The 45,865-nt window shown below is 60.9% G+C and carries 48 protein-coding genes; 26 read left to right on the top strand and 22 right to left on the bottom strand.

The window, feature by feature from the left end; genetic code table 11:
- Positions 1–85: 85 nt before the first annotated feature.
- On the bottom strand, positions 86–2,662 hold the full coding sequence (locus tag AAHA41_RS21785; protein ID WP_323070726.1) for a bifunctional acetate--CoA ligase family protein/GNAT family N-acetyltransferase: 2,577 nt from the start codon (positions 2,660–2,662) through the stop codon (positions 86–88).
- A 73-nt stretch (positions 2,663–2,735) separates the two neighbouring features.
- Positions 2,736–2,927 (bottom strand): hypothetical protein, encoded by a 192-nt coding sequence (locus AAHA41_RS21780; protein ID WP_019446537.1) that lies wholly within the window; start codon positions 2,925–2,927, stop codon positions 2,736–2,738.
- 191 nt (positions 2,928–3,118) lie between these two features.
- Here AAHA41_RS21780 and AAHA41_RS21775 point away from each other — a divergent pair, with 191 nt between their 5' ends.
- Positions 3,119–3,985, top strand: coding sequence for a hypothetical protein (locus tag AAHA41_RS21775; RefSeq protein ID WP_203974004.1), 867 nt, complete (start codon positions 3,119–3,121; stop codon positions 3,983–3,985).
- Here AAHA41_RS21775 and ilvY read toward each other — a convergent pair.
- Complete coding sequence (ilvY, locus tag AAHA41_RS21770; RefSeq protein ID WP_323070725.1) at positions 3,974–4,867, bottom strand: HTH-type transcriptional activator IlvY; 894 nt, start codon at positions 4,865–4,867, stop codon at positions 3,974–3,976. The two genes, AAHA41_RS21775 and ilvY, sit on opposite strands and share 12 nt — an antisense overlap.
- 221 nt (positions 4,868–5,088) lie before the next feature.
- Between ilvY and ilvC the strand changes: the two genes are divergently transcribed.
- Entirely contained in the window at positions 5,089–6,570 is a 1,482-nt protein-coding gene (gene ilvC / locus AAHA41_RS21765; protein ID WP_204384754.1) for a ketol-acid reductoisomerase, read from the top strand.
- Positions 6,571–6,726: 156 nt separating this feature from the next.
- On the opposite strand, the gene pgi is transcribed toward ilvC, so the two are convergent.
- The 5 genes from pgi to coaBC form a co-directional block, all read right to left on the bottom strand.
- Positions 6,727–8,376, bottom strand: coding sequence for a glucose-6-phosphate isomerase (gene pgi / locus AAHA41_RS21760; RefSeq protein ID WP_323070724.1), 1,650 nt, complete (start codon positions 8,374–8,376; stop codon positions 6,727–6,729).
- Between the two features lie 338 nt (positions 8,377–8,714).
- Positions 8,715–9,551 carry a mechanosensitive ion channel domain-containing protein gene (locus AAHA41_RS21755; RefSeq protein ID WP_323070723.1) on the bottom strand — a complete coding sequence of 279 codons (837 nt, stop codon included), beginning with the start codon at positions 9,549–9,551 and terminating at the stop codon, positions 8,715–8,717.
- A gap of 165 nt (positions 9,552–9,716) precedes the next feature.
- Positions 9,717–10,313: a nucleoid occlusion factor SlmA gene (slmA, locus tag AAHA41_RS21750; RefSeq protein WP_005339495.1), complete on the bottom strand. Its 597-nt coding sequence runs from the start codon at positions 10,311–10,313 to the stop codon at positions 9,717–9,719.
- Positions 10,314–10,381: 68 nt separating this feature from the next.
- Positions 10,382–10,840, bottom strand: coding sequence for a dUTP diphosphatase (gene dut / locus AAHA41_RS21745; RefSeq protein WP_005339498.1), 459 nt, complete (start codon positions 10,838–10,840; stop codon positions 10,382–10,384).
- An 81-nt stretch (positions 10,841–10,921) separates the two neighbouring features.
- Complete coding sequence (coaBC, locus tag AAHA41_RS21740; RefSeq protein WP_323070722.1) at positions 10,922–12,124, bottom strand: bifunctional phosphopantothenoylcysteine decarboxylase/phosphopantothenate--cysteine ligase CoaBC; 1,203 nt, start codon at positions 12,122–12,124, stop codon at positions 10,922–10,924.
- Between the two features lie 148 nt (positions 12,125–12,272).
- On the opposite strand from coaBC, the gene radC reads away from it, so the two are divergent.
- The 6 genes from radC (at position 12,273) to AAHA41_RS21710 (ending at position 15,944) form a co-directional block, all read left to right on the top strand.
- A complete protein-coding gene (radC, locus tag AAHA41_RS21735; protein WP_033113596.1) occupies positions 12,273–12,947 on the top strand; it encodes a DNA repair protein RadC in 675 nt (224 codons plus the stop codon).
- A 136-nt stretch (positions 12,948–13,083) separates the two neighbouring features.
- Entirely contained in the window at positions 13,084–13,320 is a 237-nt protein-coding gene (gene rpmB, locus AAHA41_RS21730) for a 50S ribosomal protein L28 (RefSeq protein WP_005307492.1), read from the top strand.
- Between the two features lie 11 nt (positions 13,321–13,331).
- Positions 13,332–13,499, top strand: a complete 168-nt coding sequence (gene rpmG, locus AAHA41_RS21725; RefSeq protein ID WP_005307500.1) for a 50S ribosomal protein L33 — start codon at positions 13,332–13,334, stop codon at positions 13,497–13,499.
- A 93-nt stretch (positions 13,500–13,592) separates the two neighbouring features.
- Positions 13,593–14,048 carry a hypothetical protein gene (locus AAHA41_RS21720; RefSeq protein ID WP_323070721.1) on the top strand — a complete coding sequence of 152 codons (456 nt, stop codon included), beginning with the start codon at positions 13,593–13,595 and terminating at the stop codon, positions 14,046–14,048.
- Positions 14,049–14,082: 34 nt separating this feature from the next.
- The gene (gene mutM, locus AAHA41_RS21715) at positions 14,083–14,895 is read left to right on the top strand and encodes a bifunctional DNA-formamidopyrimidine glycosylase/DNA-(apurinic or apyrimidinic site) lyase (RefSeq protein WP_041210777.1); all 813 of its coding nucleotides are present in this window, start codon (positions 14,083–14,085) and stop codon (positions 14,893–14,895) included.
- A gap of 176 nt (positions 14,896–15,071) precedes the next feature.
- Entirely contained in the window at positions 15,072–15,944 is an 873-nt protein-coding gene (locus AAHA41_RS21710) for a VirK/YbjX family protein (protein ID WP_323070727.1), read from the top strand.
- A 73-nt stretch (positions 15,945–16,017) separates the two neighbouring features.
- On the opposite strand, the gene coaD is transcribed toward AAHA41_RS21710, so the two are convergent.
- Positions 16,018–16,503, bottom strand: coding sequence for a pantetheine-phosphate adenylyltransferase (gene coaD / locus AAHA41_RS21705; protein WP_005342079.1), 486 nt, complete (start codon positions 16,501–16,503; stop codon positions 16,018–16,020).
- A 134-nt stretch (positions 16,504–16,637) separates the two neighbouring features.
- Here coaD and AAHA41_RS21700 point away from each other — a divergent pair, with 134 nt between their 5' ends.
- Entirely contained in the window at positions 16,638–17,675 is a 1,038-nt protein-coding gene (locus AAHA41_RS21700) for a glycosyltransferase family 9 protein (RefSeq protein WP_041210780.1), read from the top strand.
- A gap of 337 nt (positions 17,676–18,012) precedes the next feature.
- Here AAHA41_RS21700 and AAHA41_RS21695 read toward each other — a convergent pair whose 3' ends face one another.
- On the bottom strand, positions 18,013–18,789 hold the full coding sequence (locus tag AAHA41_RS21695) for a glycosyltransferase family 2 protein (RefSeq protein WP_031227896.1): 777 nt from the start codon (positions 18,787–18,789) through the stop codon (positions 18,013–18,015).
- Between the two features lie 208 nt (positions 18,790–18,997).
- Here AAHA41_RS21695 and waaF point away from each other — a divergent pair, with 208 nt between their 5' ends.
- Both waaF and waaA read left to right on the top strand, forming a co-directional pair.
- Positions 18,998–20,032 (top strand): lipopolysaccharide heptosyltransferase II, encoded by a 1,035-nt coding sequence (gene waaF / locus AAHA41_RS21690; protein ID WP_203973997.1) that lies wholly within the window; start codon positions 18,998–19,000, stop codon positions 20,030–20,032.
- A 1-nt stretch (position 20,033) separates the two neighbouring features.
- Entirely contained in the window at positions 20,034–21,299 is a 1,266-nt protein-coding gene (waaA, locus tag AAHA41_RS21685; RefSeq protein WP_323070720.1) for a lipid IV(A) 3-deoxy-D-manno-octulosonic acid transferase, read from the top strand.
- Positions 21,300–21,376: 77 nt separating this feature from the next.
- On the opposite strand, the gene AAHA41_RS21680 is transcribed toward waaA, so the two are convergent.
- The 3 genes from AAHA41_RS21680 to AAHA41_RS21670 are packed head-to-tail and all read right to left on the bottom strand — an operon-like array spanning position 21,377 to position 23,454.
- Positions 21,377–22,636, bottom strand: coding sequence for a PTS ascorbate transporter subunit IIC (locus tag AAHA41_RS21680; RefSeq protein WP_042030406.1), 1,260 nt, complete (start codon positions 22,634–22,636; stop codon positions 21,377–21,379).
- 51 nt (positions 22,637–22,687) lie between these two features.
- The gene (locus AAHA41_RS21675; protein WP_005356014.1) at positions 22,688–22,975 is read right to left on the bottom strand and encodes a PTS sugar transporter subunit IIB; all 288 of its coding nucleotides are present in this window, start codon (positions 22,973–22,975) and stop codon (positions 22,688–22,690) included.
- A 35-nt stretch (positions 22,976–23,010) separates the two neighbouring features.
- Positions 23,011–23,454 carry a PTS sugar transporter subunit IIA gene (locus AAHA41_RS21670; RefSeq protein ID WP_005356016.1) on the bottom strand — a complete coding sequence of 148 codons (444 nt, stop codon included), beginning with the start codon at positions 23,452–23,454 and terminating at the stop codon, positions 23,011–23,013.
- Positions 23,455–23,705: 251 nt separating this feature from the next.
- Here AAHA41_RS21670 and AAHA41_RS21665 point away from each other — a divergent pair, with 251 nt between their 5' ends.
- From AAHA41_RS21665 to AAHA41_RS21650, 4 genes are all read left to right on the top strand, one after another.
- Complete coding sequence (locus AAHA41_RS21665) at positions 23,706–24,725, top strand: LacI family DNA-binding transcriptional regulator (RefSeq protein ID WP_323070719.1); 1,020 nt, start codon at positions 23,706–23,708, stop codon at positions 24,723–24,725.
- A 34-nt stretch (positions 24,726–24,759) separates the two neighbouring features.
- Positions 24,760–25,740, top strand: coding sequence for an MDR family oxidoreductase (locus tag AAHA41_RS21660; protein ID WP_139394249.1), 981 nt, complete (start codon positions 24,760–24,762; stop codon positions 25,738–25,740).
- A 73-nt stretch (positions 25,741–25,813) separates the two neighbouring features.
- Positions 25,814–25,939 (top strand): hypothetical protein, encoded by a 126-nt coding sequence (locus tag AAHA41_RS21655; RefSeq protein WP_255940094.1) that lies wholly within the window; start codon positions 25,814–25,816, stop codon positions 25,937–25,939.
- Positions 25,940–26,078: 139 nt separating this feature from the next.
- The gene (locus AAHA41_RS21650; protein ID WP_042030392.1) at positions 26,079–26,411 is read left to right on the top strand and encodes a DUF2799 domain-containing protein; all 333 of its coding nucleotides are present in this window, start codon (positions 26,079–26,081) and stop codon (positions 26,409–26,411) included.
- Between the two features lie 18 nt (positions 26,412–26,429).
- Here the strand turns inward: AAHA41_RS21650 and AAHA41_RS21645 are convergent, their stop codons facing one another.
- Positions 26,430–26,594, bottom strand: coding sequence for a hypothetical protein (locus AAHA41_RS21645; RefSeq protein WP_104016832.1), 165 nt, complete (start codon positions 26,592–26,594; stop codon positions 26,430–26,432).
- Positions 26,595–26,705: 111 nt separating this feature from the next.
- Positions 26,706–27,143, bottom strand: a complete 438-nt coding sequence (locus AAHA41_RS21640; RefSeq protein ID WP_033113609.1) for a flagellar basal body-associated FliL family protein — start codon at positions 27,141–27,143, stop codon at positions 26,706–26,708.
- A 145-nt stretch (positions 27,144–27,288) separates the two neighbouring features.
- Between AAHA41_RS21640 and AAHA41_RS21635 the strand changes: the two genes are divergently transcribed.
- Positions 27,289–27,825 carry a chorismate lyase gene (locus tag AAHA41_RS21635; protein ID WP_043851864.1) on the top strand — a complete coding sequence of 179 codons (537 nt, stop codon included), beginning with the start codon at positions 27,289–27,291 and terminating at the stop codon, positions 27,823–27,825.
- Positions 27,822–28,691 (top strand): 4-hydroxybenzoate octaprenyltransferase, encoded by an 870-nt coding sequence (gene ubiA / locus AAHA41_RS21630; protein WP_323070718.1) that lies wholly within the window; start codon positions 27,822–27,824, stop codon positions 28,689–28,691. Before AAHA41_RS21635 ends, ubiA begins: the two co-directional genes overlap by 4 nt.
- A 69-nt stretch (positions 28,692–28,760) precedes the next feature.
- On the opposite strand, the gene plsB is transcribed toward ubiA, so the two are convergent.
- Positions 28,761–31,184: a glycerol-3-phosphate 1-O-acyltransferase PlsB gene (gene plsB / locus AAHA41_RS21625; protein ID WP_201931708.1), complete on the bottom strand. Its 2,424-nt coding sequence runs from the start codon at positions 31,182–31,184 to the stop codon at positions 28,761–28,763.
- Positions 31,185–31,388: 204 nt separating this feature from the next.
- Between plsB and lexA the strand changes: the two genes are divergently transcribed.
- The 4 genes from lexA to dinF all read left to right on the top strand — a co-directional run bounded on the left by lexA (position 31,389) and on the right by dinF (position 34,889).
- Positions 31,389–32,015 carry a transcriptional repressor LexA gene (gene lexA / locus AAHA41_RS21620; RefSeq protein ID WP_033113613.1) on the top strand — a complete coding sequence of 209 codons (627 nt, stop codon included), beginning with the start codon at positions 31,389–31,391 and terminating at the stop codon, positions 32,013–32,015.
- 377 nt (positions 32,016–32,392) lie between these two features.
- The gene (locus AAHA41_RS21615; protein ID WP_323070717.1) at positions 32,393–32,692 is read left to right on the top strand and encodes a hypothetical protein; all 300 of its coding nucleotides are present in this window, start codon (positions 32,393–32,395) and stop codon (positions 32,690–32,692) included.
- Between the two features lie 206 nt (positions 32,693–32,898).
- On the top strand, positions 32,899–33,525 hold the full coding sequence (locus tag AAHA41_RS21610; RefSeq protein ID WP_043851866.1) for an SCO family protein: 627 nt from the start codon (positions 32,899–32,901) through the stop codon (positions 33,523–33,525).
- Positions 33,526–33,527: 2 nt separating this feature from the next.
- Complete coding sequence (dinF, locus tag AAHA41_RS21605; RefSeq protein ID WP_323070716.1) at positions 33,528–34,889, top strand: MATE family efflux transporter DinF; 1,362 nt, start codon at positions 33,528–33,530, stop codon at positions 34,887–34,889.
- 13 nt (positions 34,890–34,902) lie between these two features.
- On the opposite strand, the gene trmL is transcribed toward dinF, so the two are convergent.
- The 3 genes from trmL to AAHA41_RS21590 all read right to left on the bottom strand — a co-directional run bounded on the left by trmL (position 34,903) and on the right by AAHA41_RS21590 (position 37,489).
- Positions 34,903–35,367, bottom strand: a complete 465-nt coding sequence (trmL, locus tag AAHA41_RS21600) for a tRNA (uridine(34)/cytosine(34)/5-carboxymethylaminomethyluridine(34)-2'-O)-methyltransferase TrmL (RefSeq protein ID WP_042030399.1) — start codon at positions 35,365–35,367, stop codon at positions 34,903–34,905.
- Positions 35,368–35,441: 74 nt separating this feature from the next.
- Complete coding sequence (locus AAHA41_RS21595; protein WP_198493550.1) at positions 35,442–36,812, bottom strand: ATP-binding protein; 1,371 nt, start codon at positions 36,810–36,812, stop codon at positions 35,442–35,444.
- Positions 36,794–37,489, bottom strand: coding sequence for a response regulator (locus AAHA41_RS21590; RefSeq protein ID WP_041210792.1), 696 nt, complete (start codon positions 37,487–37,489; stop codon positions 36,794–36,796). The genes AAHA41_RS21595 and AAHA41_RS21590 overlap by 19 nt, the downstream gene beginning before the upstream one ends.
- 85 nt (positions 37,490–37,574) lie before the next feature.
- Between AAHA41_RS21590 and AAHA41_RS21585 the strand changes: the two genes are divergently transcribed.
- The 4 genes from AAHA41_RS21585 (at position 37,575) to AAHA41_RS21570 (ending at position 40,952) form a co-directional block, all read left to right on the top strand.
- Positions 37,575–38,486 carry a cation diffusion facilitator family transporter gene (locus tag AAHA41_RS21585; protein ID WP_323070715.1) on the top strand — a complete coding sequence of 304 codons (912 nt, stop codon included), beginning with the start codon at positions 37,575–37,577 and terminating at the stop codon, positions 38,484–38,486.
- Between the two features lie 8 nt (positions 38,487–38,494).
- The gene (gene cysE / locus AAHA41_RS21580; protein WP_033113620.1) at positions 38,495–39,274 is read left to right on the top strand and encodes a serine O-acetyltransferase; all 780 of its coding nucleotides are present in this window, start codon (positions 38,495–38,497) and stop codon (positions 39,272–39,274) included.
- A 20-nt stretch (positions 39,275–39,294) separates the two neighbouring features.
- The gene (locus tag AAHA41_RS21575) at positions 39,295–40,575 is read left to right on the top strand and encodes a hypothetical protein (RefSeq protein ID WP_323070714.1); all 1,281 of its coding nucleotides are present in this window, start codon (positions 39,295–39,297) and stop codon (positions 40,573–40,575) included.
- Between the two features lie 167 nt (positions 40,576–40,742).
- Positions 40,743–40,952 (top strand): cell division protein ZapB, encoded by a 210-nt coding sequence (locus AAHA41_RS21570; RefSeq protein WP_033113622.1) that lies wholly within the window; start codon positions 40,743–40,745, stop codon positions 40,950–40,952.
- 72 nt (positions 40,953–41,024) lie between these two features.
- Here AAHA41_RS21570 and elbB read toward each other — a convergent pair whose 3' ends face one another.
- The gene (gene elbB, locus AAHA41_RS21565) at positions 41,025–41,675 is read right to left on the bottom strand and encodes an isoprenoid biosynthesis glyoxalase ElbB (protein WP_323070713.1); all 651 of its coding nucleotides are present in this window, start codon (positions 41,673–41,675) and stop codon (positions 41,025–41,027) included.
- Between the two features lie 400 nt (positions 41,676–42,075).
- Between elbB and polA the strand changes: the two genes are divergently transcribed.
- A complete protein-coding gene (gene polA / locus AAHA41_RS21560; RefSeq protein ID WP_323070712.1) occupies positions 42,076–44,829 on the top strand; it encodes a DNA polymerase I in 2,754 nt (917 codons plus the stop codon).
- A gap of 85 nt (positions 44,830–44,914) precedes the next feature.
- On the opposite strand, the gene AAHA41_RS21555 is transcribed toward polA, so the two are convergent.
- Together AAHA41_RS21555 and AAHA41_RS21550 are read right to left on the bottom strand one after the other, a co-directional pair.
- Positions 44,915–45,457, bottom strand: a complete 543-nt coding sequence (locus AAHA41_RS21555) for a gamma carbonic anhydrase family protein (RefSeq protein WP_216994903.1) — start codon at positions 45,455–45,457, stop codon at positions 44,915–44,917.
- A 153-nt stretch (positions 45,458–45,610) separates the two neighbouring features.
- A partial coding sequence (locus AAHA41_RS21550; RefSeq protein WP_323070711.1) for a hypothetical protein occupies positions 45,611–45,865 on the bottom strand: 255 nt, incomplete at its 5' end.

The raw sequence follows: 45,865 nt of genomic DNA, 5'->3' as shown, positions 1-45,865 counted from the left end.
TCCCTCCTTTTGGTGTGTAATTGCGGTCATTTTTCGGATGATTCGCAACCATTTGTACTGGATTGCTCGCAGCCACCCATCCCCATCACTGGGCTACAGCCCCACAGGGAAGAGCCATATTGACCACCCCCTCCTCCATCTGGACATCAATGGTAAAGCCGAGTCGTTTGGCGAGGGTCACCATGCCGCGATTGCTTGGCATGGTCATGCCGGAGAGTTGGCCGATCCCCTGCTCGCAGGCGTAGCGGATGATCTTCTCCATCATCAGTTTGCCGAGCCCCAGTCCTTTCAGGTCGGAACGAACCAGAATGGCAAACTCGGCATCGCTGAGATCCGGCGTCGAAATGGCGCGCACCACCCCGAGAATCTGATCTTTGCGTTCCCCATCCTGCCCTACGGCGACAAAGGCCATTTCACGGTCGTAATCGATCTGGGTCATGCGGGCCAGCTCTTCATGGCCCAGCTCACCCACGTCGGCGAAGAAGCGTTTGTACCTATCCTCATCGGAGACCCGCAGCACGAATTGTTTGTGGGCCGGCTCATCTTCCGGGCGAATGGGACGCAGCAGAACATGGCTCTGATCCTTGAGCCAGGCTCCCTCTTCCAGCTCGGTCGGGTAGGGGCGGATCGCTAGGCGACTGGCGGGGGAAAGTGTTGGGTCGGCCAGCGTGACGCTGGCATCCAGCACTACCATCTCGGTGCCACAGGCTTGCAGCGGATGAAGATCCAGCTCCTGTATTTGCGGGAAGGCGAGCAGCAGTTCGGATAGCTGGCAGAGCGCCTGACCGAGGGCATCGATATCCAGCCGATCCGGAGTGGCATGTTCACGGATCTTGCGACTCTTGAGCGCACCGATGATCTGGTAACGGGCCAGCGCCTGATTGAGCGGTGGCAGCGCTGCAACCATCTCCTGTGGCTCCGCGCCCGATTCACCGAGCAGGATGACAGGGCCAAAGATGGCGTCTTGCTGGATTCGAACCCGCAGCTCAAGGCCACCGCTGCGCCGCGCCATGCGCTGTACCAGCAACCCTTCAATGCGGGCGCCGGGATCGTGCTGTTTCACCCTGTCCAGAATGGCATCGGCAGCTTGCGCCACCTCGGCCGAGGTACGCAGATTGAGCACCACACCATGCACGGCAGATTTGTGCAGGATATCGGGCGAACGGAGTTTGACTGCCACCGGGTAGCCGATTTGCTCGGCAGTCAGGGTTGCCTCGATGGCATCGGTGACGATCCAGGTGGGCAGGGTCGCGAGCCCGGCTGCTTGCAAGATGGGGTGGGCGAGATGGGTATCCAGCCTCAGCTGTTTGCGCTCCTGCGCCTGGCGGATCAGCTGCTGGCAGAGCTCGATATTGAGCTGGTTGCCGTGCAGGGAGGCGGGGGTCTCCATCAGCTGCTTCTGGTTGCGGCGGTACTCCACCATATGCATGAAGGCGGCCATGGCGCTTTCCGGGGTACGGTAGGTCGGGATGCCCGCTTCGGTAAAGAGTTTGCGCCCCTCCTGCGCCGAGTACTCGCCTGCCCAGTTGGTGAGGATATTGAAACGGCGAGCTCTGGGGTGCTGTTTCAGGTGGGCGATAAGGTGGCTGGCCAGCGGTGCGCTGGGGGCTGTAAGGGAGGGGGCATGAATGATCAGGATGGCATCGATCCCCTCTTCCCCGAGCAGGTTGTCCAGCGCTTCCTGATAGGTGGCGATGGTGGCATCGCTGCCGATATCGAGCGGTGGGCGTGCCAGTTTGCCGCCCCGCTCCAGCAGCACATCCACTGCCATATTGGCCAGCCCGCGGCCATTGGAGATGATGGCGAGCCGCTCGCCCTTGAGGGTCATGGAGTGGCTGAGGGTTTCCACTGCGGCAAACAGCTCGTGGGTATCCCGTACCCGCAACATGCCGGCGCGGCGGATGGCGGCATCATAGACGTTGTCGAGGCCGTGGGCCGGATCGTGGCGTCCGCTTTTGAGCACCAGGATCGGCTTGTTGCGCGAGGCGGCTCGCGCTGCCGAGAGAAAATGGCGGGCATCGTGCAGCTTGTCCATATAGAGCAGGATGGCGCGGGTCACGCTGTCGCGGGAGAGTTGATCCAGCAGCTGGCCAAAGTCGATGTCGCAGTGATCGCCAAGGGAGATGAAGGCAGAGAATCCCAGCTCATGCTGCTTGGCCCAGTCGAGAATGGTGGTGCTGACCGCGGCAGACTGGGAGAGAAAGGCGACCTGCCCGGGCTTGGCGGCAATCGGTGAAAAGCTGGCATTGAGCCCCTGACCGGGCAGCAGCATCCCCATGCTGTTGGGGCCGAGCAGGCGGATGCCATATTGCTTGCAGAGCCGTTTTAGCTCCTGCCGCTCATCTTGTGAAAAATCGGCGGCGAGGATGATAGCTGCGCCCGCTCCCTTCTGGCCAAGCGCCTCCAGCAGGGGGATGACCCGTTCCCGGCGAGTGCAGATGATGGCGAGATCCGGAGCCAGTGGCAGGCTGGCAATGTCGGGATAGGCCAGCACGCCGGCCACTGCTTTGCTGCGCGGGGTGACCGGCAGGATGGGCCCTTTGAAGTGGCCCGCCAGCAGGTGGCGGACGATGACATGGCCCGCTTTGTGCGGATCGGTCGAGGCGCCGATGATGGCGATTGATTGGGGTTTGAACAGCCGATCCAGACCGCTTGCGTTCATGGGCACTCCCGTCGAAAGGGGGAAGATACCAGTCTAATACCTCTTTGTTGCAGGTTCTGTGACCGGCTCCCGATCACCGTTTGTTGAGGGCGTTGGCGCGCAGGTAAAAGCGCAGCTCCCCCTGTACCCGGCGGATGGCACCGAGGTGACGCTCCTGCAGATAGATCTCCTGCTCCCTGTCCAGCAAGGTGCTGGGCAGACCCATGCTTTGCAAATACTCCTCAAACAGGGTTGAACCCTTGATCTCGACCAGATGCTGTTTCATGGCGCTCCTCCCTGATGTAGTTCGATGATGGCGAATATTCAGTCTGCGATCCCTTGCCCGGTTTGCCTATTGTCACTTCTGACATGAGACGGGACAGGAGAAGGTTCACACATCTGGCAGCGAACGCCGCATCAGGCCCTTGGCTGGCGTTATAGTATGACCAGAAGCATGGCGCTTGGATGGTGCAGGGAATGAAGCGAGTCGGATTGTGGTGCATGGTGTTGTGGCTGTGGGCGGCGGATGCGTCGGCTGCCGTGCAGTCGATCCGCGCCTGGAATCTGCTGCTGGAGCATCCCAACCCGGCAGTGGTGCAGTTGTTGCGGCTCTCCCTCGATCTGACGGTGCCTGAATATGGCCCCTACCAGCTGGTCTCCAGCCCGCCGATGGAACAGGGGCGGACTGTGAAAGAGCTGCACAGCGGCGAGCTGGTTCAGGTCGGAGTGTTTGCCCCCGACGAGGAGCGGGAAAGGGATCTGCTGGCGGTACACATTCCATTGGCCAAAGGGCTGCTCGGCTGGCGGGTTTGCCTGATCCGGCAGGGGGATGAGGGGCGCTTTGCCGCCATTCATTCGCTGGCCGACTGGCGCCACTCCGGGCTCATCATCGGCCAGCACAGATCCTGGCCTGACACCCAGTTGCTGAGGGCCAACGGCCTCAATGTGATGGCGGGCAACCTCTACGAAGCGTTGTTCAACATGTTGCGCAAGCAGCGTTTCGACTGCTTTTTGCGCTCCGTCATTGAGGTCGAGGATGAGCTGAAACAGCACCCGGATCTGGCCATCGAGCCCCATCTGGTGTTTCGCTATCCGCTGGCGCTGCTCTTCTTTGTTTCGCCCAAATATCCGGAGCTGGCGCAGCGCATCGAGCTTGGCCTGCAGCGGGCGCGGCAAACCGGGGATTTTGACCGGATCTTCGAGGAGGGGTTTGGCAGCACCATCCGCCGTTTGCAGCTCGACCAGCGGCAGCGCCTCGAGCTGAACAACCCTGATCTGCCGTTGTCGAGTCGCAAGATGATGGCCGACCCGACGCTCATCTACCAGCCCGTCTCAGCGCAGTGAGTTCTGGTTCTGTGCCGTATCCCAGAAGGCGCGGATCAGCGGCTCTTCCAGTCGCTTCTTGAGCACCCCGATCCCCACATCAAATGGCTTGAAGGCGGGCTTGAGGTCGATGATCCGCACCTTGTCGCCGAGCGGGCTGTGGTCGATCACCGCCGCCGGCACCAGCCCCACACCACAACCGAGCGCCACCATGGCGACGATCCCCTCGTTACCCGCCACTTCGGCGTAGATGTTGGGGGCGATCCCCTTGTTGCGAAACCACTGATCGCTGCGTTTGCGGGCCAAGCCCTGCTCGGAGAGGATGACCGGCAGCTGCTCCCAATCAGGTTCTCCCTGACGGAACCACAGGTTCAGTTGCGGGGCGTTGCGCGGCGCGATAAAGACCAGCGGCACCTGCTGCAGGCTGGCGAACTCCAGCTTGGCGGGCAGGGCGTCGGGGCGGGCAGCGATGGCGAGATCGGCCTCGTCGGCCAGGATCTTGTCCACCGCCAGCGCCGGGTCGCCGGTCTCCAGCTTGATCTCCAGTTGGGGGTAGCGGCGGCGAAAGCGCTCCAGTACCTCGGGCAGCAGAAAGTAGCTGGCGGTGACCGAGCAGAAGACCCGCAGCCGCCCCTGCAGCGGTTCATCGCTGCGTTTGAGCTCCTGCTTGAGCTGACGCCACTCCTGCAACAGGCCGCCACCAAACTCCCGCAGCTTCTCGCCCGCTGGGGTGAGCCGCACCGAGCGGTTGTCCCGCTCGAACAGGATGCAGCCGGTCTCCTGCTCCAGCCGCTGGATCGCGCGACTCAGGGTGGAGGGGCTGACCGCCATGGCATCGGCGCTCTTGCCGAAGTGGAGGGAGTCGGCGAGGTGGAGAAACAGCTCGAGATTGCGAAGGTCCATCTTTCAGCTCCTGGCGCGGCATGTGTGCCCAATATCCAGCGGTTGGCGGCTTGTTTCTGCCATCTCGCGGTACATTCAGCAGGCAATTATGAAGGATTAACGTTTCAATTATTGCAACGTACTGTTTCGAATATATCAGTTCAGGCAATAAGTGTCCCGCGCTATAGTGGTTCAGACAACGCCGCTACCCGGCATGGAATCAATCGAACGGAGCAATCACCATGGCTAACTATTTCAACACCTTGAACCTGCGTCAGCAGTTGGCCCAGCTGGGCAAGTGTCGTTTCATGCAGCGCGAAGAGTTCGCGGACGGCTGCAACGTGCTGAAGGGCAAGAAGGTGGTGATTGTGGGCTGTGGTGCCCAGGGGCTGAACCAGGGTCTGAACATGCGCGACTCCGGGCTGGATATCTCCTACGCCCTGCGCAAGGCCGCCATCACCGAGAAGCGCGCCTCCTGGCAGAAGGCTACCGACAACGGCTTCGCGGTCGGCACCTATGAAGAGCTGATCCCGACCGCCGATCTGGTGCTCAACCTGACCCCGGACAAACAGCATTCCGACGTAGTGAAAACCGTGATGCCGCTGATGAAGCAGGGCGCCGCATTGGGTTACTCCCACGGCTTCAACGTGGTGGAAGAGGGTCAGCAGATCCGCTCCGACATCACCGTCGTGATGGTGGCGCCCAAGTGCCCGGGTACCGAAGTGCGTGAAGAGTACAAGCGCGGTTTCGGCGTACCGACTCTGATCGCCGTTCACCCGGAAAATGACCCGAAAGGCGAAGGCATGGCCATCGCCAAGGCGTGGGCCTCTGCTACCGGCGGCGACCGTGCCGGCGTGCTGGAGTCCTCCTTCGTGGCGGAAGTGAAATCTGACCTGATGGGCGAGCAGACCATCCTCTGCGGCATGCTGCAGGCCGGTTCCCTGCTCTGCTACGACAAGCTGGTTGCCGAAGGCACCGACCCGGCCTACGCCGGCAAGCTGATCCAGTTCGGCTGGGAGACCATCACCGAAGCCCTGAAACAGGGTGGCATCAGCCTGATGATGGATCGCCTTTCCAACCCGGCCAAGCTGCGCGCCTTCGAGCTCTCCGAGCAGCTCAAGACCTTGATGCGCCCGCTGTTCGAGAAGCATATGGACGACATCATCGCCGGTGAGTTCTCCCGCGGCATGATGGCCGACTGGGCAGAAGATGACGTCAAATTGTTCACCTGGCGTGAAGAGACCGGCAAATCTGCCTTCGAAAATGCGCCGGCGTTCGCTGGCAAGATTGCCGAGCAGGAGTACTTCGACAATGGCGTGGTGATGGTGGCCATGGTCAAGGCGGGTGTCGAGCTGGCGTTCGAGACCATGGTGGCTTCCGGTATCTACGAGGAGTCTGCCTACTACGAATCCCTGCACGAGTTGCCGCTGATCGCCAACACAGTTGCTCGCAAGCGTCTGTACGAGATGAACGTGGTCATCTCCGATACCGCCGAGTACGGCAACTACCTGTTCGCCAACGCCGCCGTGCCGTTGCTGCGCGAGCGCTTCATGCCGACCCTGAAAGCGGGCGATCTGGGTGCCAGCAAGGCGGAAGGGCAGAGCGTGGATAACCTGGCGCTGCTGGCGGCCAACGAAGCGACTCGCAACCACCCGATCGAGAAGATCGGTCAGGTACTGCGTGGCTACATGAAAGACATGAAACGCATCGCTGTTGGCGGTTAAGTCAGCATCGGGCTGGGTGATGAAGGGGCGGGGATGACGATCCCCGTCGCCGGTCGGACTGGACACCCGACCGGCCAGCCAGAACAATCAGCCTGACAGTCATAAAAAAGCCCCGCTCATCGAGCGGGGCTTTTGCATTCAGAAAGGCTGGATAAATCAGGCTTTCCACGCTTTCCAGGTGTTGATCAGACCGTTGGTGGAGCAGTCGTGGCTGGTGACAGCCTCGTTGTTCCCCAGCTCCGGCAGGATCTTGTTGGCCAGCTGTTTGCCCAGCTCCACGCCCCACTGGTCGAAGGAGAAGATGTTCCAGATTGCGCCCTGTACGAAGATCTTGTGCTCGTACATGGCGATCAGGGCACCCAGCGTTTTCGGGGTCAGGCTCTTGAACAGGATGGAGTTGGTCGGGCGGTTGCCTTCGAACACCTTGAACGGCACCAGATCCTTGACCTGCTCCAGGGTTTTGCCTGCAGCTAGGAACTCGGCTTCGACCTCTTCCTTGCTCTTGCCGAAGGCCAGCGCCTCGGTCTGGGCGAAGAAGTTGGCCAGCAGTTTCGGATGGTGGTCACCGATCGGGTTGTGGCTGATGGCTGGCGCCAGGAAGTCACAGGGGATCAGCTTGGTGCCCTGATGGATCAGCTGGTAGAAGGCGTGCTGGCCGTTGGTGCCCGGCTCACCCCAGATGATGGGGCCGGTCTGGTAGTCAACCGGCTTGCCGTTGCGATCCACGTATTTGCCGTTGGATTCCATGTTGCCCTGCTGGAAGTAGGCAGGGAAGCGGTGCATGTACTGGTCGTACGGCAGGATGGCTTCGGACTCGGCACCGTAGAAGTTGTTGTACCACAGGCCAATCAGCGCCAGCAGCACCGGCACGTTCTGCTCATAGGAGGCAGTGGCGAAGTGCATGTCCATCTCGAAGGCGCCTTGCAGCAGGGCTTCGAAGTTCTCGAAACCGACAGACAGGGCGATGGGCATGCCGATGGCAGACCAGGAGGAGTAGCGGCCGCCAACCCAGTCCCAGAACTCGAACATGTTGTTGGTGTCGATACCGAACTCGGCCACGGCCTTGCCGTTGGTGGAGAGGGCAGCGAAGTGTTTGGCAACGTGGGCCTTGTCACCGGCGATGTTGATGAACCAGTCGCGGGCGGTCAGGGCGTTGGTCATGGTCTCCTGGGTGGTGAAGGTCTTGGAGGCCACCAGGAACAGGGTGGTTTCCGGATCGATCTTCTTCAGGGTCTCGGCGATATGGGTGCCATCGACGTTGGATACGAAGTGCATCCGCAGGTGGTTTTTGTAGGGACGCAGTGCCTCGGTGATCATCACCGGGCCCAGATCGGAGCCACCGATACCGATGTTGACCACGTGCTGGATCGCTTTGCCGGTGTAGCCTTTCCACTCGCCGGAGATGATCTTCTCGCAGAAGCCCTTCATCTTGGCCAGTACGGCGTTCACTTCCGGCATCACGTCCTTGCCGTCGCACTCGATGGGGCGGTCGGAGCGGTTGCGCAGGGCCACGTGCAGTACGGAGCGCCCTTCGGTCATGTTGATCTTGTCGCCATTGAACATGGCATCGATCGCGCTGCGAAGATCGGTCTCTTTGGCCAGATCAACCAGCAACTTGAGGGTTTCTTCGGTGATCAGGTTCTTCGAGTAATCAACCAGGATGTCGCCGCCGAAGGTCAGGGAAAACTTGTCAAAGCGCTTCGGGTCCTGCGCGAACAGATCCTTGAGTCGGGTCTCTTTGTTTGCTGCAAAGTGGGCTTCCAGTGCCTGCCAGGCCTGGGTTTGGGTTGGATTGATGTTTTTCATAGGATTCCTGAAATGCCAAGTTGTGTTTGAACCTTGCAGGCAAGGTCCCGCCAAACCTTATTATCCGAGCATTATAGCGAGCCGGCCGGGCGGCCCGTGTAACAGAGTTTTACCGATTGTCTTTTACCGCAATGGGGCAACCGTCGGGAGTATACAACCAGAACATCGGGATTATGAGTCACGAAAGCAAGGGGGATCTTGCGCTCGCTCATGATTGGGGCTGGCCCGCAGCTCTGAAATTGTTTTCATTCCGCCGGCCTGATTATGCAGCGGATGGCGCGCCAGAAATGACAATGCCAGCCCGAAGGCTGGCATTGTGGGTTGCTGCTTTACCGCGATCACGCCTGCGGTTTTTGCATGTGCATCACCATCTGCGGGAAGGGGATTTCGATCCCTTCGGCATCAAAGGTGAGTTTCACCTTCTCGTGGAAGTCGAACCAGACCCCCCAGTAGTCGCCGGTCTTGACCCACGGGCGCACCACGATATTGACCGAGGAGTCGGCCAGCGCGGCAACGGCGATGGTAGCGGCCGGCTCTTTCAGGATGCGCGGCTCTTCGTTCACCAGACGCTCGAGGATCTGCTTGGCCTTGCGCAGGTCGGAGCCGTAGCCGATACCAAAGGTCATATCGACGCGGCGGGTATCCATGCGGGAGTAGTTGACGATGGTGCCGTTGAGGATGGCGGAGTTCGGTACTACCACCATCTTGTTGTCACCGGAGGTGAGGGTGGTGGTGAACAGCTGAACGGATTGCACCACGCCAGACGTGCCTGCCACTTCGATAAACTCGCCCGCCTTGATGGGGCGGAAGATGATCAGCAGGAAGCCGGCGGCAAAGTTGGAGAGCGAGCCTTGCAGCGCCAGACCGATGGCCAGACCGGCGGCACCGATGATGGCGACGAAAGAGGCGGTTTGCACCCCGACCCGGCCCAGCGCGGCGATCACCACGAACACCAGAATGGCGTATTTGAGGATGCTGCCGACGAAGTGGGTGACTGTGGTGTCGAGCTTGCGCGCCTGCATCACTTTTACCACGCCACCGCTGAGCAGATTGGCTGCGATATAGCCGACCAGCAGGGTGAGCAGGGCGGCCGCGATGTTGACGGCATACTCGATCAGCAGGCCCTGGTTATTGACCAGCCAGGTCTGCGCTTCGGTAATGATTTCGGGTTCCATAGGATGTCCTTTCGGGTGCTAAAGGTTTATGGCGCATGAATCTAACATCGCAGCGCGACAGTCCGGGTCGCATCTGGTGCTTATTTTACTGCCATAAAAAGCTGCCACAAAAAAGAAGGGAGGCCAAGGCCTCCCTTCTTCATGCTCGGTGAAAAGCGCTGCCGCTCAGCTCTGCAGGAGCTGGCTGCGGATAAACTGCCACTGATCCTCGAAGCCGGCGGTCGGCTTGAGCTTGAACTCGGAACGCACGAACTGGCTGATGCGGCCCTCGGTATAGGCCAGCAGCAGATTGGCCAGCATGGTCTCGTCGAGCTGGAAGCCCTGACCTTCACGCAGCCGCTTCTCGCGCAGTACCTGCTTGATCTGGGTCTCCAGCTTGTCAAACAGGATGCTGATGCGATCCCGCAACCGGTCATGCTCGCCCAGCAGGGCATCGCCGTTGAGGATGCGGGTGATGCCGGGATTGCGCTCGGCGAACACCAGCAGCAGCTGCAGGATGTGGTGGCAGCGAGCCATGGTGTCTTTCTCTTCCGCCATGATCAGATTGACCCGTGACAGCAGGGAATCCTCGATAAAGTCGATCAGCCCCTCGAACATCCGCGCCTTGCTTGGAAAGTGTCGATAGAGGGCTGCTTCAGAGACGCCGACCTCGGCCGCCAGACGGGCCGTGGTGATGCGCTGGCCGGGACTGGTTTCCAGCATATGGGCGAGCGCCTGCAGGATCTGATCGCGCCGACTCTGTTTCTGATTACTGCTTGCCATGGATTCCCCTAAAAAAACAATGGCTTGATTCTGTTATTAGGCACCGCCCATCAGGCTGGTGTGGTCTGTTATTGGCGACCAGAAGAACCAAAACCGCCTTCACCCCGTTCGCTCTGGTTGAACTCATCGACCAGTTGGAAGCTGGCCTGAACTACCGGCATGATCACCAGCTGGGCGATACGCTCGCCGGGTTGCATGGTGAACTCATCCTTGCCGCGGTTCCAGACCGAAACCATCAGCTGACCCTGATAGTCGGAATCGATGAGACCGACCAGGTTGCCCAGCACGATGCCGTGCTTATGGCCGAGACCGGAGCGGGGCAGAATGGTGGCACACAGACCCGGATCCTGGATGTGGATGGCCAGACCGGTCGGTACCAGAGTGGTATCGCCCGGAGCCAGAGTCAGCGGCGCATCCAGCAAAGCGCGCAGATCCATGCCGGCAGAGCCGGGGGTGGCGTAGGCGGGTAGCGGGTACTCGGTACCGATACGGGCATCCAGAATCTTCAGTTCAATTTGTGTTGTCATGAATCGCTTTTTCAGTTGGATCTTGTGTTGGCGCCCCTCTTGGCAAGGCGGGGCGCCGTGAGTCTTGTTCTTTCGGGACGCTTAGCGCCGATAGTGACACGCAATCAGGGCAACCAGATGACGGGCCAGCGTCAGCTTGTCGGCCAGCGGCAGAGGCGCCTGGCCCCCTTGCCAGAACACGGTCAGGGCGTTGTCATCGGCGTTGAAGCCTTGCCCCTCGCGGGATACATCGTTGGCGGCGATCATGTCCAACCGCTTTCGCTGCAATTTATCGAGGGCGTATTGTTCCACATCCACGGTTTCGGCGGCAAATCCGACAGTGAAGGGTTTGTCTGGAAGGGCGCCGACGGCAGCAATGATGTCGGGATTTTTCACCAGCTTCACCACCATCTGGTCGTTATCGCCGGTCTTCTTGATCTTCTGGCTGGCGACCTGCTCGGGGCGGTAGTCGGCCACCGCGGCGCAACCGATGAAGAGATCGCATTCTCCCACCCGGCTCATCACCGCCTGATGCATCTGCTCGGCGCTCTCGACATTGACGCGGGTGACGCCTGCCGGAGTGGCCAGTGCAACCGGGCCGCTCACCAGCGTCACCTCGGCGCCCGCTTCACGAGCGGCGCGGGCGATGGCATAGCCCATCTTGCCGGAGCTGTGGTTGCTGATGTAGCGCACCGGATCGAGCGCCTCGCGGGTCGGGCCGGCGGTCAGCAGCAGCTTGACGCCCGCCAGCAAGGGCTCGGCGGCCAGCTGCTGGCAGCAGCGCTCCACCAGTTCGAGGGGATCCAGCATCCGGCCCGGGCCCACATCGCCACAGGCCTGGCTGCCGGAGTCCGGCCCCCACAGCAGGATGCCGCGGCTGGCCAGGGTCTTGAGGTTGGCCTGGGTGGCTGCGTTGAGGTACATCTGCTGGTTCATGGCGGGCGCCAGGGCGACCGGTGCCGGGGTGGCCAGACAGAGGGTTGTGAGCAGTTCGTCGGCCATGCCGGCCGCCATACGGGCCATCAGGTTGGCGCTGGCGGGGGCGATCAATACCAGATCGGCCCACTTGGCCAGCTCGATATGACCCATGCCCGCTTCGGCAGCCGGATCCAGCAGGCTGTCCGCCACCGGATGGCCGGAGACCGCCTGCAGGGTCAGCGGCGTGATGAACTCCTTGGCGGAGCGGGTCATCACCACCCGCACTTCGGCACCCTGATCTTTCAGACGGCGTACCAGCTCGGCACTCTTGTAGGCGGCGATCCCGCCGCTGACACCCAACAGGATGCGTTTATCGGCCAATCTCATCTGCTGTTTCTCTATCCGGCTCACTTTGACTGGTCGGCTAAGATACCACAGGCAGGGGATGACGACAGGGGTTGGCATCAAGGGGTTGTGGCGGGGAACACGCAAATATTTGCTATGTTTTTCCTCAACAGGGAGAGAGGAGAGACAAATGAGCATCAAGGAGTGGCCGGAAGATGAACGCCCCAGAGAGAAGCTGCTGCGACAGGGGCCGACGGTGCTCAGCGATGCCGAGCTGCTCGCCATCTTCCTGCGCACCGGCGTCAATGGCCTGAGTGCGGTCGATCTCTCCCGTAACCTGTTGAATCAGTTCGGATCGCTGCGCAATCTGCTGGGCGCGGATCAGCGCGCTTTCTGCGAGGCCCATGGCCTTGGCCCGGCCAAATATGCCCAGTTGCAGGCTGTGCTGGAGATGGCCAAGCGCCATCTGGCGCAGCAGTTGCAACGGGGTGATGCCCTCACCTCGCCCCAGCTGACCCGCGACTATCTGCAAGCCCAGTTGCGGGATCGGCCGCGCGAGGTGTTTGCCCTGCTGCTGCTCGACAATCAGCACAGAGTCATTCAATTTGTTGAGCTTTTTTACGGCACAATCGATTCGGCGAGCGTCTGGCCAAGAGAAATCGTGCAGATCGCGCTCAAACATAATGCAGCCGCGGTGATTCTGGCGCATAATCACCCGTCCGGCGTCGCCGAGCCCAGTAGGGCCGACCGCCAGATCACGGATCGGATCACGGCCGCTTTGGCCCTGATCGATATCAGAGTGCTGGATCACTTGGTGATCGGTGATGGCATCACGGTTTCTTTTGCCGAGCGCGGTTGGCTATAACTGTGCTCTGGCACCGTATTAGTTGATCTTTGATCACGGATGCTGTATAAAATGCCGCCTTCTGTTTGCCCCGCAATCGAAGGCCAGCGGGGCAGATATTTGCTCGAGCAATGAAGTAAGATTTGGAGAGACTGACATGTCTAGAGTATGCCAAGTAACCGGCAAGCGCCCGGCAGTTGGTAACAACCGTTCGCACGCTAACAACGCTACCAAGCGTCGTTTCCTGCCGAACCTGCACACTCACCGTTTCTGGGTTGAGAGTGAAAAACGCTTCGTAAGCCTGCGCGTATCCGCAAAAGGCATGCGTATCATCGACAAGCGTGGCGTTGAAGTGGTTCTGGCTGAACTGCGCGCCAGCGGTGTTAAGGTATAAGGAATTAGATCATGGCTAAAGGTATTCGCGAGAAAATTCGCCTGAACTCCAGCGCCGGTACTGGTCACTTCTATACCACTACCAAAAACAAGCGCACCATGCCCGAAAAAATGGAGATCAAAAAGTTTGATCCCGTTGTTCGTCAGCATGTGATCTACAAGGAAGGCAAAATCAAGTAATTACTTGATGCTGCATTCCCAAAAACCCGGCCTTGTGCCGGGTTTTTTTATGCGCCGAATTCAGTACACTGCCGGTTCAAAGGGAGGCTTGCCATGTTCAAACTGAGCCGCAAAGGCTGGAACAACGTGATCATCGTGGTGGTACTGATCGTGATCACCCTGCTGCACCGGCTGGAACTGGCCCAGCAGGAGAACAGCGCCAAACGCGCGCGTCCGCTGTTGCCGGAGGATGCGGTGGTGCTTACCTGGCAGGGGCCAAGCTGGCAGATTGAGCGGATCGGCCATGGCTGGCGCAGTGGGCCGGATCTGGGGCTCGACAGCAATCAGCTGGCGGCTCATATCGCACGCTGGCAGGGCTGGCTGCTGCCACCCGGCGAAGCGGTACGCGGTGCCCCCGTTACCCTCAGGGTGTGGATTGCCGGGCAAAATGACCCGCAGATGATCGCTCTCTATCAGAACAGTGGCCAGTATGGTGCTCAGCTCCCCTCCGGCCTCTGGCTCTCCCTCACTGCCGAGCAGTATCGCGACCTGATGCGTCCTGCCCCCTGATTGTTCACCAGTCGACTCTGTTTGCGAGGTTCCAATGCCTGAATTGCCAGAAGTAGAAGTCAGCCGGCAGGGGATCTCTCCCTGGCTTACCGGCATCAAGGTCACCCGAGTGGTGGTGCGCGATGGCCGCCTGCGCTGGCCGGTGCCCGGCGAAATTCAGGAGCTGGTGGATCTGGTGATCCATCGGGTGCGTCGCCGCGCCAAGTATCTGCTGCTGGAGACCGATTTCGGCACCGCCATCCTCCATCTGGGTATGTCAGGCAGCCTGCGGGTGCTGGATATCGGCACCCCGGCCGAGAAGCACGACCACGTGGATATCGAGCTGGAGAATGGCAAGCTGCTGCGGCTCAACGATCCGCGCCGTTTCGGCGCTCTGCTCTGGACTCGCGACCCGGCCGAGGCGCATACCTTGCTGGCCAAGCTGGGGCCGGAGCCGCTCACCGATGCCTTCAATGGCGATTATCTGCGTGAGCGCGCCAAGGGGCGCAGCACTGCCATCAAGCAGTTCCTGATGGACAATCAGGTGGTGGTCGGGGTGGGCAACATCTACGCCAACGAGGCGCTCTTTGCGGCGGGTATCCACCCCAAACGGGCGGCGGGCAATATCAGTGGCGAGCGGCTGGAGAAGCTGGTGGCCGAGATCAAGCGGGTACTGGCCGAAGCCATCAGACAGGGCGGTACCACCCTCAAGGATTTCACCAGTGCCGACGGCAAGCCGGGCTATTTCGTGCAGCAGCTGCAGGTTTACGGCCGTGGCGGCCAGCCCTGTTTCCACTGTCAGACCCTGCTGAGCGAAGTGAAAATAGGCCAGAGAACCACGGTATTTTGCTCCCATTGCCAGCGTTAAGAGCACTTTTTCACCGAATTTGCGGAAAGTTGTAACAGCGTATTTCCCGGCTGTTGAAGATTTGCACAGTTGTCTCTAGTATCTCGCTCGTTCAGGCGGTTTGAGAAATAAAAATGACTGTTAAATCAATAGACTGGGAATATTTATCCCGGCTGGAGCGCTATTGCGCAAAATCCATGGCCAGCTACCTCTATCCGGAGGGAAGCGAGCGTCAGACCTTCAATCGCGGCAAGTTCGTGCTGCGCAGCCTGCTTTACCGCGAGCAGCTGACCCGTGTCTTTACCCTGTTTCAGGCCGAGCCGCTCAAAGCGTTGCCGGCCCGCTATCCCGAGCTGCTCGACAAGCCGATGCGTCCCTATCGCTTCGCCAGTGCCAGTGCCCGTCAGCGGGCCGAGATGCTGGAAAACCACTATCAGCTGCAGCTGAGTTGCTATCCGCAGCTGGTCGAGCCGCTCTATCTGGCGGGCGGCATCGAGCTGGGGCGTTATCCCCAGAGCGATTGCCGCATCGTGCTGCGCCATGACGGCACCTTCCGCCGCGAGGCCGAGCTGGCCCTCTCCATCATCGATAGCGAAGGGCTGCGTCTCTACAGCTGCGCCTTCTCGCTGGCTGGCAGCGCCGAGCAGCTGCATCTGGTGATCGGCTCCATGCAGGGGCCGGAACCCGGAGTGGCCAACGCGCAGGATAAGGTGCGCGAGCTGACCAAGGAGGGGCAGGGGCTGCGGCCCAAATCCCTGCTGGTGCAACTGGTGCAGCAGCTGGCGCTGGCGATGGGCAGCGGCGAGGTGCTGGCGGTGCGCAAACGGGCCCACGTGTTTCAGGCCAAGCGTTACAGCAGCAAGCAGAAGGCCAACCTGCAGGCCGATTACGACGAGCTGTGGCAGGAGTTTGGCGCGCAGGATGTGGATGCCAACTTTGTCGCCCTGCAGCTGCAGCCGCGCAAGCCGCTGGAGGAGATCGCCTCCAAGAAGCGGGCCATGTATCGGCGCCGTTACGAGTGGCTCGATCAGCTGGAGCTGGCGATCCGCGAGCAGTTTGCCCGCCGCTAGGCGTGCAGTGCGTTGATGCAACAAGGGCTACCCGCGGGTAGCCCTTGTTCGTTTCTGCCCATCAGGGGAGGGATTAGCGCTGCTGCTGTTTGGCGGCGATGGCCTGCGCCACCACGGGGTCGACAAACTGGCGGATGTCGCCACCGTGCAGCGCCACCTCTTTCACCAGAGTGGAGGAGATAAAGGAGTTCTCCTCCGCCGGGGTGAGGAATACGCTCTCAAGCGTGGGCATCAGGCGGCGGTTCATGTTGGCCAGCTGGAACTCGTACTCGAAGTCGGAGACGGCGCGCAGGCCGCGGATCAGCACGTTGGCCTGATGCTCTTTGGCAAAATCGACCAGCAGCCCGGAGAAGCCGACCACCTTGACGTTGGGAAGCGTGCTGGTCACTTGCTGGACAAGCTGGACACGTTCCGCCAGATCGAACAGCGGGCGCTTGCTCGGGCTGTTGGCGACGCCGACGATCACCTCGTCAAACAGCTTGGCGGCGCGGCCGATCAGGTCGGCGTGGCCATTGGTAACGGGATCAAATGTCCCGGGATAGATCACCCTGGTAGTCATCTTTGTGGTCCTGCAACCTGGAAATTTGGGCGCATTATAAGGTCGTCGCTTGAGAATAGCAGTGCATCAGGCAAGAATACGCCATCGCGCATCAAGCCTCCCTGCATTGGTGACAGGGAGCAAAGGGATTTTTTATGAAACGTATTCTGGTCGTTCGCAATGACAAGATTGGTGACTTCATGCTGGCGTGGCCGAGCTTCGCCATGCTCAAAGGCTCCATGGAGTGTCATGTGACTGCCCTGGTTCCGGCCTACACGGCCCCGCTGGCCCGGCTCTGCCCCTGGATTGACGAGGTGATCATCGATCCGGGCGTGCGAGCCGACAAGGAGCAACAGCGGGCACTGCTGGCCCGGATCAAGGCGGCGGCGTTCGACGCGTCCATCTGCCTCTTCTCCAACTCCCGCAACGCCATGCTGGTGTGGAAGGCACACATCCCTTACCGGCTGGCGCCGGCGACCAAGCTGGCGCAGGTGCTCTACAACCAGCGTCTGGTGCAGCGCCGCTCCCGCTCCCAGAAGCCGGAGTCCGAGTACAATCTGGAGTTGATCCGTCGCTTCCTGACCGATCATCAGGTCGCCGTGGTGGAGCCCAAGACTCCCTTCCTCAGTTTCGATGAGGCGAGCCTGCAGCAGGTGCGCGAGCAGCTAGCGGCCAAGCTCAAGCTCGATGCCAGCCGCCCCTGGCTGATGGTACACGCCGGCAGCGGTGGCTCGGCCAACAACCTCTCCATCGAGCAGTACGCCCGCATCATCATCAAGCTGAACCAGGCCTGCCCCGAGCTGCAGTGCGTGCTGACCGCCGGCCCAGGCGAGGAGAAGATGGCCGAACAGCTGGCGGCCGAGCTGCTGGCCCACGGCGGTAACGGCTGGATCTACCGCTCCAGCGACGGTCTGCCGATGTTCTGTCAGGTGCTGGCCAACGCCGCTTTGTTTATCGCCGGTAGTACCGGCCCGCTCCATATCGCCGGGGCGCTCGACGTGCCGACCATCGGCTTCTTCCCTATGCGCCGCTCAGCCACCCCGCTGCGCTGGAAGCCCCTCAACAGCGAGGGGCGTCACCTCGCCTTCAGCCCACCCGAGGACAGCGATCATCCGGAGGATATGAGCCAGCTTGATCCCAAGGCCATGGTGCCGGAGATGGCCCGCTGGGCGGCGCCCTTCTGGCGCAAGTAACCCATGCAGCAATGCAGACAGGGCCCCGCGGGGCCCTTTTTTGTATGGTGATGATCGCCGCTGACAGACCAGCAGATCGGACATTGCCCCGGCAGCCCTTTTGCGGCCCTGTCAGCACCCCGCTGACACGGTTCCTGCCGGTATAAGCTGGAGTGGGGTCATTTAAGCAAAACCCATAAATTCAGCTTATAGCGATCGAGCTAACCCCCGCTGCCACCCATCATGGCCATTGCGCGCCCTGCAAGGGCTCCGCCCGATCTGCCGCCATGCCATTCGCCCCTTGTTCCGCTGGAACAAGGGGCGAATTGACGAACTTGCGGTGAGGTGGGGGACGGCGCTATTCCGGCTGCTGCGGTTGCTGGCGCACCCAGAGGTCGGCGTATTTGACGAAGGTGGAGTGGGCGGAGAGGATCGCCAGCAGCAACCCCTGTTTGCCGTCGAGGAAGCCCGCCTTGAGCAGGTACATCTTGATGAAGCAGCCGACGGCGTGCATCAGCCCCTGACTGAGGGAGCCCTTCTTGCCGCGAGCGGTGCGCTGATCGGCCCAGGCGCGGGCATAACCGGCCGATTTGACCAGATAGTGCTCCAGATCCCGATAGGTAAAGTGGTGCAGATCGCCGTAGAGGTTGACGATCTTCATGTTGGCGCGCACCTCAACCTTTTCGTGCACCAGCGCCTCGTTGTAGCTGGTGAGTGCCTTGGGGTAGAGGCGCAGCACCCGATCCGGATACCAGCCGCTGTGGCGGATAAAGCGGCCAAAGACCCAGGAGAGGCGCGGCAGCGAGTAGATGGTGTCGCTGGCCGGATTGGCCATCACGTTGGCGATAGCGGTTTTCAGCTCGGGGGTGAGCCGCTCGTCGGCATCCAGCCACAGCACCCAGTCGGACTGCACATGAGACTGGGCCAGTCGGCGCTGTTTGCCAAAGCCGGGCCACTTGGCATTGACGAAGAAACGGGCCCCAAATTCGGCGGCGATGGCCGGGGTCTCGTCCTGACTGCCGGAGTCCAGAATGACGATCTCGTCCACCAGTCCGTCGAGGGAGGCGAGGCACTTGCGCAGGTTGTCGGCTTCATTCTTGACGATCAGAACGGCAGCCAGAGTCGGTTTTTTCACGAAATGGGGCTCTCGGTTGTTGCCCGTCTGGCGGGACATGCTCGAATTGGCGCCCATTCTAGCCTAAAAGCGTGGCCGGGGCATGACCCGGGTGGCGGCTGGCCGAGGCGATTACCAAGGATCTTCTGTTATTTATCCGACCATTCTTGGGGCATAATCTCGCCCAGTGATGATTAACCGCCGGGCCAGACCCGAGAGAAGACGCGTAATGAAAATATTGGTGATCGGCCCCTCCTGGGTCGGCGATATGGTGATGTCCCAGAGTCTCTACAAGGCGATCAAGGCCAACCATCCCGAGAGCGAGCTGCACGTGATGGCCCCCGCCTGGTGCTGCGCCCTGCTGGAGCGGATGCCGGAGGTGGACAAGGCGATCACCATGCCCCTTGGCCACGGTGACTTCAAGCTGGTGGCGCGCCGCCGCCTCGGCAAGCAGCTGGCGGCCGAGAAGTACGATCAGGCCATCGTCCAGCCCAACTCCATGAAGTCGGCGCTGATCCCCTGGTTTGCCCGCATTCCGGTGCGTACCGGCTGGAAGGGGGAGCACCGCTTCGGCCTGCTCAACGATATGCGCAGCAACAAGTCCGCCTTCCCGCTGATGGTGGAGGGCTATCTGGCGCTCGCCTATTCCAAGGAGCAGATGAAGAGCCGGGCCGATATTCCGACCATTCCCCACCCCTCTCTGCACGTCGATCTGGTCAACCAGAGCAAGGCGCTGGAGCGACTGGGGCTGGATCGCGCCCGCCCGGTGCTGGTGCTCTGCCCCGGTGCCGAGTTTGGCCCGGCCAAGCGCTGGCCGGAGGGGCACTACGCCGTGGTGGCCCAGCAGCATCTGGACGAAGGATGGCAGGTGTGGATCTTCGGCTCCAACAAGGATGTACCGGTAGCCAACACCATCCGGGATCGGGTCAACCTGCTGACCCGCCCCAACTGCCACGTGCTGGCGGGCAAGACCAGCCTGCACGAGGCGATCGATCTGATGGCGCTGGCCAGCCGGGTCATCTCCAACGACTCCGGCCTGATGCACATCGCCGCCGCCCTCAACCGGCCGCTGGTGGGCGTCTATGGCTCTACTTCGCCGCTCTACACCCCGCCGCTGGCGGATCGGGTCGAGATCGTTCACACCGACATCGAGTGTCGCCCCTGCTTCAAGCGCACCTGTAAGTTCGGCCATCTCAAGTGCCTGATCGACCTGGCGCCGGAGCAGGTGGTCGATGCCTGCAAGAAGCTGGAGCAGAGTCAGTAAGATGCCCTACCGTCTGCTCTACAACCTGCTGATCCATCTGGGATTGCCGCTGGCGCTGCTGGCCCTCTACAAGCCGAAGAAAGGCAAGCCCGGCTTTGGCAAGCGCTGGGCCGAGCATCTCGGGCGGCTGCCCGCCACCGGACAGGAGGCGCCGCTCTGGATCCATGCGGTGAGCGTGGGGGAGACGCTGGCCATCACGCCGCTCATTCGCGCCCTCAAGGCGGAGCGGCCCGATCTGCCGATCCTGCTCACCACCACCACCCGCACCGGTGCCGATCAGGCTGCCAAGCTGGGGGATCTGGTGATCCATCGCTACGCGCCGCTCGACTACCCCTGGGCCATTGCCGCCTTTCTCGATACCTTCAAGCCGCGCGCGCTCTGGGTGATGGAGACCGAGCTGTGGCCGAATTGGCTGGCCGCCTGCGAGGCGCGCCACCTGCCGGTGACCATCATCAACGCCCGCCTTTCCGAGCGCTCCTGCCAGCGTTATGCCCGTTTCCACGGCGCCTTCGACGCCCTGAGCCGGCCACTGACCCATCTGCTCTGCCAGCATCAGGATGACGCCGACCGCTTCGCCCGCCTCGGCATCGAGCGTTCGCGGCTGGCGGTGACCGGCTCCATCAAGTTCGATATCCAGTTTGGTGACGAGGTGCAGGCCAAAGGTCGCGCCCTGCGCCAGCAGCTGGGCGCCGAGCGGCCGGTCTGGATCGCCGCCAGCACCCATCTGGGTGAGGACGAGCAGGTGCTGGCCGCCTTCGATCTGCTGCTCAAACGCCATCCCGACGCGCTGCTCATTCTGGTGCCGCGCCACCCCGAGCGGTTTGACCGGGTGGCCGAGCTGTGTGCCCCTTACGGCTGCGTGCGGCGCACTGATGGTGCTGCGGTGAGTGCGGAGGATAAGGTCTATCTCGGCGATACCATGGGCGAACTGCCGCTGATGCTGGCGGCGGCCGATGTGGCCTTCGTCGGCGGCAGTCTGGTGAAGATCGGTGGTCACAACCTGCTGGAGCCGGCAGCGCTTGGCAAGCCCTGCCTGACGGGGCCCGCCTACTTCAACTTCAGCGACATCACCCGCCAGCTGGTGGCTCAGGGGGGCGCCGCCGTTGCGGCCGACGCCGCCGAGCTGGGCGAGCGGGTGAGCCAGCTGTTTGCTGATGCAAGTGCCCGCCGCGAGATGGGGGAGCAGGCCCGCGCCGTGGTGCTACGCAATCAGGGGGCGCTGGCGCGCACTCTCTCGCACTGCCTCACTGCGCTGGAGAACGACTGAGTGTCAGCTTTTCATACATCTCAGCCATAAAAAAACGGAGCGCGATGCGCTCCGTTTTTTTATGGCGGTGACCGGAATTAGCGAACGATCAGCCCCAGCAGGATGCCGACCACACCGAAGTCGGAGTCGCTGAAGGTGGTGTTGGCGAAGCCGAGGTCGCCCAGTACCGGCAGCAGGAACACCGGCAGAATGGTGAGCAGCAGCAGGCCGTTGGCGAAGGCGCCCAGAATGGCGCCGCGACGACCACCGGTGGCGTTGCCGAACACCCCGGCAGCGGCGCCGACGAAGAAGTGCGGTACCACGCCCGGGATGATGACGGTCAGGCCCATGGCGTAGAGCAGCGCCATCCCCACCAGACCGGCGGCAAAGCTCGACAGGAAGCCGATCAGCACGGCGTTGGGGGCGTAGGGGAAGACGATGGGGCAGTCGAGAGCCGGCTTGGCGTTCGGTACCAGCTTGTCGGAGATCCCCTTGAAGGCCGGTACGATCTCGGCGATGACCATCCGCACACCCTGCAGGATCACGTAGACACCGGCGGCGAAGGTGATGGACTGCATCAGGGAGAACATGAACCAGTGCTTGCCCTTGGCGACGCTGGAGACAAACTCGGGGCCGGCGAAGGCGGAGGTCACCAGGAAGATGATGCCCATGGTGAAGGAGATGGCCACCGGGGTATCGCGCAGGAACAGCAGGCTTTTCGGCACCTGCACATCTTCGCAGCTGTGGGCCTTGTTGCCGAACTTGGCGCCGATTAGGGCGGAGAGCACGTAGGAGCAGGTGGAGAAGTGGCCCAGCGCCACGTCATCTGAGCCGGTGATCTGCTTCATGAAGGGGTGGGCGATGGCCGGGAAGAAGACCATGGCGACGCCGACCACCAGACTGCCGACCGCGATCAGCGGCACACCGCTCATGCCGCCGGCAGAGAGGATCACTGCCACCATCATCGACATGAACAGGGTGTGGTGACCGGTCAGGAAGATGAATTTCCACGGAGTCAGCCGGGCGATCAGGATGTTCACCAGCATGGCGAAGAACATGATCATCGCCATCTCCTTGCCAAACGAGGTCTGGGCGATGGAGACGATGGCCTCGTTGTTGGGCACAACGCCCTTGATGCCGAAGGCGTGCTGGAAGATGACGGCAAAGTCACCCAGCGAGTTGATCACCAGGGTGGCACCGGCCCCCAGAATGACGAAACCCATGATGGTCTTGACCGTGCCCTTGATGCACTCGGTCACCGGTTTCTTCTGGGCAATCAGGCCGATAAGCGCGATCAGGCCGACGAGCACGGCGGGCTCGGACAGCACGTCAAACATCAGAAAGTTGAAAAATTCCATGGTCAGCTCCTGGCAATGGAAGATGCGGCCCGCAGGCCGCATGGAGGATCCTTAGAGGGCGCCCAGTTCGCGCAGGGCGGTGGCGAGCTTCTCTTTCATCGCGGCCTTGTCGACCATGTTGTCGAGGGCCACTAGGCGGCCATTGACGCCCATGGATTGCAGCTGCTCGGCGATGTCGCGGGTGGCGACAAAGATCTCGGCGGTTTCGCTGCCGGCGGAGGCCAGATCGCGGTGATCCACCTCGGCGGTGACTGCCAGCTCTTTCAGGATGCTCTTGATGCTCATCTCCATCATCAGGCTGGTACCCAGACCGTGACCGCATACAACCAGAATTTTCATTGTCTCTTCCTCTGTCAGGTGCGCCGTGGCGCAGATCAGTAGCGCGCCAGAATGCGCAGGATGTCGTCTTTGGTGTCGGCCGCAATGATGGCCGCCACGTCCTCTTCATTCATAAACAGCTCGGCCAGCTGGGCGATGGTCTCCACATGGGAGTTGCTGTCGCTGGCGGCCAGGGTGATCAGCAGCCGGATCGGGTCGTTGCCCTCGGAGTCGAAGTTGACCCCCTGCTTGATGACGGTCAGCCCCAGACCCAGCCGGTTGACACCGTCTTCGGGACGAGCGTGGGGCATCGCCAGACCGGGGCCCAGCACGTAGTAGGGGCCGAGCTCTTCATGAGAGCGAAACAGCGCCGCCACGTAGGAGGGTTCGATGGTGCCATTGGCCAGCAGGGGCGCCGTCGCCAGCTCGATGGCGTGGCGCCAGTCGCGGGCTGCGGGTTCGATGCGGATGACATCCTCGGTCAGCAGTTGAGTCAGCATGGTGGTGATCCGGCTAGTTAAGATGGCGCCAATCTATCGATCTTGCGGTGGTGAAACTGTGAGGGTGATCGCGAAAGTTAGCGCTATCAGATAGCGCTAACATGAAACTGTGATAGCGCTATCACTTCACCCATTAACGGGAGCCATCCTGCCCCTGTGGTAGGGGAAAGAGAGTAGAATCGGCCCTGAGCAAATAGTCAGTGGCGCTCTTTTGCCTTAAAGTGAGCAGCCGCAAGCCGAGGAAGGGATGGATGTCAGAAGCGAAAAAGCGCCGTAGCACGGGTCGGGTGACCCTCAACGATGTGGCCCAGCTGGCCGGAGTGGGGGCCATGACGGTCTCCCGTGCCCTGCGTACCCCCGAACTGGTCTCCGACAAGATGCGCGAACGTATCGAAGCCGCGGTGGAAGAGCTCGGCTATATCCCCAATCGTGCCGCCGGTGCGCTGGCGTCGGGTACTTCCCATGTGATTCTGGTGATAGTGCCGAGCCTGCTTGATCGCGCCAGTGCCGAATTGATGGCCGGGTTGCAACCCATCTTGATGAAGGCCGGTTATCAGCTGGTGCTGGGCGATGCCCAGCATCTGCGCCAGCAGAGCGAACATCTGGAGCATTTGTTGCAGTACAACCCCGCCGCCGTGATCGTGCTGGGTTGCCTTGAGTCGCCAGATGACAAGGCGCTATTGCGTAACAGTCGCCTGCCGGTGGTGGAGGTAGGGGCTTTGGTACCCCATCCCATGGATCTCTGTGTCGGCGGCTCCAATCAGGAGGCCGGTTATCGTCTGACCCGTCACCTCATCGAGCGGGGTTACCGCAATATCGGTTTTCTCTGTGCCCGCCAGGAGCAGTGGATGCTGCAGCAGCGCATGCGCGGTTGGCAGCAGGCGATGCTGGAGAGCTATCTCTCGCCCGATATGGTGATCAATACCTCGGAGGCGCCCAGTTTCAGCACCGGTGCTGCCATGCTGGGGGAGTTTCTGCTGCGTTGGCCAGAACTCGATGCACTTATCTGCGTCAACGATGAGCTGGCGGCCGGCGTGCTGTTCGAGTGCCTACGACGGCACCTGAGCGTGCCCGGCAAGCTGGCTATCGCCGGTTTTGATGATTCCGATGTGGCGAAGAGTTGTTATCCTGCCCTCACATCGGTTCAGGTTCCCTATCGCAAAATGGGCAGCATGGCTGCCGAGATGATCCTGCATAAGCTGGCTGGCGACGAGGTGCAAGAGACGACCCGGATCCTCGAGTTCGAATTGCAAAAGCGCCAAAGCAGCTAACCGTTCCGTTTCAATCCCCATCAAAGAGGCAACCATGTTCAAGGCTCTGTTACTGGAAAACCAAGACGGCAAGACCATTCCGACCCTGACCCGACTGACCGAGAGCCAGTTGCCGGAGGGAGAGGTGCGGGTAGCGGTAAGCTACAGCTCCATCAACTACAAGGACGGGCTGGCCATCACCGGCAAGGGCAAGATTGTGCGACAGTGGCCGCTGGTGCCCGGCATTGACTTCGCCGGTACCGTGCTCGAATCCGCCGACAGCCGCTATCAGCCCGGCGACAAGGTAGTGCTGACCGGTTGGGGCGTGGGCGAAGGGCACTGGGGCGGCATGGCTGAACAGGCGCGGGTCAAGGGCGACTGGCTGGTGCCGCTGCCAGCCGGGCTCGATGAGCGGCAGGCCATGTGCATCGGCACCGCCGGCCTTACCGCCATGCTCTGCGTGCTGGCGCTGGAAGAGGCGGGCATTACCCCGGCAAGCGGTGAGGTGCTGGTGACTGGCGCTGCAGGCGGCGTGGGCTCCGCCTCGGTCGCCCTGCTGGCGGCCCTTGGCTATCAGGTAGCGGCGCTGACCGGTCGTCCCGAAGAGCAGGGTGCCATGTTGACTGCGCTCGGTGCCAGCCGCATCGTGCCACGCAGCGAGCTGCTGGAGCCTGCCAAACCGCTGGAGAAACAGCTGTGGGCCGGTGCCATCGATACCGTCGGCAGTCAGGTACTGGCCAAACTGCTGGCCCAGATGAACTACGGCGGCGCCGTGGCAGCCTGCGGGCTGGCGGGCGGCTTCGATCTGCCGACCAGCGTGATGCCCTTTATCCTGCGCAATGTGCGGCTGCAGGGGGTCGATTCGGTGATGTGCCCGCTGGCACGTCGTCAATTGGCTTGGCAGCGACTGGCACGGGATCTGCCAGCCAGCTTCTTTGCTCAGGCGGTTACCGAGATCGGGCTGGAGCAGGTGGTCGAGGCTGCCGAGGCCATCACGCTGGGTCAAATCGCGGGGCGCACTCTGGTCAAACTTTGAACTCTGACGACTGGCGAGCCCGACATTTCCGGATAGAATTGGATTGCGGGTGAACTATCCAAGGAGAGTGAAGATGGGTGGACACAAGCCGGATTACGACTCGTCAGACGATGATTGGGAGCCGGAATCCTGGGAAGAGGAGCTGGATCAGTGGGAAGACGAAAGCTGGCAGGATGATGACCCTTTCGATGACCAGTGAACCACAGCATTGAATGAACAGGCGGGCATTGTGCCCGCCTGATTTTTTTTTGCGGCGCTCACAGGGCTGGCGTGTGCCTCTTGTGGTCACCGGGTGGCTGGATAAGAATAAACTGCTCAAACGACACTCAAGGATGACTATGCGACTCACCATCATACTGCTGGCAGCCCTGCTGGGTGGCTGCGCCTCCAACAACGATCCCTGCGAGAAGGTGTGGAGCGATGTCGGGGAGGCCGATGGCAAGCTGGGGTTCACCGCCGAGCGGGTCGAGTTCCATCAGGCCCAGTGCGGCAAGAAGGTGGATAGCGAACTGTGGGAGCAGGGACGCCAGAAAGGGCTGGCCTGGTATTGTCGCCCGGAGCACCTCTATCTGGCCGGTCGCTCCGGTGGTGAGTATCGCGGTGTCTGCCCGAACGACATGCAGGCCCGCCGGCTGTTCGAGCAGGGACGGCAGGGGTGGACGGATCAATAACGTCCTGACGGGGAGGCGTTACTCCTCTTTCAGCCGCAGCGGCTGGCAGAGGTAGCCTTTCTCGTTGGCACTGCGGGCACATTTGCCGCAGACGAATTTGGGTTTGCGGATTATCTTGCGCAGCGCCTTGAGATCAGTGGGGATTTCGTGGCGGCGCCACTCACACAGGGTCTTGCTGCCCATAACGATTACCTCTACGACTCGACGGGCGTATTGTAATCAATTTTCATTTCGAATAAACGACAAACCCGCCAGCCGGGGATAATCCCTGCTGGCGGGTTTGCGAATGAAACGTTACTGGTAGAGGAATTTGGTGAAGATGAGCTCGCGCACCGCTTTCTTGCCAGTCTCTTTCACCAGCAGCTCGTTTGCCTTGGCTTCGCACTCCTTGCGCAGCTCTTCGCGGCTGACCAGAGACTTGATCTGGTCAGCACTCTTGCTGCCCATCAGGCGGATGATGGCGTCGCGGATCAGCGGATCATGCTGCTCCAGCAGCTTGAGGTCGCCCTCGTTGGCTGCCATCAACTCTACCGTCACCCGGACGTAGCCGAGGGTTTTGCCATCGCTCAGGTAGTTGGTGATGATGTCCGGATCGAGCAGGTGGTAGTAGAAGCCGGGTTTGGGAGCGGCGGCCGCCTCTCCCTCTGCGGGTGGCTCCTCTCCTCCGGAGGCATAGACCTGAAGTGCACCGCAGCTCAGCAACAACACCAGCAGAAATTTGAATAGCTTCATATGGATGGCTCATCAGCAAGAGATACCCCATTTTTGATGCTGCCATCGGGGCCGTCAAGCACGGATGTTCTTACATTTCGCGATTGATTTACGGATAATAAACCGGATTTTAACCTGAACACGGAAATCTCTGGATGGTGATGCTGTGAAGTCCGAGTTGACTGTTCCCCTCACGCTCTCGGGTAGCTGGCTGGCTCCGGAAAGTTGTGAATTACCGGCCTCGCTGCGCCCCTGGTTGCTGGAGCCGGGCTCCATGACCCGGCGGCTGCGTCAGCACAACAGCCACTTCTCGGTCGAGTGGCTTGGCAATCATCAGGTCTCTCTCACTGCCGATGAGCAGTGGCTGGTGGATGCGCCCACCCCGGCCGGGATCTGCCGCGAGGTGATCCTGCACGGCGATCGGGGGCCGGCGGTTCTGGGCTGGACCCTGTTTGCCGATGTGGCGCTGGAGGGAAGCGGGCTGGCCGATCTTGGCGAGCAGCCGCTCGGTGAGCGGATATTCGGCCACGAGCCGGCGCGGCGCGATCATCTGCAAGTGGCGCGCTTCGAGATCGCCGCCAATCCCCGCTGTCCGGCTGCCGTGGTCTGGGGGCGTCGCTCCCGCCTGTTTCTGGGGCCGTGGCCACTGCTGGTTCACGAGCTGTTTCTGCCTTCTCTCGTTTGTAACAAGGAGCTGGAGTGAATCTGTTGACCAAGGAGCGAGGGCTGGCCTATATGCAGTTGGCTCGCATCGACAAACCCATCGGTACCCTGCTGCTGCTCTGGCCCACCCTCTGGGCGCTCTGGCTGGCGGCAGGTGGTGTCCCCAACCTCTGGAATCTCATCGTCTTTGCCGTGGGTGTTTTTCTGATGCGCTCGGCTGGTTGCGTCATCAACGACTATGCGGATCGCGACTTCGATGGCCATGTCAAACGTACCTCCGGGCGCCCGCTGCCGACCGGCAGGGTCGATCCGCGCGAGGCGCTGGCGCTCTTCTTCGTGTTGGCGCTCATTTCTTTTGCCTTGGTGCTGACCATGAACCCGCTCACCATCAGCCTGTCGTTTATCGGCCTGTTGCTGGCGGTTTGCTACCCCTTCATGAAGCGGCTCATCTCCAACCCGCAGTTTGTGCTCGGGCTGGCCTTCTCCTGGTCGATCCCCATGGCTTATGCGGCGCAGGCCAACGCTCTACCCCTCGTTGCCTGGCTGCTCTTCCTGGCCAACCTGCTCTGGACCATCGCCTATGACACCCAGTACGCCATGGTGGATCGGGACGATGACCTCAAGCTCGGTCTCAAATCGAGCGCCATCCTGTTTGGCCGCAACGACAAGCGGATCATCGGGGCGCTGCAACTGGGCACCCTGCTTATCATGCTGGTGGTTGGCCAGCTGATGGCGCTGGGGGGCTGGTATTACTGGGGATTGCTGGGGGCTGGCGTGCTCTTCGTCTACCAGCAGCGGCTGATCCGCGAGCGCGAACGCGAAGCCTGCTTCAAGGCGTTTCTCAACAACAACTATGTGGGAGCGCTGATCTTCATCGGCCTGGTGCTCGATTACCTGCTGGCGTGACCTGTTCCCGCGCAAACTCCGATAAAAAAGAAGGCCGCATCATGCGGCCTTCTTTGTTTGCGTTGCAGATCAGAGCTGGTTGCCCGCCTGAATGGTACGGCGGATCTTGTTGCTCAGCAGCGGCACTATGTTGTCGGCCAGAGCCTGGAAGCGGCCGAGATCCGGCTTGCAGTCGGAGGAGAAGTAACCCTCCTTGCGCAGGGTGTGGATCAGGGTGCTGAACAGCTTCTGGTCGAAGAACTCGGGGGCGTTGATGCCGTGCAGGGTGCCGAGGCGTTCTGCCATCATCAGGCCGTCCGCTTCCAGCTGCTCCGCCTCGATATGGGGCTGGGCCAGCACCCGGGTCAGCACGATGGCGTAGCGCTGCAGGGTCTCCTGAATGCTCTCCGCCAGCAGCAGCAGGCGCATCTGGTTGGCCGGGTTGACCCAGTAGCCGCCATCACGCGCTTCGATCAGTTGCTGGCGCTGCAGTTCGGCCAGCAGGGCCTCGACCAGCTCCGGCAGCTCATCCTCTTCGTAGCGCAGGAACAGCTCGGTCTTGAGCAGCGGATAGATGTCGATGCAGCGGGCCAGCAGCTCGCTGTGGGAGATCCCTTCGCAGCGCTCGATCAGGGCTGCTACCAGCGAGGGCATGGCGAACAGGTGGAGGATGTTGTTGCGGTAGTAGGTCAGCAGGATCGCCTGATAGCGGTCGAGACTGATGATCTGGCCCAGCTTGTCCTCGCTCACCTCGAACTTGTTGAGCTCCATCGCCTGATCCAGCAGGGTGGCGGCATCTTCGGCCGGCATGGTGCTGTGCGGGCTGTAGGGCACCTGCTTGAGCAGATCCAGATAGGTGTTGAGCTGGGCCTGCAGTTCGTCGCGGGTCAGGGCGTGACGCTCGGCGGCCAGCAGTGCCAGTGCGCTCAGGGTCAGGCCATTGACCGCGGCAGCCCCGTTGATGCGAGTCATCAGCAGCTCGGCCAGTTCGTTGACGGTGCCCGCCATCCACTCCGGACGCTCCTCTTCCCCGATGTGCTGTTTCCAGTCGGGAATATGCTCGCTCAGGTAGCTGTTGAGGGTCAGCGGTTCGCCGAAGTTGACGAAGCCACGGCCATAGTTGCGCAGCTTGCGCAGGATGCCGAGCACCTGCAGGAAGCTCTCTTTCTCCTTGCGGCTGCCCTTGAGCTCGTTGTGGTAGGTGTTCACCTCCATCACGTGCTCGTAACCGAGATAGACGGGCACCAGAGTGACCGGTCTGTCCAGCCCGCGCATCATCGCCTGCAGAGTCATCGCCAGCATGCCGGTCTTGGGCGGTAGCAGGCGACCGGTACGGGAGCGGCCACCCTCGGTGAAGAACTCCACCGAGTAACCCTTGGCAAACAGCAGGTTGAGGTATTCACGAAATACCGTGCTGTAGAGCGGATTGCCCTTGAAGGTACGACGGATGAAGAAGGCGCCGCCGTGGCGGAAAATCGGGCCCGCCGGCCAGAAGTTGAGGTTGATGCCCGCCGCGATATGGGGCGGCACCATCCCTTGGTGATAGATGACGTAGGAGAGCAGCAGGTAGTCCATGTGGCTGCGGTGGCAGGGGACATAGACGATCTCGTGTCCCTCTTGTGCCAGCTGGCGTACCTTCTCGGCGCCGTTGACGGAGAGCCCGCGGTAGAGCTTGTTCCACAGCCAGCCGAGGAAACTCTCGCCGAGACGGATCAGCCGATAGGAGAAGTCGGAGGCGATCTCGTCCATGTAGCCGTGAGCCCGCTTCTTGGCTTTCTCGAGGCTGATCCCTTCGCGCTGGGCCTCCTCTTCAATCGCCTGCTGGATCACTTCGGAGTCGAGCAGCTGTTTGAACAGCAGGTGGCGGTTCGGCAGTTTCGGACCGGTGGCGGCCAGCTGCTGGCGGCTGAAATGGGTGCGAGCCACCCGCGCCAGTTTGTGGGCGATCCCTTCGTCGGTGCCATGTTTGTCCGCCATATAGCGCAGGGAGAGCGGCGGCGAGAAGCGCACCAGATTCTCGCGACCCTTGAGGATCACGATGAGCGCTTTCTTCAGCCGGTTCGGCGCCAGACTGCTGATGATGTTCCAGCCGGAAGCCTCTTCGCCTTCCCGACCCGGGGCGCGGCCCCAGAACAGGGTGACGGGCACCACCTGGATATCGAGTTCGGGATCCTGCTTATGCAGATCCAGCAGCTGGTGGAACTCCTGCAGGAAGGGGAGCGGTTTGCTGCGTTTGCCAAACAGGGGAGGCGGACGATCCAGACAGACATAGCGCGGCAGCAGCTGGCCGTTAAGCTCCAGCGGGGTGAAGGGGCCGGGCAGACCAAGATCCTCGCAGCACTGCTGCAGGGTCATCAGGTCAGTGATCGAACTGGTCTTCAGGGCGTAGACGATGGGTCTGGCCGGATCCAGATTGAGTTCTGTGATGGGATTTTCCGGCAGGCTCTTGTGATTGACCAAGCCGCTGACCGGCCATTGCAAGATGGCTCTGGAAATCTTCTGTCCTAGGGACATGTGCGTCTGCTCTCCAAAAAAATGCGGCGTGAGCATAGCAAATCGACGGCCCCTTGTCGCCGAGAGGTACGATGAGTCAGCTGCGCAGGATCAAAACAGCGATAAATGAGCGGTTTGTCGCGACAAATGTCAGCTCTGCCTTGCCTTGGTCACTACACTGTATATACTGCCAGTGTGCTGTATAAAAAGACAGGTGCCCATTCTATGAAACCCCTTACTCCCCGCCAGGCCGAAGTGCTGGAGTTGATCAAGGCGAATATGAGCGAAACCGGCATGCCGCCGACTCGCGCCGAGATTGCCCAGAAGCTTGGTTTCAAGTCGGCCAATGCGGCCGAAGAACATCTGAAGGCCCTGGCCAAAAAAGGGGTCATCGAGATCATGCCGGGCACGTCCCGCGGCATCCGCCTGCTGCTTGAAGAGGAGGAAGAGGTGCTGGAAGAGAGCGGCCTGCCCCTGATTGGCAAGGTGGCTGCCGGTGAACCTATCCTGGCGCAGGAGCATATCGAGAGCCACTACCAGGTGGATCCCGCCCTGTTCCATCCGCGGGCAGATTTTCTGCTACGGGTGCAGGGGATGAGCATGAAGAACATCGGCATTCTGGATGGCGACCTGCTGGCTGTGCACAAGACTCAGGAGGTGCGCAATGGTCAGGTGGTGGTGGCTCGTCTCGATGAGGATGTCACCGTCAAGCGCTTCCAGCGCAAGGGCAGCCAGGTGTGGCTACTGCCGGAAAACGAAGAGCTCTCCCCCATCGAGGTGGATCTCTCCAGCCAGCACCTTACTATCGAGGGTTTGGCCGTCGGCGTGATCCGCAACGCCGACTGGATGTAATTTCCCCTTTGCCATGAGACGGCCTCCTGCGGGAGGCCGTTTTGTTTTTTGCGCCTTTCCTGTTGGCCTGGCCGCTAGCCCATTGCTGCGAGACTCAACAGGCGTTCGACGAAGGGAGTGGCTGCCAATCATTCATTTCGGATATATGCTCAAATCAGGGTCTCGCCAATAAAGAGACTTCTTGCCATGCGTTGCCGGCTTGTGGCGGGTAATAGGGGCAAAGTCAGAACAAGCGTGGACAATGCACCTTCACGGGATATGAAGGGAGAGGGGGCGCCCCTGCCATGGGGCGTCACTCGTGGTATGGCAAGTCGCCGTGCTGCCGGCAGAGTCGGGCAGGCGAAACAGCATAACTTGTCGGTCAGGGAGGACTGGTTATGGCATCGAGATCTCCATGGGATACAGAGGTGAGGGAACTGGCACCGGTATCCTCCATCACCCGTTTTTTCAGAGGCAGCCGGTTGACCTGGTTCTATGGGCTCTGGCTGCACCACAAGGGCTCGCACTGGACGCTCTGGCTGGGTTGCCCGAAAGAGAAGGTGGTACAGCTTGTGCTGCTGTTCAAGCGGAGCCATGGTGTTGCCAAGTCGCGGGAAAACTGGTTGGCACCAGTGATCCCCATCAGTGCCAGAGCGCTCGGCAAAATGCTGCAGCAGAGGCGCATTAACCGCCCGTGAAGGGGATGGATGGCGCCAGAGACCCACAAAACCGGCTCGCACACGAGCCGGTTTTTGTTTTTGCGGTTGCTGCTTAATTGAACCAAACGGTCTGTTCCTGACAGAGCCGTGTACAAGGAGTCTCCAGTTCATGTCCTGCTGGGGTACAATCCCCCACCTGTCTGGCTATCGATGCTGTGTGTACTGAACCGAAAGGGTCTCTTGTTATGATGAAGCTTCGCTATCCCCTGTTGTTTCTGCTGCTGACAGGCTGCCTGATCCTTGCCTTCTACCTCACCCAGCCAAAACGGCCGGAGCATGCTGACTACTATCCGGTCGGGCGGGACATCAACAACTTCCAGCTGATCGATGCCGACAACAAGCCATTCACCCCAGCCAACTTGCTGGGCCACTGGACCTTTCTCTTCGTCGGTTACACCTTCTGTCCCGATATCTGCCCCACCACGCTGGCCGATATACGCTCCGTCTACGATCAGCTGAAGAAGCTGGCGCCGACCACTCAGGTGGTTTTTGTATCGGCGGATCCCCAGCGCGATGATCCGGCCCGTCTCAAAACCTATACCGCCTTCTTCAACCCCGAGTTCAAGGCGGCGACGGCGCCACACGACAAGCTGTTCCCGTTCGTGCGCAATCTGGGGCTGGTCTACTCCATCGCCAAGGAGGGGGAGAAGGATTACCTGATCGATCACTCCGCCTCCATCGTCCTCATCAACCCCAAAGGCAAGTTGCAGGGGGTATTCCGGCCCAAGGTGGAGCGCGGCCAGGTACCGCTGGTGCAGATGGATAGCATGCTCTCCGACTTCTCTCGCATCCTGAAGCTGACAGGCCACTGAGAGTGACGCATCCTGTTGCTCCCTGGTGGCGAGATACCTCTCGCCACCGCGCCGTCTTTGCCCTCGCCCTGCCGATGGTCTTCTCCAATATCACCACCCCCCTGCTGGGGCTGGTGGATACCTGGGTGATCGGTCATCTCGGGCAGGCCTGGTTTCTGGGGGGCGTCTCGGTCGGGGCGACCCTCATCAATCTCATCTTCTGGCTGCTCGGCTTTCTGCGAATGTCCACCACCGGACTGACGGCGCAGGCGCACGGCGCCGCCGACGGTCGTGCTCAGCTCGATACCCTGCTGCGCGGGTTGGGGCTGGCCGTTGCCCTCGGGCTGGCCCTGCTTCTGTTGCTGTTTCCCCTGTTGCCATGGCTGATTGCCCTGAGCGGCGGCTCGCCCGAGGTGCAGCTCTATGCTGGCCAATACGTGGCGGTGCGGATCTGGAGCGCTCCGGCGGCGCTCTGCAATCTGGTGATCATGGGGTGGCTGCTGGGGATGCAGGATGCCCGCAGCCCCATGGTGATGCTGATCCTCACCAATCTGGTCAACATGGCGCTCGACGCCCTGTTTGTGCTGGGGCTCGGCTGGCAGGTGCGCGGCGTGGCGGCGGCCTCGGTGCTGGCCGATTACTGCGCGCTGGGGGTCGGCATCTGGCTGGTATCTCGTCAGCTGCGGCAATTGGCGCCAACGGTGTGGCAGGATGGCTGGCAGCGCTGGCGCCAGCTTGCTCCCATGGTGCGGCTGCTCGGCCTCAACCGCGATATCTTCCTGCGCTCTTTATCCCTGCAGCTCTGTTTTGCCTTTATGACTCTGCAAGGTGCCCGACTGGGCGATGTGGCGGTGGCGGCCAATGCGGTGCTGCTCAACTTCCTGATGCTTATCTCCTACGGGCTCGATGGCTTCGCCTATGCCGTCGAGGCCATGGTCGGGCGAGCCATCGGCTTGCGGGATCGGCACCGGCTGCGGGAGGCTATCCTGCTCAATCTGGGCTGGGCGGCCCTCATCGCCAGCGGTTTTACCCTGATATTTGCCCTCTTCGGTAGCCACCTTATCGGCTATATCACCGATATTCCGGCGGTTGTGGCAGAGGCAACCCGCCACCTGCCCTGGCTGGTGGTGATGCCCTTGCTGGCGGTCTGGTGTTTCCTGCTGGATGGCGTATTCATCGGGGCGACCCGGGCGAAAGAGATGCGCAACAGCATGCTGCTGGCGGCATTTGGCGGTTTCTTCCCGATCTGGTGGCTCTGTCAGTCGTGGGGTGTTGCGGCACTGTGGGCCGCGATGGCGACGCTGATGGTGGGGCGTGGCCTGTCACTGGGGGTCACCTGTTGGCGACTGGAGCGAAGCGGGCGCCTGCTGGACGCCCGCCACTGATCATCGGTGGCGCTTACATGGCGCCGGGATAACCAAGCTGGCGCCAGCTCTCGTAGACAAAGACCGAAACCGCGTTGGAGAGGTTCATGCTGCGGCTCTGGGGCAGCATGGGGATGCGTACCCGCTGCTCGAATGGCAGACTCTCGATGATCTCGATGGGCAGGCCGCGGCTCTCCGGGCCGAATAGCAGGGCGTCGCCAAGGGCAAACTGCACGGCCGAGTGCGCGGTGCGTCCCTTGGTGGTGCAGGCAAATACCCGCTTGGGCGCCACTTCTGCCAGAAAGGCTTCATAGCTCGGCCAGCGCTTCACCTCGGCAAACTCGTGATAGTCGAGTCCCGCCCGCTTCACCCGCTTGTCATCCCACTCAAAACCCAGCGGCTCGATCAGATGGAGCCGGTATCCGGTGTTGGCGCAAAGCCGGATGATATTGCCGGTATTGGGCGGAATTTCCGGCTGGTAGAGGACGATATCGAGCATGACGAGCTCCTGCAAAGAGATGTAAAGGCAAGAAGGGGCGCCAGCATACCCAGCGCCCGTGCCGATGAAAAGGGTCAGGCGACCGGTAGTTTGATGGTGACGGTGAGGCCGGTCGGGTGGTTGTTGCTGGCGGCAATGGTGCCGCCGTGACGCTGGATCGCCTCCGCCGCGATGGCCAGCCCCAGCCCGGTTCCGCCGGTCTTGGCATTGCGGGCATCATCGACCCGGAAGAAGGGCTGGAACAGCAGCGGCTGCTGCTCGTCGGGTACGCCGGGCCCGTCATCCCGAATGGTCATCACCCACTCCTTGCCATCCCGATACCACTCCACCTTGATGAACTCGCGGGCATATTTGAGGGCGTTGCGCAGCGGGTTCTCGATGGCCCGCGAGAGCAGCTCCGGCCACATCTGGATCGACTCGGTCGGCAGTTGCGGCAGCCTGAGCTGTTTGCCGCTCTGGTTTGCCTCGAACATGGCATCTTCGAGCATGGGCTCCAGCAGGTCGGCCAGCGGCTGCACGACGGGGGCCTCCACATGTTGCTGTACCCGCGACAGGTCGAGCAGGTCACCGATCAGCTTGTCCAGGCGGCCTATCTCCGATTCGATCCGGGCCAGCTCGGCGCTATCGCCCTGCTTGCGGCGGATCAGCGCTTGCGCCAGCTGCATCCGGGTTAAGGGGCTGCGCAGCTCGTGAGAGATGTCTGAAAGCAGCTGTTTCTGCTTCTGGATCATGCTCTTGAGCGTTTCCACCATGCGGCTGACATGATCGGCCAGCTGGCCGATCTCGTCGCGGCGGCCAAGGTTGGGGATCTGCACCTCAAGGTTGCCAGCTGCCAGCTGGGAGACTGATTTCTGCAACTGCAGGATCGGGCGGGTCAACCGCCAGGCGAGCAGCAGACAGAGCGGCGTGCTGATCAGCATGGCCACCCCGAGAATGCGGATCGGGTGATCCAGCACCTGAATGAACAGGAACAGGTAGGGGTTTTCGGCATTGAGCCCGAAATAGACGTGGTAGCTGTGGCCGTGATGCTGCATCAGAAAGGGGCCGGCGATCGCTTTGCGGTGCTCGTTGCGCAGCATGGGCTTGCCCGGGTCATCGGCATCGACCATGAAGCGCACCACAAACTTGCGGGGATGGGTGGTTGACTGGATCTGCCCCTTTTCGTCGCGGATATAGACGTTGTCCACCGGCAGCATGGCGATCTTGTCCATCGCCTTGGCCAGATCGAAATCCTGATCCGGGTCGGCGGCATTGAGCAGCGCCTGCACATTGTTTTGCATCCGCGCCACCTCGTGGGTGGGCAGCGGGATCTGGTTGCGGGGATCGAGCGTCGGCAGGCTGATCACTGCCGCGAGGATCACCAGCAACATAAACCAGAACCAGAGGAAGATGTGGGTCGAGATCCCGTTGAGGGAGGTGCCCCCCTTTATTCTTGCTCTAGCCACAGATAGCCGCGCCCCCGTACGGTTTTGAAGCGGGGCTGACCATCGGCGCGCTCCGGCAGTTTCTTGCGCAGGTTGCTCAGGTGCATGTCGATGGCGCGATCGAAGGGCTCCAGCTTCTTGCCGAGCACCTGCTCGGAGAGGTGACTCTTGCTGACGATCTGGCCAGGATTGCGCAGCAGGCACTCCAGCAGGCCGAACTCGGTAGCGGTCAGCTCCAGCAGCTGCTCGCCGCAGCGGGCCTGCTGCAGGCCGGGTTGCAGCACTATGTCCATGAAGCTGACTTCGTCGGAGGAGTTGCCGCGCTGGGGCGGGGCGCTCTGGGTGCGGCGCAGGATGGCGCGCACCCGGGCCAGCAGCTCCCGATCATCGAAAGGCTTGGCCAGATAGTCGTCGGCCCCCGCTTCAAGACCGTTGACCCGATCCTGACTGTCGCCACGGGCGGTCAGCATCAGTACCGGTGTTTCATGGGTTTTGCGCAGCTTGGCCAGCATGGCGAAGCCGTTGAGTTTGGGCATCATCACATCGAGCAGTACCAGATTGAAGCTCTGCTCTGCCAGTCGTTGCAGCCCCTCTTCACCATCCTCGGCGACCGTGACCTGAAATCCCTCCAGGGTCAGAATTTCGGTGAGCAACTGGGTCAATTCAAGATCGTCGTCGACCAAGAGTATTCTGTTCATCGGGTGTTATTCCGCAGATTTTCGCGCCAAACTGACGCCGGGGTCAGGGTATAATAAGTTTTTCATCGCCAGAGGAAAGCCGGTTTTGAGCCATCAACAATATTCCCGTTGGGTTACCTTTGCCAGCATGGCGGCCGTCACGACCGCCACTCTGCTCATCATCGGCAAACTGATCGCCTGGCTGATGACAGATTCATCAACCTTGCTGGCATCCCTGACCGACTCCTTTATGGATGTGAGCGCCTCCATCATCAACCTGCTGGCCATCCGATATGCGCTGGCCCCTGCCGATGACGAGCACCGCTTCGGTCACGGCAAGGCGGAGTCGCTGGCCGGACTCATCCAGTCAGCCTTTATCTCCGGTTCCGCTTTGTTGCTGGTGATGCACGGCATCTCGTCGCTGCTCAAGCAGGCACCCATCGAGCGGCTGGAGGCAGGCCTCTGGGTCAGTGGTGGCTCCATCGTGCTGACCCTGCTGCTGGTCAGCTTCCAGAGCTTCGTTATTCGCAAGACCAACAGCGTCGCCATCAAGGCCGACATGCTGCACTACCGCTCCGATCTGTTGCTCAACGCCGGGGTGCTGCTGGCGCTGGTGCTGGCGGGGCAGGGGTGGTACTGGGCCGACGGCCTGTTTGCCATCCTGATCGGTCTGTTCCTGCTGTGGGGGGCGTTGCATATTGGTTACGAATCGGTGCAGGCACTGCTCGATCGTCAGTTGCCAGCCGAAGAACAAGCGAGAATAATGGCCCTCTGCTGCGCCGTCGAAGGGGTTCACGGCGTCCACGATCTGCGCACCCGCCAGTCGGGGCCGACCCGCTTTGTGCAGCTGCACCTGGAGCTGGATGATCAGATCCCTCTGGTCAAGGCCCATCAAATCGCCGATGAAGCCGAGCTGGCCGTGCGCCAGGCTTTCGAGCGAATGGACGTAATTATCCACATGGACCCCATCTCGGTGCTGATAAAAGAACAACAGAGCCCTCACCCTGAACAACAGTAGGCTGCAACATGGATGATCTGGTTGCCAAAACCTGGCAGAAAATTCAGCAAGAAGCACAGTGCATGGCGGCCCAGGAGCCGATGCTGGCCAGCTTCTTCCACTCCACCATTCTCAATCACAAGAATTTGCGCTCGGCCCTCAGCTTCCAGCTGGCCAACAAGCTCGACAGCGCCACCATGCCCGCCATCGCCCTGCGCGAGGTGATCGAGCTGGCCCTGCGCAGCGAGCCGGAGCTGCTGACCGTAGTTGCCGCCGACATCTGTGCCGTACAGGATCGCGATCCGGCGGTTGACCTCTTCTCTACTCCGCTGCTCTACCTCAAGGGGTTCCATGCCCTGCAGGGCTATCGGGTCGCCAACTGGCTGTGGCGTCAGGGGCGCCGCTCGCTGGCGCTCTACCTGCAGAACCAGATCTCGGTGGTATTCGGGGTCGATGTGCATCCGGCCGCCCGCATCGGCAAGGGGATCATGTTCGACCACGCCACCGGCATAGTGGTGGGCGAGACGGCGGTCATTGAAGATGACGTCTCTATCCTGCAGAGCGTGACGCTGGGTGGTACCGGCAAAGAGAGTGGCGATCGCCATCCCAAGATCCGCGAAGGGGTGATGATAGGGGCGGGCGCCAAGGTGCTCGGCAATATCGAGGTGGGTATGGGCGCCAAGATTGGCGCTGGCAGTGTGGTGATCAACCCGGTGCCACCCCATACCACAGTCGCTGGCGTACCCGCCAAGATCGTCGGCCGTCCGGAGTGTGACAAGCCTTCACTGGATATGGATCAGTGCCTCTGATCTCCCGGCCGGAGTAGTCGATGGCCAAACGCTGGTCGGGTTATCTGATCCTGGGGATGTGGCTGCTCAACCTGCTGCATCTCTATCTGGGGTTCTCTCCCTGGCCGGCGGCCATTGCTGCCTGGGCCGCTTCCATGCTCACCTGGCCTTGGCTGGCCGGCGCAGCCAGACGGCAGGCGCTGGCACTTTACGGTGCTGCGTTTGTGCTGTTGCTCTTCTCCTGGTGGCGGGGAGCCAGCCTCAGGGCCGATGCCTGGCTGCTGCCCAATATCAATATGCTCACCATGTTTGCTGCGGTGAGCACCCTCAATCTCGCTACCTCGGGTCTCTTGACCGGTACTACTTCATGGCAAGGGCGCAAGGGGCTGTGGAGCACCATGGCCAGTCTCAATCTGCTGGGGGCCGTCATCAACCTCTCGGTGCTTTTTATCATCGGGGATCGGCTGGAACGTAACGGTACCCTTGAGCGACGTCAGGTGCTGGTGCTGAGCCGCATCTTCTGCGTCGCCGCCTTCTGGTCCCCCTTCTTTGTCGCCATGGCGGTGGCACTCACTTACGCACCGGGTCTCAAGCTGTCGAACATCTTGCCGTTTGGCGTGGTGGCGACCCTGCTGGCAATGACGATAACGGCCTGGCAGGTAGAGCGGATCGGGGTGGCGGATTTTGCCGGCTATCCACTGCGGCTGCAGACCCTGGGGCTGCCGATCACCCTGGCCGGTCTGGTGCTGCTCATCAAGCAGATCTGGCCAGATCTCGGCATCATGGCAGTTATTGCGCTGGTGGCACCCTTGCTGGCGCTGCTGTTTATGCCGCATATCGGCCGCAAGGCCGCGCTCAAAAGGCAGGTGGTGGAGCGCTTTCCTGCCATCGGTGGTCAACTGGTGCTGTTTCTGGGGGCTGGCCTGCTGGCTGCCGGCATCAACAGCGCCGTATCGGTCATCGATCTCGGTGGCGGGCACGGTTTACCGCTGTTCAACCACTTCGGCTGGCTGGAGGCATCTCTCGCACTCTTGCTGATCCTGCTGGTCGCCATCGTCGGGGTACACCCGCTCATCAGTATCTCCGGACTGGCGCCGCTACTCTGGCCTCTGTCACCGGATCCCAGCCTGCTCGGCATGTGTTTTCTGCTGGGGTGGGGGATTGCCACGGGCACCAGCCCGCTCTCCGGATCCAATCTGGCGCTGGCCTCCCGTTACAACCTGAGTGCTGCGGCCATCTTGCGTGGCAACCTGCTCTATGGCCTGCTGATGTACGGGGTTGGCTGCCTGCTGATGGGGGGCTATATCGCTCTTCACCGGTAAGCTGCGCAGGATGCGAGAAAAATAGACGCATATTTAGACAATACCTCTGTGGAAGAGGCATTTTGCAGCGCACTGGCTTGTTTGTGCCGATAGGCTCGGGGTATGCTGGCTCCACGCGCTTGAATCGCCCTCTGTGGGGCATCGCAATTGAACAAACAGGTATGCATATGTCACTAGAAGTCCTTGAGCAACTCGAATCCAAAGTACAATCCGCCGTCGACAACATCTCCCTGCTGAAGATGGAACTGGACGATCTGAAAGAGCAGAACACCAAGCTGCAAGACGAGAACCATCAGCTGCGCAACGAGCACGCTGCATGGCAGGAGCGTCTGCGTGCCCTGCTGGGCAAGATGGATCAGATGGGCGAAAGCATCTGATCGGTCGCTATCCGCGAGAATTGAAAACGGGCCGCTCCATGAGCGGCCCGTTTGTTTTGGTCAGCCGGGCAATCAGAGTGCCAGCAGCTGCTTGACGGTTTTCTCGATGCCGTCTGCCGCTTCTACGATATTGCTGGCCAGCATGTAGGCAGGAGTAGAGATCACCTTGCGCTCCTGATCCACCACGAACTCGTTGACCGGACAGTTGAGGTGGCTGCCACCCATCGCTTCGATGGCGTTGGCGGTGCCTTCGTCATGGCCTATGGTGGCCAGGGTGCCGGCGCCGTAGATGAGTGGGAGCATGGCCGGAGCGATGCAGATGTAGGCGGCCGGTTTGTTGGCATTGGCAAAGCTCTGGCAAGCCTTCAGCACGTCAGGCTGGATTCGGCACTCCGCCCCCTTGATGGCGAAGTCGCACAGGTTCTTGGCTGCGCCAAAGCCGCCGGGTACCAGCAGGGCGTCATAATCGGCCGCGTCCAGCTCGGCTACATCCTTTATCTGGCCACGGCAGATACGCGCTGCTTCGACCAGCACGTTGCGACTCTCCCCCTCGCTCACTTCACCGGTCAGGTGGTTGATGACATGGAGCTGCGTGACGTTCGGAGCGAAGCACTGCACGGCAGCACCTTGACGTGCCAGCGCCAGCAAGCTGATGACGGCCTCGTGGATTTCTGCTCCGTCAAAGACGCCGCAGCCACTCAAAATCACGGCCACTTTTTTCATGGCAAACTCCTTGTTGTTGAAAATGTGAGCCAAGATGGATTGTTGTACTTTTGTATGGTTATCGCTCGCCATCCGCTGGTCAAGTCATCTTGCTGTGCTACGATTGTTTCGTTTCGGATCCTGCCGTACCTACTCCCTTAAATTTTTTTCCACATTGATCGAGATCATCCTCATGGTCTGGCGATCAGTTTTTGTGATCTCAATATATTGTTATATATGTATTTTTTGTTTTTTATCCACAGGGTTGTCACTGTGGTTTTTCCGCGACTCCATTTTTGAGCACAGAGTTATCCACAGATTTTAGGCTTGTGTGGCTCTTTCTGCCGGGTCTTTGCCCCTCTTGGTGTGAGGGGGGGGCTGTGGCATCCTAGCGGCTGTTTATCTCTGGCAGGACGATTTCATGGCCCCTAGCAACCCCCTTATTCTGGTCGACGGCTCCTCTTATCTTTACCGCGCCTTCTTTGCCTCCCAGCAGGCCGATCTGCGCACCTCGACCGGTTTGCCGAGCGGCGCCGTCCGTGTCATGGCCAACATGATGCGCAGCCTGCGCAAGCAGTATCCCGACTGCCATGTGGCCGTGGTGTTCGATGCCAAGGGCAAGACCTTCCGCGACGACATCTATCCCGAATACAAGGCCAACCGGGCCAGCATGCCGGACGATCTGCGCAGCCAGGTTGCCCCCATCCATCAGATGATCAAGGCGATGGGTTTCCCCTTCCTGATGGTGGAGGGGGTAGAAGCGGACGATGTGATCGGCACTCTGGCCCGTCAGGCGACCGAGAAGCAGCTGCCGGTACTGATCAGTACCGGTGACAAGGACATGGCGCAGCTGGTCTCCGACCATGTCACTCTGATCGATACCATGAAGGACGTGAAGACCGATAGGGAAGGGGTGATCGAGAAGTTCGGCGTACCGCCCGAGCTCATCATCGACTACCTGGCCCTAATGGGGGACAAGGTGGACAACATCCCCGGCATGACCGGCGTCGGCGAGAAGACTGCGCTGGCCCTGCTGCAGGGGATCGGCAGCATCGACGAGATCGCCGCCAACCTCGACAAGGTGGCTGCGCTCGGTTTCCGTGGCTCCAAGGCGTTCGCCGACAAGTTCCGTGAGCAGGAAGAGCAGGTGCGCCTCTCCTATGTGCTGGCCACCATCAAGACCGACGTGGCGCTGGAGCAGAGTCTGGAAGAGCTGCAGCTCGGCCCCATCGACAAGGAGGCTCTGCTGGCGGTCTATCGCGAGTACGAGCTGCGCAACCTGATCAAAGAGCTGGAATCCGGCGACGCTGATGAGAGCGAAGCCGAAGGTGATGATGAAGGTGTCGCCCCGGTATCCGCCATCGAGACCGACTATCGCTGCATTCTGGACGAGGCCGAATTCGACGGTTGGCTGGCCCAGCTGCAGGCGGCGCCGCTGTTTGCCTTCGACACTGAGACCACCAGTCTCGACTATATGGAGGCGCGGGTCGTTGGCGTCTCCTTTGCCATCGAGCCGGGCAAGGCAGCCTACGTGCCCTTCGGCCACGACTATCTGGGGGCGCCGGTCCAGCTGACCGAGGCCGTGGTACTCGGCAAGCTCAAGCCGCTGCTGGAAGATCCGGCCCGCCTCAAGGTTGGGCAGAACCTCAAGTACGACCGCAACGTGCTGCTCAATCACGGCATCGAGCTGCAGGGTATCGCCTACGACACTATGCTCGAGTCCTATGTGCTCAACTCCACCGCCAGCCGCCACGACATGGACTCGCTGGCCCGCAGGTATCTGAACGTCGAAACCATCTCGTTCGAGGATATCGCCGGCAAGGGGGTCAAGCAGCTCACCTTCAACCAGATCGAGCTGGAGCAGGCGGTTCCTTACGCAGCGGAAGATGCCGACATCACCCTGCGTCTGCATCAGGCGCTGTGGGGCAAGCTCTCTGCCGAGCCGGGCCTAGCCAAAGTATTCAGCGAGATCGAATTGCCGCTGCTGCCGGTTTTGGCGCGGATGGAGCGACTCGGTACCACTATCGAACCCAAGCTGCTGCATCAGCAGAGTCAGGAGATCGAAGTGCGTCTGGCGGAACTGGAGAAGCAGGCCCACGAGCTGGCCGGGCAGGAGTTCAACCTCTCCTCGCCCAAGCAGCTGGGGGAGATCCTCTTCACCAAGCTGGGGCTGCCGATCATCAAAAAGACCCCCAAGGGTGCGCCATCCACTGCGGAAGAGGTGCTGGCCGAGCTGGCTGAGACCTATGAGCTGCCGCGCCTCCTGATGGAGCACCGTGGTCTGGCCAAGCTCAAGTCCACCTACACTGACAAGCTGCCGCTGATGATCAAGCCGCAGACCGGACGGGTACACACCTCCTATCATCAGGCAGTGGCGGCAACCGGTCGACTCTCCTCCACCGATCCCAACCTGCAGAACATCCCGGTACGCAACGAACAGGGGCGCCGGATCCGTCAGGCCTTTATCCCGTGCGCCGGTTACAAGCTGGTGGCGGCAGACTACTCCCAGATCGAGTTGCGCATCATGGCGCACCTTTCCGGTGACAAGGGGCTACTGACCGCCTTTGCCGAGGGCAAGGACATCCACAAGGCGACCGCCGCCGAGGTGTTTGGTGTGGAGCTTGATGCGGTGACCAGTGACATGCGCCGCAGCGCCAAGGCGATCAACTTTGGCCTCATCTACGGCATGAGCGCCTTCGGTCTGGCCAAGCAGCTGGGTATCGGCCGTGCCGAGGCGCAGAAGTACATGGATCTCTACTTCGAACGCTATCCGGGCGTGCTGGAGTATATGGAGCGCACCCGCCAGCAGGCGGAAGCCCAGGGTTATGTCGAAACCCTGTTTGGCCGTCGTTTATATCTGCCGGATATCAAGTCCCGCAACGCCGGTCTGCGCAAGGCTGCCGAACGGGCCGCCATCAACGCGCCCATGCAGGGTACGGCTGCCGACATCATCAAGCGCGCCATGATCAACGTGGACAGCTGGATCCGTGGGATTGAAGATGAGTCGATCCGTATGCTGATGCAGGTACACGATGAACTGGTGTTCGAGATCTGCGAAGAGAAGCTGGAGGAGTACATCGCCATCATCAAGGAGAAGATGTCTGCTGCAGCCGAACTGGATGTGCCGCTGGTGGTGGAAGCGGGCACTGGCGACAACTGGGATCAGGCCCACTGATCTCCGGTCAGCCGTTCTGCACGGCTATATAGCTATATAAGAAGCGAAGCCCGGCATCATGCCGGGCTTCCTGTTTCTGCCAGCCCTATAAGGTCTCTTGCAGATACTCATCCTTGAGCAGCACATAATTGTCGGCCGAGGTTTTGAGGAAGGCGACCTCGGCCGGCTTGAGCGGGCGAGCCTGTTTGACGGGATTACCTATATATAGAAAGCCCGACTCGAGTCGCTTGCCCGGTGGCACCAGCGAACCTGCGCCGATCATCACATTATCTTCAACCACGACGCCATCAAGCAGAATGGCACCCATGCCGACCAGCACCCGGTTGCCGATGGTGCAGCCGTGCAGCATCGCCTTGTGGCCGACCGTGACATCCTCACCGATCAGTAGCGGATAGCCGGTCGGGTTGCTGGCGCTCTTGCGGGTCAGGTGCAATACGGTGCCGTCCTGAATATTGCTGCGGGCGCCGATGCGGATATGGTTCACATCTCCCCGTGCCGCCACCATGGGCCAGATGCTGGCGTCGTCGGCCAGCTCGATATCGCCCACCAGGGTGGCGCAGGGGTCTACATATACTCGCTTGCCCAGTTGTGGGCGTTTTCCTTTGTAGGGTCTCAGTCGCAAGTCCATCTTGGCCTCCTTGTTTTCGGCCATTCTAACAACCGGAAGGCCGTTTCTGTGGATAAGTTTGTATAAAAGCTGTGTTTGGAGATGAATAACTAAAAAAGTGAAGTTTTTTGCAATTTTATTGCAGTGGAGGGGTTGCCAGAACGAATTCACTCCCTATAATGCGCCTCCATCGACACGGCAAGCGGCAACGCAGAAAGCCTGAGTCGATAACCTCGAAAAGCCTTTGCAAATAAGGCTTGACTCGAGAAGGCGGTTGAGTAGAATGCCACTCCCGCAGCAGAAAAAGCTGCATCGCTCTTTAACAATTTGAATCAAGCAATCTGTGTGGGCACTCACAGCATCGAGCATCAAAAACAATTTTTGATTTTCAATGTCTGATGAAGTGACCAAAGCAACTTTATGTTGCAG

The organism is Aeromonas sp. SER (assembly GCF_038739615.1).
Lineage (GTDB): Bacteria > Pseudomonadota > Gammaproteobacteria > Enterobacterales > Aeromonadaceae > Aeromonas > Aeromonas jandaei.
The sequence above is the reverse complement of the archived record's forward strand: the minus strand, read 5'-3'. Positions and strand labels throughout refer to the sequence as shown.

Excerpts from the sequence above, each read along its gene's own strand:
- rpmG (WP_005307500.1), top strand. The coding sequence starts at position 13,332 with ATGGCTAAAGGTATTCGCGAGAAAATTCGCCTGAACTCCAGCGCCGGT.
- AAHA41_RS21665 (WP_323070719.1), top strand. The coding sequence starts at position 23,706 with ATGTCAGAAGCGAAAAAGCGCCGTAGCACGGGTCGGGTGACCCTCAAC.
- AAHA41_RS21680 (WP_042030406.1), bottom strand. The coding sequence starts at position 22,636 with ATGGAATTTTTCAACTTTCTGATGTTTGACGTGCTGTCCGAGCCCGCC.
- AAHA41_RS21610 (WP_043851866.1), top strand. The coding sequence starts at position 32,899 with ATGATGAAGCTTCGCTATCCCCTGTTGTTTCTGCTGCTGACAGGCTGC.
- dut (WP_005339498.1), bottom strand. The coding sequence starts at position 10,840 with ATGACAACACAAATTGAACTGAAGATTCTGGATGCCCGTATCGGTACC.
- AAHA41_RS21700 (WP_041210780.1), top strand. The coding sequence starts at position 16,638 with ATGAAACGTATTCTGGTCGTTCGCAATGACAAGATTGGTGACTTCATG.
- trmL (WP_042030399.1), bottom strand. The coding sequence starts at position 35,367 with ATGCTCGATATCGTCCTCTACCAGCCGGAAATTCCGCCCAATACCGGC.
- AAHA41_RS21650 (WP_042030392.1), top strand. The coding sequence starts at position 26,079 with ATGCGACTCACCATCATACTGCTGGCAGCCCTGCTGGGTGGCTGCGCC.
- radC (WP_033113596.1), top strand. The coding sequence starts at position 12,273 with ATGAGCATCAAGGAGTGGCCGGAAGATGAACGCCCCAGAGAGAAGCTG.
- coaD (WP_005342079.1), bottom strand. The coding sequence starts at position 16,503 with ATGACTACCAGGGTGATCTATCCCGGGACATTTGATCCCGTTACCAAT.
- cysE (WP_033113620.1), top strand. The coding sequence starts at position 38,495 with ATGGATGATCTGGTTGCCAAAACCTGGCAGAAAATTCAGCAAGAAGCA.
- slmA (WP_005339495.1), bottom strand. The coding sequence starts at position 10,313 with ATGGCAAGCAGTAATCAGAAACAGAGTCGGCGCGATCAGATCCTGCAG.
- AAHA41_RS21655 (WP_255940094.1), top strand. The coding sequence starts at position 25,814 with ATGGGTGGACACAAGCCGGATTACGACTCGTCAGACGATGATTGGGAG.
- mutM (WP_041210777.1), top strand. The coding sequence starts at position 14,083 with ATGCCTGAATTGCCAGAAGTAGAAGTCAGCCGGCAGGGGATCTCTCCC.
- AAHA41_RS21570 (WP_033113622.1), top strand. The coding sequence starts at position 40,743 with ATGTCACTAGAAGTCCTTGAGCAACTCGAATCCAAAGTACAATCCGCC.
- AAHA41_RS21575 (WP_323070714.1), top strand. The coding sequence starts at position 39,295 with ATGGCCAAACGCTGGTCGGGTTATCTGATCCTGGGGATGTGGCTGCTC.
- ilvC (WP_204384754.1), top strand. The coding sequence starts at position 5,089 with ATGGCTAACTATTTCAACACCTTGAACCTGCGTCAGCAGTTGGCCCAG.
- elbB (WP_323070713.1), bottom strand. The coding sequence starts at position 41,675 with ATGAAAAAAGTGGCCGTGATTTTGAGTGGCTGCGGCGTCTTTGACGGA.
- waaA (WP_323070720.1), top strand. The coding sequence starts at position 20,034 with ATGCCCTACCGTCTGCTCTACAACCTGCTGATCCATCTGGGATTGCCG.
- AAHA41_RS21555 (WP_216994903.1), bottom strand. The coding sequence starts at position 45,457 with ATGGACTTGCGACTGAGACCCTACAAAGGAAAACGCCCACAACTGGGC.
- AAHA41_RS21660 (WP_139394249.1), top strand. The coding sequence starts at position 24,760 with ATGTTCAAGGCTCTGTTACTGGAAAACCAAGACGGCAAGACCATTCCG.
- rpmB (WP_005307492.1), top strand. The coding sequence starts at position 13,084 with ATGTCTAGAGTATGCCAAGTAACCGGCAAGCGCCCGGCAGTTGGTAAC.
- lexA (WP_033113613.1), top strand. The coding sequence starts at position 31,389 with ATGAAACCCCTTACTCCCCGCCAGGCCGAAGTGCTGGAGTTGATCAAG.
- AAHA41_RS21670 (WP_005356016.1), bottom strand. The coding sequence starts at position 23,454 with ATGCTGACTCAACTGCTGACCGAGGATGTCATCCGCATCGAACCCGCA.
- pgi (WP_323070724.1), bottom strand. The coding sequence starts at position 8,376 with ATGAAAAACATCAATCCAACCCAAACCCAGGCCTGGCAGGCACTGGAA.
- AAHA41_RS21755 (WP_323070723.1), bottom strand. The coding sequence starts at position 9,551 with ATGGAACCCGAAATCATTACCGAAGCGCAGACCTGGCTGGTCAATAAC.
- AAHA41_RS21785 (WP_323070726.1), bottom strand. The coding sequence starts at position 2,662 with ATGAACGCAAGCGGTCTGGATCGGCTGTTCAAACCCCAATCAATCGCC.
- AAHA41_RS21675 (WP_005356014.1), bottom strand. The coding sequence starts at position 22,975 with ATGAAAATTCTGGTTGTATGCGGTCACGGTCTGGGTACCAGCCTGATG.
- AAHA41_RS21645 (WP_104016832.1), bottom strand. The coding sequence starts at position 26,594 with ATGGGCAGCAAGACCCTGTGTGAGTGGCGCCGCCACGAAATCCCCACT.
- AAHA41_RS21775 (WP_203974004.1), top strand. The coding sequence starts at position 3,119 with ATGAAGCGAGTCGGATTGTGGTGCATGGTGTTGTGGCTGTGGGCGGCG.
- waaF (WP_203973997.1), top strand. The coding sequence starts at position 18,998 with ATGAAAATATTGGTGATCGGCCCCTCCTGGGTCGGCGATATGGTGATG.
- plsB (WP_201931708.1), bottom strand. The coding sequence starts at position 31,184 with ATGTCCCTAGGACAGAAGATTTCCAGAGCCATCTTGCAATGGCCGGTC.
- AAHA41_RS21640 (WP_033113609.1), bottom strand. The coding sequence starts at position 27,143 with ATGAAGCTATTCAAATTTCTGCTGGTGTTGTTGCTGAGCTGCGGTGCA.
- AAHA41_RS21720 (WP_323070721.1), top strand. The coding sequence starts at position 13,593 with ATGTTCAAACTGAGCCGCAAAGGCTGGAACAACGTGATCATCGTGGTG.
- AAHA41_RS21780 (WP_019446537.1), bottom strand. The coding sequence starts at position 2,927 with ATGAAACAGCATCTGGTCGAGATCAAGGGTTCAACCCTGTTTGAGGAG.
- coaBC (WP_323070722.1), bottom strand. The coding sequence starts at position 12,124 with ATGAGATTGGCCGATAAACGCATCCTGTTGGGTGTCAGCGGCGGGATC.
- AAHA41_RS21615 (WP_323070717.1), top strand. The coding sequence starts at position 32,393 with ATGGCATCGAGATCTCCATGGGATACAGAGGTGAGGGAACTGGCACCG.
- AAHA41_RS21710 (WP_323070727.1), top strand. The coding sequence starts at position 15,072 with ATGGCCAGCTACCTCTATCCGGAGGGAAGCGAGCGTCAGACCTTCAAT.
- AAHA41_RS21590 (WP_041210792.1), bottom strand. The coding sequence starts at position 37,489 with ATGAACAGAATACTCTTGGTCGACGACGATCTTGAATTGACCCAGTTG.
- polA (WP_323070712.1), top strand. The coding sequence starts at position 42,076 with ATGGCCCCTAGCAACCCCCTTATTCTGGTCGACGGCTCCTCTTATCTT.
- ilvY (WP_323070725.1), bottom strand. The coding sequence starts at position 4,867 with ATGGACCTTCGCAATCTCGAGCTGTTTCTCCACCTCGCCGACTCCCTC.